This is a genomic window from Deltaproteobacteria bacterium (genome assembly GCA_016183175.1).
GTDB lineage: Bacteria > UBA10199 > UBA10199 > UBA10199 > SBBF01 > JACPFC01.
In genome coordinates this window covers 1-47,724 of the sequence record JACPFC010000092.1, presented here as the reverse complement: position 1 = coordinate 47,724, position 47,724 = coordinate 1, and the positions used below count along the sequence as shown (strand labels likewise).

Below are 47,724 nucleotides of genomic sequence, written 5' to 3'. Positions count from 1 at the left end.
GCGGCTGTCTCGCAGAGTCTTAAGTATTCCAGCGCCACGGCCTTCCAGTCGTACTGCCGGGCAAGGAGGCGGGACTGGCGGGACATTTCCTGCAGAAGATCGTCCCGGGAAATCAACTGGGAGAGGATGTCGGCAAGCGCCTCCGGATTTTTTGGGGGGACCAGATAGCCGTTTTTCCCCTCCCGCACCAGTTCGCGCGTCCCGGCGACATTGGTGGCCACAATCGGGAGCCCCATCGCCATCGCCTCCAGCACCACGTTGGGCATCCCTTCATCGAGCGAGGGGAGGATAAAAAGATCAGCAGAGGAGTAAAAAGTCTTCAACGTTTCACGATCACGCCAACCCAGAAAGAAGACATCGTTCCGGATTCCCAGATCGGCCGTCAGATCTTCCAGAGAAGACCGGAGGGGGCCGTCTCCCACAATCCAGAGCTGGACCGGTTTTTTCAAGGACGGCTTGAGGCGGCAAAAGGATTGAAGGAGGGTGTCGATCCCCTTTTGGGCGGTTAAGCGGCCGGCGGTGAGGATACGGAAAACATTGCGTGTCTCGAAATCCCCCCTCCCCCCCTTTGTCAAAGGGGGGACCGGCAGGGCCGGCTGAGCCGGTTCAACCGGTGCCAAAGGGGGGATTTTATCATTCGACAAAACACTATTCCGGAAAAAACCGGCGTCCACACCGTTGGGGATAATGGCTATATCCAACCCCCTCCCTGTCCCAAGGGCCAGCCTCTTTAACCCTTCGCTGTTGGCCACAATGCTTTCGGCCCCTTTCCACAAAAACCGGATCAGCCAGGCCGTTATCCGGTGATAAAAACGCAACTGCTCGGGCAGGAAACCGGGGACATCGCCGCCGCGGAGAGAGACGATATAGGGAACCCCAAAAATTTTCTTGATCACCCACGCCGCCGGGGCACTGGGAAGGGTAAAAAAGGCAATGCACCGGTCGGGGCGCCACCGGCGGGCCCATTTGGGGGCATAAAAAATCGACGAAAACATGAAGACCGCCATTTCAAAGACCCAGCATTTTTCCTGATAACGCCGAAGGGTGGGAATGCGGACGATCCGATAGCCGTCACGGGTTTCTTCCCTGGGGAGGCCCTTAAAACGGGAGGTCAGCACCACCACCTCATGCCCCAATGCCGCCAAGTGACGGGCAATCTGTTCATTGGCATTTCCCCCTCCTCCCCCTAACGGAGGGAACTCATAGTTGATAAAGAGAAGCTTCATTTTCATTTGGGGCCCTTTCGGCCCGGCTGTTGCTACTCGCATCATTGGATTTCGGGCCTCAAATGGCCCCAAACCCCGCTCGCACAACGGGCAAAGCCCGATTGTGCGCTTTGTTTTTTCCCTTAGGTAACGCACTCTACCGGAGATTTCAACTAAAAAATAGACAATAAGTAATTGAAATATATTATCTTTTAAGATTCCAGGCAACTTTTTTACACGTCTGCCGATAATCAGAGTGATATTTTGTTTGACTCGTCGCGTCAAGGGTGTTAGGGAGCAGACATTCCCAAAACACTTTAAGGTTAAGGCACTCAATCGCAACCTCGCGTAGCACGTCTCTTCACTCTCACGTTTAGGCTTAAATATCGTTTCGCTTTTTTTGCAGGGGGTCAAGAAAGGAATCAAATGAAGAGGCATTCATTCATCATGATAACGCTGGTCTTTGCCCTCCTGGGATCAGCCTGCTCGCGGTCGGGGACCCATTCGAGCCTTAAGCTTAACGAGATGTTCCAAAAGAAGGAGCGGCCGGATGCCGTCCTTCTCGGCAGGGCGTCGTGGTACGGCGTTCCTTTTCACGGGAGAACAACCGCCAACGGCGAAAAATACAACATGTATGATCTGACCGCCGCCCACAAATCGCTCCCCTTCGGTTCCACCCTTCGCGTGACCAACCTGAAAAACAACCGGGTCGTCACCGTTCGTCTCAACGATCGCGGGCCTTATATTCCGGGAAGAATCCTCGACCTTTCGTTTGCGGCCGCCGTTGAACTGGACATGGTGGGTCAGGGGGTTGGGTCCGTCAAGATTGAAGTTTACAAGCCCGAACGGAAGTTCGTGGCGCGGAAATAATCCTTTTCAGCTCTTCCACCGAATCGACATCAAAAAGGCCCAAGGCGAGCTCCAGCCCCCCCTAAATTGGGGCCTTTAAACCGCCCCAAAATCCATCACGCACTGCATCAAAAAATCTTTTGATAACAATGACTTCTCTTAATTATTCTGATAAACTACCTATAGAGTTAGCCATAACTTAGACAGGAGGGAATATGATCGGCAAATTCGTATCTGCCTATCGGGAGTATATGATCCTCCCCTTACGGCTCGCTTGCGGGGTCGTATTCATCATGCATGGATACGCAACCCTGTCCCATGGATATACCATGTCGATTGGTGCATCGACCGTGGCCCCATTCCTGTACCTCTTCGGCGGATTGTGTCTCTTCCTCGGGTTTTTTACCCGATACGCCGCACTGGTGATGGCAGTGGTGACCGCGTTCACTCTCTTCACGGTGCACTTCGGCCATGGTTTCTTCGTGGGAGACAACGGCTACGAATACCACCTGGTCCTCCTGGCGGCATCAATCACATTGATGCTGGCCGGAAGCGGACGCTGGTCGCTGGAAGGAAGGCTGGGGATCAAGTCGTAATGAGCCCACGGGGGCTTAAGGTTGATCCTTCATCGATAAAAACTCCTCCCAAAACCCTTTTTTAGGGAAATGGAGGAGTTTTATTGTCATCCATTTCTCTTTCCCATACACTAAACGCCCATCATGCTCTTGAATAAACCGTTCGCCCTCTCCGCCATGCCCGATGAGGCCGAGGCCGAGTGGGAGCGTTTTTGCGCCGCGGCCAAGGCGCAGAAAATCAAAATCCCAAAAGAGGGCTTGGGCTTTGAGGCCCTCTCAAAAATATTCGGCAACAGCCGGTTTCTGGCCCGTTTTGCCGTGAGACACCCGGCCTCCGCCATCGAAGCGGTTCAGTCCCCGTATCTAAAGAAAACAAAGGCCCTCTCCCATTTCAGCCATGAGCTCGGCCGGATTGATTCTCCTGAATTGGAGCCGTGGCTCAAAAAAATCCGCCGATACAAATACCGCGAACTGTTCCGGATCATGGCCAAAGACCTCGCAGGTGCCAGCCGGGCCTTCGGTGCGTCCGACGAGGTGGTGCTGACCGAATTAAGCGATCTGGCGGAGGCGATTGTGACGGCTGTCGACCGCCGGATTTTCGCCTTGTCGATTGCCGCGAAAAAAACGCCTCTCCCCCCGCCGAAAAAACGGCGCTACCACATTTTTGCCCTTGGAAAACTGGGGGGGCGCGAATTGAATTTGAGTTCGGATATCGATCTCGTTGCCGTCACCGAAGGTGACGAGGGGCATCAGTTTTTTGTGCGTCATGTTCAGGGGGTGACAAAGGCGCTTGCAGACGAGACCGAGAACGGATTCCTCTACCGGGTCGACTGGGACCTTCGGCCGGAAGGATCGGCGGGGACGCTGGTCAATTCGGTTTCGGCGATGGTTTCGTATTACGAAAACTTCGGCGCCGACTGGGAGAGGCAGGCCTGGACCAAGGGGCGGCCTCTGGCCGGCGATCCCGCGCTGGGAGAGGAGTTCCTGAAGAGGATGGAACCCTTTATCTATCGGAAGTCGCTCGATCTGACGGCCCTGCATCATATTCAGGCAATGAAGCAAAAGATCCGCGCCGAGCTTGATAAAAAACCGCCGAAGGGATTTCACGTGAAACTGGGAATCGGCGGCATTCGGGAGATTGAGTTTTTTGTGCAGGCGTTCCTTCTGATTTACGGAGGGAAAAAACCGGAGATCCGCCACACCGGAACCATCGAGACGCTGGCCCGGCTGGAGACAGCCGGCCTCGTGAGCCTTAAGGACGCGGCCTCCCTCAAAGAGAGTTATCTCTTCTTGAGGCGTCTGGAACATCGCCTCCAGTTGGAGGATGAGCGGCAGACGCACCTTCTCTCCCCCGATCCCGCGGAGCAACTCAAAACCGCCCGGCGGATGGGTTACTTCGAGAAGGACCCGGAGGAGGCGCTCAAGCGGTTTCAGGATCAACTGGAAACGGCCGTCGACAACGTTCACCGGATATTCGAGAGCCTTTTTGCCGAGACCACCCCGGGGTCCCCAGAGAATCGACAGATTCTCTGGGGTGGAACCCCGGGGTCCCCAGAGAATCGACAGATTCTCTGGGGTGGAACCCCTAGCGAAAATGCGACAATCCCTTCCGCGGAGCAAAAAGACGAGGCCCTGCTGACCGAGTATCGGCAGGCCCTTCAGGACCGCTTGGCCCAGTGGCCCAAATTGGAGGACTGGTTCGACGAAATCCGCTATTTTAAAAAAGACGAGATAAAAAAAATCGTCGAGCTTGAGCATAACCCCGGGGTCCCCAAAGAATCGACAGATTCTTTGGGGTGGAAACCCGCTTTTTCGCGCCGCGACATCCTCTGCCGTCTCTCTCTTTTGGCCGAGGCGATCTGTCAGGAAACGCTTTTGATCGTCCTGCGCGAGCTGGAGCCGAAATACGGAAGACCCATCGACGCCGATATCATGACCGTCGGGATGGGAAAACTTGGGGGGCGCGAGATTAATTATGGCTCCGATCTTGATCTCATTTTCATCTTTTCGCAGATGGGGGAGACAACGGGCGCGGGCAAAATAAGCAATTCAGAGTACTTTGCCCGGCTGGTCCAGAAATTCATCTCCATCCTCTCCCTAACCACGCGCGCCGGCCGGGCTTATGCCATCGACACCGAACTCCGCCCCTCCGGCCATCAGGGGCCTTTGGTCACAAGCCTCGAGGGATTCATCGACTACCAGAAAACCGCCTCGCAGATCTGGGAGAGGCAGTCGCTTCTGCGCGCCCGCCCCATTGCCGGCCCCCCGCACTTCGCCCGCCTGGTCAGGAACCATATCGACGCCCTTTTGTACTCACGCCCCTTTTCCTCGAACATTGTCAAAGAGATGCACCGCCTCCGGACCCGCGTGGAATGCGAGATTGCGCGCGAGTCTGAGTCATTTATCGACATGAAGGGGGGAAAGGGAGGGGTGATGGATATCGAATTTTTTCTCCAGTACCATCAACTGATCCACGGCCGTGATTTTCCAAAACTCCACACCGCCAACACCTTTGACGGCCTTGAAACTCTGGCTAAATTGAAGATTGTGCCGGAGGCAACGGTTGCCCCTCTCGTGGAGGCCTACACTTTTTACAGGGATGTCGAATCGAGGATCTATCTGCGCAAACAGAGAAGCCAGCGCCGGTGGAACGTAAAGGACCCCTTTTTGGATGAGATCGCCCGCGATTTGAAACTGAAAAATTCCGCCGAATTTTTGGAGAAATACCTGGCTTTACGCGAAAAAGTGAGGAAGATATACACGGAAACTTTTATCGAGAGTTACGATGGAAGAGATATACAAGCAACTAAAAAATAAACAGCCCGAGGTAGAGAAATGGTTTGAGGAAAAATGGAAAGGCCTCACTCCCCTTCTGTACCTCTCCTGCGATATTCGCCACTCGGGAAACAAAATCGCCGTGGTTGACACCAATCTCTTTCCCGCCGGCTTCAACAACCTGTGCAATTCTTTTTCACGATTTACGGCGGAAACGTTCAAGGGATATTTCGGGGACTATCAGCCGGGAGTGCGCAAGGTTTTGCTCTACGGCGAGGAGCACACCCGGAACAAGTTTTATTTAAAAAACCTTCATCACCTTCAGCGTCTAATGGAGTCGGCCGGCCTTGAAACGCGAATCGGAACGGCGGGAGAATCTTTGCACGAGGCGAAAACGCGGATTGACCTGGATGAGGAAGGAAAGACATCCCAATCGTTCGATCTGTACAAAATCCAGCGGAATGGGAACCGCGTTGTCGTGGATGGCTTCGGCCCCGATCTCATCGTTTCGAACAACGATTTTGCCTCGGGGGTCCCTTCGGCCCTTTTAAACATCGATCAGCCGATCATTCCCGGCCCCGCCATGGGCTGGCAGAGCCGGCAAAAGATTGTCCACTTCAGAATTCTCAAAGAACTTCTGGCCGATTTCTGCGGCCATTTCGGGCTTGATCTCTGGCAGATGTTTCCGGAAACCGATGTGGCCACCGAGGTGGCGTTGGACAATGTCGATTCTCTCCGCTGTATGGCCCGAAAAATCGATGCGATCCTCGAAAAAACGCGGAAGAAGCATGAGGAATACGGAATCCGGGAAACCCCTTATGTCTATGTCAAAAACAACCGGGGGACTTACGGCCTCGGAATTCTCCTCATCTACTCGGGGGAAGAAATTCTCTCTCTCAACCGCCGTCAAAAAAACAAGCTTCTTTCGTCCAAGGGAACCACGCCGACCGATTCGTTTCTGATTCAGGAGGGGATTCCGACGATCGACACCTACAGCGGCTATCCCATCGAGCCGGTTATTTATATGGTTGGAAAGACGGACGTGGGGGGCTTCTTTCGTTTTCACGAATCCAAAAACGAGTATGAAAGCCTGAACAGCCCCGGCATGGCCTTTTCCTGCCTCTGCCTGCACAAGCTGGATGAGCCGCACGAGGAATTTTTTCTGGACTGCCGGCAGAAGGAAAGCGTGGTCGGCCTCTCCCGCCTTCTGGCCCGCATAGCAGGCCTGGCGGCCGACAGGGAGGCCTCACTCTCTTCTTTATAAAAGACGTTTGCTGTGATAGTCTGGGGGTCCATATGCAAAAAGTCTGGGTGCATAAATCAACCTCCAACAAGGAAGCCCGTGACTTCGAGTTAAAATACTATCTCTCGCAAAGGCCTGCACAACGTCTGGCCACCATGCATTATCTTCGGGACCTCTACTGGAAAATAAGGAAAGGGAGGCCGCGTGCCCATCGAAAAGGACTTCGAAGAGTTATTACGGTTGTTCAATAAGCATAAAGTCAGTTACTGCATTGTCGGAGCCTTTGCGGTCGCTTTTCACGCCATTCCCCGTTACACCAAGGATTTGGATCTCCTGGTAAAACCCGATATTGAAAACGGCAAGAGAGTCATCGAGGCGCTGAAGGAATTCGGTTTTGGCTCGCTGAAACTGTCGCCGGAGGATTTTGCCAGGGAAGGGCATTTCATCCAGCTCGGATACGAACCGGTGAGGGTGGACGTGATCACCTCCATTGATGGCGTCAAATTTGATTGCATCTGGAAGAACAGAAAAAGGGGCGCTTTTGGAAATGAAACGGCCTATTTTATCGGTTTGCGCGAACTGATTAAAAACAAAAAAGCATCAGGGCGAAAACAGGATTTGACCGATCTGGAAATTTTGCAAAAAGCCCGCCGAAAATAGCCCCCCCTTTTTCCACAGCCCCGCCATGATGAGGACCGTCGCATATAATCACACGGCTAAAGGGGGTAGCCACTTTACGCCTTTAAGCTTTCGGGATTTTGTGAGGATCCAGAGGAGAATATGGGTGTCGATCAAGACCGAAGCGGTGGACATTATGATTTCTTCTTTTGGCCCACGCCCCTGAATACCAGCCCTTTCGCGGGATGCCAGTCCCATGACCATTTGCGGCAAGCCTTGACGGCCACCGGTGTTGCATCGAGTTTTCCCGGAGTCAAAGATGCCGGGCCAGCCATTTTTCCATATCCCCAAATACCTCTTCTTTTCCAAACTCATTAAAGAGTTCGTGATAAAAGCCGTCGTAGATTTTCACCTGCTTGTCCTTTGACCCCATTTTTTTGTAAAAGGCCTCGGAGCCCTCGCGGGCGCAGATATGGTCGTCGCCCGCATGCAAAAGAAGGCCGGGAATCCTGACTTTCGGGGCAAGGGCAGGGAGCTTTTCCTGGTTGGCCAGAAGTTCGGCGATGAGCTTGAGGGATATTTTTTTGGAGACCAGCGGATCGCGCTTGTAGGCGCGCACCACCTCGGGATCGCGAGAGATCCATTTGGGGTCGATCTCGCCGGCCAGATTAAGGCGCGGGACAAAACGGGAAAGACCGAGCGCCAGCTTTCTTTTAAGCCAGGGGATGTTGAGCGCCACCTGAATGTTGGCCGACGAGGTGACAAAGCCGGCAAGCGGCGTTCCACCGCGGGCGACATAATTGAGCACAATCTGACCCCCCATGCTGTGCCCCACCATGAAAATTTTTTTTCCTTTCTCGCGCCCGGCGACAAAACGGGTGAACTCGTCCAAGTCTTTCAGATAATGCCCGAAACTGTCCACATGGCTCCGAAGTCCGTCCGATCTTCCGTGCCCCCGCTGGTCGAAGAGATAGAGCGTGTAGCCCCGTTTGGAAAAATAGCGGACGGGATTGGAATAACGGCCGGAGTGTTCATTCAAGCCGTGGACAAAGATCAGCACCCCTTTGGCCTTGCCCATCTCTCCCTTCCATTCCTGATAGAAAAGACGGTGATGATCGTGGGACTTGAAATAGGATTCGAAAGGTTTCATCATTAAATCGGGGGCTTTGCCGCTGGCGCCCCCGTACCCCCCTGTTCGCTCGCGCGGAATAAATCCGACGCTCGCTCACCATTAAATTATCCCCAATTCCTCCGCCCTTACCCACCCCTTCTGCCCCTGCGGCAGGGCGACCTCGACCCACGCCTCTTTTTTGCCAAATTTTTGCTCGTCGATGACGCGGACCTTCGACCCTTCGTGCAGTTTAAAAAGCGCCTTTTCCGACTCGAGGTAGGTGGGGCGAACCTCTATTTCCGGCTTGAGTACCACCCCCCAATCACCAAAAAAACCGCCGTTCCCCATCGGAAAAAATCGCGGGGGAAAAGGAGGTTGAGTCCGGTCAAAAGCCACAAGCACCCCGAAAAAACGGCAAAAATGACGATCATTTCCCCAAGGGTGAACCATGAATGCCAGAAAAAGAAAATTTTAAGAAAGGACATGAAAAAAGTCTCGCCCAGATTGTCGATCCGCTTTTTCTCCGTGAATTTGAGGTTGGCCCGCGCGTCGGCGTCCCGTGGTTGAAGTCTCAACGCCTTTTCAAAATTCAAAATCGCGGAACCGTACTCCCCCTGACGGTATTTGATGTTGCCCAGATTATAGTAAAGGTCGCCGTTGACAATCCCCTCGCCAATCAATTTCCGGTAAATCTCCTCCGCCGTCTTGAGCTGATTTTTGTAATAGGCCTGATTGGCCTGGTCAAAAAGCCCCTGCGGCGTCTCGGCAAAAACGCCCGCCGGGATCAAACAAACGAGCATCATGAGAATCCACGGCTTTATTCCAGACATTAGTTTTATCCCCACCATCAACCATCCACCATCAACCATCTACTATCAACTATCTTTTCCCCACCTTCCGATCGATCGTGCGGACAAGGCCTTTCGCCTCCTGAACCCACTGCGCCAGGGGCCTCTCTTTGATCTCCCCCCCATACCGGGCCGATTCCAGCCTCTGCATGAGCCGGCCAAGTTCGGCGGTCAAATCGTGCGTTACACCGCGGGCTGTAAGGACGGCCGTGATGTCGGCCACGGTCAGGCCCCGCCCATAGATCCCGCAACGGTCCCCCACATAGTCGCGGAGAGAGTCGGTGAGGGCGGCCAGCGCCTCGTCTTCCGATTTTTTTCTCCCCGAAACTCTTCCGGCCCGGCCTAAAAAATTCCGAAGGGCCAGCCGGCTTTTGGTGGCAGTGGCATTCCGCTCCATTTTTTCCTCCCGCCACTTGAAAACAAGCGTTCCGAAGAAAAGCAGAGGGGGCAAAAACAGGCCGGCCGCCAGACACCTTTTTAAGCCGATCCCCCAGCGGTGTGTCTCGAGCGCCCCCGGATCGGTGTGAATGGTCGCAATATCCTCCGGAATGATTGCTGACTGCGTTCCCGTTTGTGAAGGCGTTTGGGCGGCCACCGGATTTAAGCGTTCGGCCTCTGCGGGCAAAACCCTCAAACTCAACGAGGGGCTCTCGAGCGTCTCGTAGGCCCCTTTTTGCGGGTCGAAGTAGGAAACCGAAAAAGAGGGGATGGAATATTCGCCCGACTGGGTCGGCACCAGCGCCTTTTTAAAGCTCTTTTTTCCCTGAATGCCCGCCTCGCTTTTAACGGTGTCAACGGCGGGACGGTCGTCGTAAACCTTAAAGGCCGGCAATTCGGCGTTGAAAGGAAGCAGGCCGTCCTTCACGTTGCCCCGTCCCGAAATTTCCACATCGAGCATGGCGGAATCCCCCATCTTGATCTCCGGCTGGGAAAGGTTCACCGAAAGGCCGAACTGGCCGACGAGATTGGTGAAATTTTCCGGTTTGTCGGGTGGCAGAGGCTTGACCTGAAGGGCGATCGGCTTTGCCCGAAGATACTTCGGCTTCATTCTCAAGGAGGGAAAACTGAAAAAGGAATCGTTAAAAAAACGGCTCCGCGCCTCTTCCGGCACCTCGACCCGCAGGCTCGTTTCCGGGATCGTCAGCTCCCCCGCCTTGAGCGGATAAAGGGCGACAACCTTTTCGGAGACAACATATTTTTGTCCGCCGATGGTCTGGTAGTATTTTTTTTCCGGCACCACCTCCTCCGACCAGAAATCCTGAAACTCGGGCACCGTGAGCGTGGCCGAGCCGACATTCACCCGCGTGTAAAAGCGGAAGGTGTAGAGAATCTGCTCGTTCACATAGGGTTGGCGGTTGGAGACCTCGGCGGTGATCCAGTATTCCCTTTGTTCGGTTGTCCGGGCCGTCTCTTCATCGCCGCCCGGTTCCCCTTCAAACGGTTGCGGGAACCCGCCGGGAAACGTCGGCTGGCCGCCAGTGGCGCCGCCACCGGCAGGGCCGGCGCCAGGCGATGGCACAGGCCGGACCGGGCTAGCCGTCGAAGCAGAGCCGATCCGGATGGAGAGAGGCTGACTCTTGTATTCATGCCCCCCGGAAAAGACGGTGATGGGGTCGATGGTAAAAGAGCCCTCGTCCCTTGGAATGAGAATGTAGGAAAATTCCTTTTTCGTCTGGACGTCGCCGTTGATGATCTGGATGCTGGAGGAGGTTCCCGACTGAATCGCCTTGAAGGCGGGCATGGGGGGCAAAACCGGTTCCGCCGAGGCCATGGTGCCGGAAACCGTAACGGTGAGATAGATTTCGTCCTCCAGCGTGGCCTGATTTTTGTCGAGGGAGGCGGAGACGCTTACCTCCGCCCACGCCTGCGGCGTGGGAATGCCAAATGTCAAAATCCAAAGGACAAACAAAAAAACAAAAAACAAACTCCTCTTTGAAATTTGAAATTTGAAATTTGACATTTTCCCTTCCTACCAGTCTTCCTCCACCGTCCTCTTCCCTTTTCCCGCCTCGCGGCGGATGATATCCCGTGCCGCCTTTTTGGGGTCGTCCTCCACCGCCCCCAGCCAGAATTCGGCCTCTTCCTTTGAAAGGGGTTGGACGGGCTTTTTCGCCTGATTCTGCCCCTCACCCCCGGTCTTGTCCAACGGATTCGATGGTGAATCGCCGGATTGGTCTGTCTGCGCCTCCTCGGATTCTTTCTGTTCACCCTGCTGTTGCTGTTGATCCTGTTGTTGCTGATTTTGTTCCTGTTGTTGTTCCTGCTGTTGCCCCTGCTGCTGTTGTTGATCTTTTTGTTGTTCCTCTCCTGGTTGTTTCTGATTTTGCGCCTCTTCCTTCTGCCCCTCCTGCTTTTGTTGTTGCTCCTGTTTTTGTTGTTGTTCTTTCTGTTCCATCAGCTTCTTCACGAACTCGCGGTTCAGCTCCGCCTTCTCGTTTTTGGGGTTCATCTCAAGCGCCTTGTCGTAATAGGCGACCGATTCCTCAAGCTTATTCTGCCGGTACTTGGCGTTGCCGAGATTGTAGAGCGAAAACTCCCGGATGGAAGGGTCTTTCGCGTTCAACGCCTTGAGATAATGCGCCTCGGCCTTTTGGTAGTCCCCCACCCGGTAATAGGCGTCCCCCAGATTGTAATGGGCCTTGCTGTTTTCCGGATTTTTTTTCAGGGATTCCTCGTAAAGACGCAAGGCCTCCCGGTAATTTTCCTTTTCATAATGTCCGTTGGCGCGGTCGAAGGCAAAGGGGGCCGCCCACGCTGTTGGCGTGGAAACTCCAAATTCCAAAATCCAAATTCCAAAAAAAAGACCAAAAGACAAACTCAAATTTCTAAAACCGATTTTTTTTGAACTTTGGAAATTCGATTTTTGAAATTTGTTTGGAATTTGGAATTTGGAATTTGACATTTGTCACCTGGAATTTCTTGTCCTTCCCAACAAGGGCAACAAAATTTTCCCCCATTTTATCGGCGCCTTTGTCTCCCCCACGAAGGGTTCCAAAAGCAGAAGCAGAAGGGCCAACAGAAGTGGAAGCTGAAACCGCTCCTCCCCCACAATTTTGCTTTCCGATTTCAACTCCCGCGCCTCCAGAACCTCCTTGATCCCCTTCAAATAAATCTGCTCCAGGTCGAGGTCTCCGGTGACCGAACGGACGTAGCTCCCGCCGGTTGCCAGAGCCAGTTGTTGCAGGGACGACTCATCCAGCCTTGATATGACGACGCCTCCATTTTTATCCTTCTTGAATCCGCTCCCCTCACGAAGAGGAATGGGGGCCCCCTTTTCACTCCCCATGCCGATCACAAAAATCCGCACTTCCCCCTCTTTTGCTTTTTGGGCCGCTTGCGCCATCCCTCCCCGGGTGTCCTCGCCGTCGGTGATGAGGATTATTGCCTTTGAGCGCTGTGCATCCGGCGGAAAGGAATTAAGCGCCGTCTCCACCGCCCCCGAAATGTCGGTTCCCTGGACGGGAATCAGGTCGGTGTCGAGCGTGTCCAAAAAAAGTCCGAAGGCCTCATAGTCGGTGGTAAGCGGGCAAGCGACAAAAGGCCTCCCGGCAAAAGCGATCAGCCCGATCCGGTCGCCATGCAGATACTTCATCAGATCGACAAGCTCCCGCTTGGCCCTTTCCATCCGGTTGGGCGAGATATCCTCGGCCATCATCGAATCGGAGGTGTCAACCAGAACATAAAGGTCGATCCCCTTCCGTTTCACCTCGCGCAGGGTATAGCCCCACTGCGGCCGGAGGAGCGCAGTACAGACAAAAAAAATCCCAAGGACAACGAGAACCGCCTTGAAGATGCGGCGCGCCGGGCGAAACCCCGGCATGATGGAGGCCCACAGGTCGCGGGAGATAAGGGCCTCCGTTCTTTTCCGCCGCCGGATTCCGGCCCAAAGATAAAAAAACACCGCGAGCGGCACGAACCAGAAGAGCCAGATGTATTGGAGAGCGATGAATTTCATGGAATCCTCACAAATACCGTCTGCGACAAGACCGCCTGCAAAGCCAAAAGAACAAGGCCCGCCAGCAAAAACCAGGGATAGAGTTCAAAGTATTCGCTGTACTCCTTGACCTTTACCTCCGTTTTTTCGAGTTTGTCGATCGTGGCATAGATCTCCTCAAGCTCCTCGGTGTTGACGGCGGAAAAATATTTCCCCCCCGTGATGAGGGCGATCTCTTTCAACGTCTCTTCGTCCTGGTCGAGCTCGGCATAGATCCGACGCACGCCGAAGGGGGTCTCCTCGGGGTAGGGGACCGGCCCCTTCCCCCCCACGCCGATGGTGTAAACCTTGATGCCGAATTCTTTGGCGATTGCCGCCGCCGTCAGCGGGGCGATTTCGCCGGCATTGCTCCGCCCATCGGTCAACAAAATAATGATTTTCGACTTGGCCGGCTGGTCCTTCAACCTCTTGACGCTCGTCGCCAGCGCATTGCCGATGGCGGTGCCGTCGCCCACAATGCCGATGCGCACCCATTTTAAAAAAGTCCTATGAAAATCGAGGGCCTTCATGCTCCCCGAGGTGTCGATGGTCAGAAGGATGTCGATCCCTTCGCTTAAACTTTCGGTCGTCCTGTTCCCCAGCTGGGGCCGGGCCAGCCCCGCAATAAAGAGGGCCAGCGCCGCCGTCCCAAGGAAGGGAACAACAAACTGAAACCGCTCCTTGAAAGAACGGCTGATACCGTTAAAAAGTTTGAGGGAGGAAAAGTTGATTTTGACGCTGTGTGAGGCCGTGCGGGAAAAGAGATAAATAAAAGGCAAAAGAAGGAGCAAGGCAAAAAACCAGGGGTCTTCAAACTGAAAAAAATGGGCGCTCATGCCGCTTCTTTTTTCTCCTCTTCGGCCATCATCGTTGATTTGACAAACTCGATGATTTTTTGTTTTGCCCCGCGCGCCCCGTCAAGGGGCGGTTGGTGCCGCGCGAATTTTACCAGGTCGGCCTCCCTCAAAAGGCCGCCCGCCAGATCGCTCAAGCTTTCGGTCAGCCCGATCGTGCGTTTCAGGTCGGGGGTCAGTTCATTGGTTGTTTTTTCGAGGGCGGGATAGCCGAAACGCTCTTCGAGATACCGCCGGAAAATTTCGGAGATGAAAAAGTAATATTTGCGGAAATCCCCTTTTTCCAAAAACCCCTGTTTGTCCAGACGGTTCAATTCCAGAAAAACCTTTTCGTGCGGCGGAAGGTTTTGGTCGGCGGATCTTCGCGCCGCACGCGCCCATCGCTTGAGCGCAAAAATCAACAGGGCGAGCAAAACCAGCGCTACTCCAAGAACGGCCAGAACAGCAAGCCACTTGGCCCACGGGAATTGGAAAATTCCCTCAATATCCAGGATGTCTTTCATTTGATCGACAGTCATAACTATGTTCCACAATTTCCGGATCGGGAATTCTGTGACGGCCGGCAGTTCATATCCTTTTCTCCCTCATGCGAAAGAATTTAAGCAGGGGTTCGATAAAATCGCGGTCGGTTTTAAGACGCAAATGGTCGATCTTCATCGACCGGAACCGCCGGACGATCCCTTCTTCCTCCTCACGGCGCAAAAGGCCGAAAGACCGACGTGTCCCGGCGCTCCCCATGTCGATCGAGATAACCTCGCCGGTCTCCAGATCCTGAAACGACATGATCCCCCCGGCGCAAAACTCCGCCTCCAGAGGGTCAAAAACAGAAAGAGCGATCGTGTCGTTCTTGAAGCGGGCTGTCCGGAGGGAAATGTCATACCCCTCCGTTAAAAAATCGGAGACGACAAAGAGGATCGACCTCCGGTGCACCACGCGACTCAAATAGTTCAGCGCCTCCGCCATGTCGGTTTTTAAACCGCGGGGCTTAAACGAGAGAATCTCTGAGATCACATGCCAGACATGCCCCCTCCCTTTTTTGGGGGGGATAAAACGCTCCACCTGGTCGGTAAAAATAATCAGTCCGACCTTGTCGTTGGACTTGATGGCGGCATAGGCCAAAACGGCGGCAAGTTCGGCAACCACCTCCCGCTTGAGGCGCCCTTTCGAGCCGAAGCCCTGACTTGCCGACCCGTCGATCAAAAGCATGACAGTCTGCTCGCGCTCTTCGCGGAAGACCTTCACATAGGGGCGGTCCATCCGGGCGGTGACGTTCCAGTCGATGGCGCGGATGTCATCGCCCGGCGCGTATTCGCGGACCTCCTCGAATTCCATCCCCCGCCCGCGAAAGGCGGTTTCATATTCGCCGGCGAAGACGTCGTTGGCCAGATAATTGCTCTTGATGTAGATGCGCTGGATTTTTTTGAGAAGGTCGGGGGAAAGCATGGCAAGTGCCCGAGTACTCGCGTGCCTGAGTGCCCGTGTTTACGCAGGCACCCGGGCACGCAGGCACCGCTGTTAAGGTACCTCCACATGATCGAGAATTTTCTTCAGCACATCATCCGTTGAAAGCCCCTCCGCCTCCGCCTCGAAGGCGAGAATGAGCCGGTGCCGGAGGACATCGGGGGCCATCGTCTTCACATCCTGCGGCACCACAAACCCCCGACCCTGCATGAAGGCGTGGGCCTTGGCGATCAGGTTCAGGTAAATGGAGGCGCGCGGAGAGGCGCCGTAGGCGATGTAACGTTCCACGCCGATATTCAAATTTTTCGCCTCGCGTGTGGCGAAAACGATGTTGACGATGTAGTCGTTGATTTTGGGGTCGATGTGGATTCTGCGAATAAGCCCGCGATATTGAAGGATCGCCTCGGGGGTCAAAACCGGCCGGGTGGAAACAGGCCCCTTGTTGGCCACGCGGTCCATGATGGCCAGTTCCTCCTGCCGGGAGGGGTAATTGACCTTGAGCTTCAGCATAAAACGGTCCACCTGCGCCTCCGGGAGGGGATAGGTTCCCTCCTGCTCGATGGGATTTTGCGTGGCCATGACGATAAAGGGCTCGGCAAGCGAAAAGGTCTCCTCGCCAATGGTAATCTGCTTTTCCTGCATCGCCTCCAGAAGGGCGCTTTGCACCTTGGCGGGGGCCCGGTTGATTTCGTCTGCCAGGATGACGTGGGCAAACAGCGGTCCCTTTTTGACAAAAAATTCCTGCGTCTTCGGGTTATAAATTTGCGTTCCGATGATGTCGGCCGGGAGGAGATCGGGGGTGAACTGAATCCGCTGAAAACGGGCCTCGATAATCCGCGCCAAGGTCTTGACCGCGGTGGTCTTGGCCAGCCCCGGAACCCCTTCCACGAGGATGTGGCCGTCGATGAGCAGTCCCATCAAAAGTCGCTCGGTCAAATATCGCTGGCCGACGATGATTTTTTCGACCTCCGTGAGGACTTCACGAATTTTGGGTTGAATGCTCTCGACCTCGTTGTTCAGCCCTTGAATTTGTGATTGCATTTAAACTCCCTCCATATCCCATCTACCCGAAAAATCCACGCCTCTTTTTCTTTTTTCCCGCCTCGACCGGCGCCTCCCCCTTTTCCGACTTTTCCGAAATGGCGGAAAAGCGCCTCAACAGCTCTTCCTGTTCCTTCGTCAGGTTCCTTGGTGTTTGAACGATAAAGGTGACAATTTGGTCTCCCCGATGTCTGGTTCGGAGATGGGCCGCCCCCTTGCCGCGCAAAACAACCCTGTCCCCCGACTGCGCCCCTTTGGGAATTTCCACCTCCTCCTCGCCGTCAATCGTTGGAACCTTGATGGAAGCCCCCAGCGCGGCCTGAGCCATGCTTACCGGAATTTCACAGAGGATGTTTTCGCCGTCGCGCGCAAACAAATCATGCGGCCTAACTCTCAAATAAACGTACAGATCGCCCGGCGGGCCTCCCCTCTCCCCCGCCTCCCCCTCGCCATTGAGCAGAAGGCGGATGCCCGAATCGACCCCCGGAGGGATTTTGACGCTCAATTTTTTGGACTGGCGCACCTGGCCCGTTCCGCGGCAATCGGAACAAGGATGGGCGATATGCCGCCCAGTTCCCTGGCAGTAGGGGCAGGTGGTGCTGATGGTGAAAAAACCCTGGCTGTGGGCAATCTGCCCCGCGCCGCGGCATTTGGGGCAGGTTTGCGGGCTCGTCCCTTTTTCGGCGCCGGAACCTGTACATGATTCGCAGACGGCGTGGCGGGCGACGTTGATCTGCTTTTCGGCGCCGAAGCAGGCCTCCATGAAGTCGATTTCCAGGTCATAGCGGAGGTCAGCGCCGCCCCGCGCCCGCGCCCGGCCTCTCCGGCCGCCGTTCGAAAATATCCTCCATCCCGGCAAATCCGGTAAAGCCGACCCCTTCCAGCCCCTGATGGCCGAACTGGTCGTAGATCTGCCTTTTGTCGGGATGCGAAAGGACCTCGTAGGCCTCGGAGGCCTCCTTGAACTTTTCCTCGGCGGACTTGTCTCCGGGATTTTTATCGGGATGGAACTTCACCGCCATCTGCCGGTAGGCCTTTTTGATCTCCGCGTCATCGGCGGAACGTTCGACACCGAGGACTTCGTAGTAGTCTTTTTTGATCATGAAGGAATAGGAACTTAGCGATCTTTATCCATTTGTCAATCGCCCATTAATTCATTGCAACTTTCCCCCGTTCCCGTATCTTTGCCGCTTTATGACACTTGTTTCCCTCCAAAACGTCAAAAAATACCGCCTCGCAAACGGCCTTGATGTCCTGCTCGAATGCCGGTGGTTTCGATCAATGTGGGGGTCAAGGTGGGGAGCGTGTGGGAAACCGAAAAAGAAGCGGGATTGAGCCATCTGTTGGAGCACATGGTCTTCAAAGGGACAAAAAGCTTCGGTCCCGGTGAAATTGCAACGCTGGTCGAGGGCTCGGGCGGCGAGATCAACGCCTACACCTCGCTCGATCAGACGGTTTATTTCATCAACTTGAGCTCCCGCTATTCCGACCTGGGCCTGAAACTCATCAAGGAGATGGTCTTTGACGGCGCAAACTCCGCCTCGGAACTGGCGCGCGAAAAAGAGGTGGTCCTCGAAGAAATCCGCCGGGGCAAGGACAACCCCCACAAGTTGGTCGGCGAGGCGCTCTTCGGGCTGGCCTATCGGACACACCCCTACGGCCGGCCGGTCATCGGTTTTGAGGCGACGGTGCGGAATTTTTCGCGGGAGACAGTCAATGAATTCTATCAACGATGGTATGTCCCTTCAAACATGGTGCTCGGCGTCTGCGGCGATTTTGACGAAGGGGTCATGAGGAGGGAGATCGATGCCCAATTCGGCACAGTACCAGACTGTCCCGTCACATTTCCGCTTCTCCCCGAAGAACCCCCCCCTTCCAAACCGCGCCTTCTGCGTCTTTCCAATCCGGTGGAGGGAACCTATCTCAATCTTGCCTTCCCCATCCCCTCGTTCACGCACCCGGATATTGCCGCACTCGACCTCCTCTCGCACCTTTTGGGCGACGGCGAAACCTCGCGGCTGGAGCAGATCGTCAAGGAAAAGAAGGGGCTGGTGAACAACGTCCATTCCTACGCCTTCACCCCCCGCTTTTCCGGATTGTTCGTCATCGACGTTCAGTTGCCGGCAGGCAAGGCGCACAAGATTCTTCCCGCCGTTTTCGAGGAGATCGATTTTTTCAAAAACAATCCGGCGCCCGCGGAAAATCTGGCGCGGGCCAAATTAAATCTCAAGAGCTCGGTCTTCTACGAAAAAGAAACCTGCGAGGGGACCGCCCGCAAATGGATGCTCTACGAGACCACCGCCGGAAACTATCGTTTCGAGGAAGAATACATGAATGCCATCGACCGGGCGACCGAATACGATATTCGCCGGGCGGCCAACCGGTATCTTGTCGGCTCCCGCGCCTCCACGGTTCTTTTGCATCCGGAAAGGCAAAAAGTCGCGCTCACTTTCCCGCAAATCGTCAAACAAAAAAAACGGCCGGTTGGGAAAAAACCATACAGCCTGGTCGAAACGATGGGGGACATTCATAAGTACCGCCTCGTTAACGGCGCTGTGGTTCTTCTCCGCAAAAACCGCCGCGTCCCGCTGATTTCGCTCAAAATGGCCGCTCCCGGCGGCCTAAACCGGCCCTCAAAATCGCCGAAATCACCGAGTCGATCGCGGGTCATGTGGAAGGTTATTCGGGACGCAATTCGTGGGGGGTTTCGTCCGGTTTTTTGTCGGACAAGGCCGAAGCCGGGGTGGATCTCTTTTGCGATGTGCTGACAAACCCCGCCTTCGACGCGAAGGAATTTGCCAAGGAACGGCGTCTGATGCTGGAGGCGATTAAAAACCAGGAAGACTCGCTCTCGCACGTGGCGTTTGAAAAATTCCAGGCGACTCTCTTTAAAAAACATCCGTACGGTCTCTCGTTGATCGGAACCAATCATTCCGTGAAATCAATTTCCCTTAACCGGGTGCGGCGTTTTTATACCGGACTGATGGACCCGCGCAACATGGTCTTCTGCGCCGTGGGGGACTTCGAGGGCGAATCTTTTTTGGAGATGTTGTCCCCCCGCCTGTTGAAAATAAAGCCAAAACGCCTTCTTCATCCCCGGCTCAAAGCCGAGGCCTCTCCCACATCCATCCGGAAAGTGGAGGTAAAAAAGGAAAAGATGCAGGCGCATCTCGTTTTGGGTTTTTTGGGGACAACCCTGGCGAGCCCCGACCGCTACGCCTTCGAGGTGGCAAACAACATCCTGTCGGGCCAGGGGGGGCGCCTTTTTCTGGAACTGCGCGACAAACAATCGCTGGCCTATGCGGTAAGCTCCGCCCTGGTGGAAGGGATCGAGCCGGGATTTTTTTCGGTCTATATGGGCACCGAGCCGCGAAAATTATCGACGGCGCTGGACGGAATTTTAAAGGAGCTTGAAAAAATAAGGAGCGAAAAAGTCCCCGAGACGGAGCTCAATCGGGCCAAAAATTACATCGTGGGAAACTACGACATCGACCTGCAGAGGAACTCCGCCGTCTCGTCCACGCTGGCCTTTAACGAACTCTACGGTTTGGGCCTTGCCGAGTTTGAAAATTATCCAAAAAACGAACTCTACGGTTTGGGCCTTGCCGAGTTTGAAAATTATCCAAAAAACATCATGAAGGTGACCTCCGACGAGGTTCTGGAAGTCGCGCGGAAATATTTGACGCTCGACCGGTATGTTTTGTCGGTGGTTCAGCCGTGATTTTTCTGATTTGCCGCGGGGCCTTCACTTCTTTTTTTCGCCGGCATGATCCTTCACCGTCACTTCCGAATCCTCGTCAAACAACTTGAACCTTTTCACCTCCGAAGGACTCAAATTCACCGCGTCACGCGCCAAGGTGACGGTGCCGGAAATTTTTTTGGCCTCGCTAAGCTTTTTTGCCTCGGCATCCTGATGAATGGCATCGATGATATCGTCCAGCTGGCCCGACTTGGCCACCAGCCCCGTCCCCTTGATGAAGCCGGCTACCGTCCGGTGATCGGCCGGCATGGCCACGCCAAGGTTTACCTTCACCAGCGCCGTTCCCACAATTTCTTTTTCATCACGGGTGAGCTTGTCGTAACGGGCTTTGAGAATCTCCTTAATGGCCATTGCATTCGATTAAACCATTGATTAAACGTTTGAGTCCAGCTAAAACATTCATGTGTCTGCGTGCCCGAGTGCCTGGGTGCCTGAGTAAGGACACGGGCACGCGGGTACTTGGGCACTAATGAGACAATGTCTTTTCCGGATCGCATCCGCCACATTCATCTGATCGCCGTCTGCGGCACGGGAATGGGGTCTCTTGCGGGGCTTCTCCAATCGAAAGGGTTTGTCGTCACCGGTTCGGATCAGAACATCTATCCCCCCATGAGCCTTGAACTGGAAAAACTGGGAATCCGGCTCATGTCCGGATATTCACCCGAAAATCTCAAAAAAAAAGCGGATCTCGTCGTCGTCGGCAATGTCGTCTCCAAAACCAACCCTGAAGTTTTGGAAATGATCCGGAAAAATATCCCCTACTGCTCCATGCCCGATGCCCTCGCCCATTTTTTCATGCAAAACAACCGCTCCATCGTCGTGGCCGGCACGCACGGCAAGACAACTACTTCAGCGGTTATCGCCCATCTTTTGCTCAAGATGGGGAACGACCCTTCCTTTTTGGTCGGCGGGGTTTTGCAGGACTCCCAAAAAAATTACCGGATCGGCCGCGGCCCTTATTTTGTCATCGAAGGGGACGAATACGATACCGCCTTTTTCGACAAAGGCCCGAAGTTTCTCCATTACAAACCCTGCTACACCATTGTCACCTCCCTTGAATTCGACCATGCCGATATCTACCGCGATCTCGATCATTTGACCGAATCGTTTGTCCGCCTGCTTGAAACCAACGATCCCAAAGGATTCGTTCTGGCCTGCACCCATTATCCCCGGTTGATGGAAATTCTGACAAAAAGCGCCTCGCCGGTTGAAACTTACGGATTCAGCGACGGTTCGACATGGAACGCCGGCAAATTTTCCTTTGAAGGGGGCAAAACATCATTTGATATTCTTTATCGCAGTCGAAGGGAAGTCCGGATGGAGTCCCCTCTCGCCGGGCGGCACAACATCTTAAACGTCCTCGCCGCGTATGCACTGCTCCAAAAACTGGGCTTTAAGGCAGACCCAATTCAGGAGGCTTTGAGAACATTCAAGGGAATCAAGCGAAGACAGGAGGTGCTGGGGGTTGTCAACGACATCGTGGTCATGGATGATTTTGCCCACCATCCCACTGCTATCCGGGAAACCGTTGATGCCGTAAAAAGAAAATATTCCGGCTACAAAATCTGGTCGGTCTTCGAGCCGCGCTCCAACACGAGCAAAAGAGACATTTTTCGGAAGGAATTTGCCCGCTCATTTGGCGGCTCCGATTTTGTTATTCTGGCCGACGTCTTCATGCCGGAAAAAGGAACCAACGGAAAGATTCTCGACGTTGATCGTTTGGCCTCCGACATCGAAAAATCCGGCATCTTGGCTCGACATATCTCCGGCGTCGAGACCATTGTGGACACATTAAAAAAAGAGGTGACGCCACCCGCCGTCATTCTGATCATGAGCAACGGGGGATTTGGAGGAATTCACAAAAAGGTGCTAGAATCGCTCAAATAATGCCTTCGAAAAAGAAAAAGTGGAGAACCGTCGTTTTTGTTTCCCTTGCGGGCCTGGTTTTTTTTCTTTTTTCCCTCCACATCGTTCTCAACAGGCAGAAAACCCAAAAGTTCCTCATCGCCGCCGCCAACCAGCACCTCGACGTCGCCCTTTCGGCGGATGAACTCCATTTTAACGGGGCAACCGGCCATTTTTCGGGCAAAAAACTTGACCTGAAGATCCCACGCGCTCATCTCTCCCTCTCGCTTGACCGCTTTCGCGTGGCCATCTCCCCCTTTTACCTGGTCTTCGGAAAGGTTCATCTGGCGGATCTGCAGGCGGAGGCGATAACCATCAACATTGAGGCCCTCCCGCAGAGTGATGCAAAAGGACCGGAACGGGCCGGCCGCGATCTTTCAAAATTGCTGAACAATTTTTCCGTCGACCGGGCGCAAATAAAAAATATCGCCGTCACCTTTCCGGAACTGCAGACGTTAAGAATCGGAAAAATCGGCGTGAAGGGGCGCATTCCCTGGCTTTTCTATTCGCGGGGGCTTGATATCACCGTCTCGGATATTGTCTATCGATCCACAAGACTCGATTTTTTTGCCGGGGAACTGGAGGCCTCCGGATCGTTCACCGTTGAATACGACCCTTCCGCCGGGAAAAACAGACCCGGGCTCGACGGCCGCCTCCGCCTCAATTCGTTTCTGCTGTCGGCGCCCAAAACCCCCATCCCCTGGAACCCGGCGCCCGCCTGGGATGAGTCGTTGAATCCGCTTCTGGCGGAAAAGTACGGAGAGCGGATTCCGGACAACCGCGCCTTTGTTTATATCGACTCTGCCGATCTCCCGTTTTATTTTGACCCTCGACGAGTCGGCGTTGATCATGGAACCGTCAAGGCCTTCGGCGGGAAACTGGAAATCGACGCCGAATGGGACAAAAAAGAAGAGAGGGCTGTCTACCATATCGAAAATTCCATCCCCTTTCGCCTCGTCCTTCTCCCCCTGGGCAAGGCCAAATTCCGCCAATCATTCGAGAAGGCGGGGGTGGAAATCTCCGGTGCCGGCCGACTCCAAAGCCTTGCGAGCGGAGATATTCCGGGCATGCTCAAGATCAGGCTGTTCAAGAACAGGATCGATCCTTCCAAAGAAAATTTGTCCCTCTCTGCCGAAACCGGTTTTCGGGACGGCATACTGAACGCAAAAAATATAAAAATCACCCTCGCCGATGGAACCATCACCGGTTCGGGTGCAATCGACCTGCTGAAAAAAACCGCCACGAGCCGCTTCACCGGAAAAAATTTCGACGCCCGCACGGTGGTCCGTTTCTTTTCCACCATCGATATTCCGGGGCGGGCCGATCTTTCGGGCGGCATCGCCGGAAGCCTCGCCAATCCGACCTTTGACCTGACACTCACTTCACCCGAGGCCGGCTACGAGAACCTTACCTTCGGCTCCTTTAACGGCCGGCTGGTCATCCGCGATAAAAATCTCAAACTGACGGGGACGACTCTGCTTGCGGGAAGCGGATCGGGGCGGATTGATCTCGATATCACCGAGGTGTTTCGCTCTTCGAAACAAAAGGTCGAGTTGAAAACCGATTTCAAAAATCTTCCCCTCGGCCCCCTTCTTGAATCGGCCGTCGTCAGCGGGACCTTAAGCGGTTTTTTCAACATGACGAAAGAAAAACAAACCTACGACGGCAGGGGAAATCTGGAGGTCTCCGACATCCTCTGGTACAAGGTTCCCATCCAGCGAATGACCGGTCAGCTCGGGCTTAAAGACAAGAGTCTCGCTGTCTCCGGCATCCGGATTATCTTCGACGCGTCGCAACCGGTTCTTGCCCCCTCAAAACCCCTTGTCTTCCGCTTTGACCCCGACGGATACCGGTTTGACGGATCGGTCCTGCCGACCGTCACGGTTGATGGCTACCGCAAAACGGACGATCCGGAACACCTTTTTTTCAAATTGAAGGCGGCGAAGACGCCGCTCGGTTTCCTCAAACCGCTGGTTCCCATTCGCATCGACCAGTTTTCGGCAAGCGGGGATTTTGACGTCGCCTACAACCTCCCCTCCCCCATCGATTCCACGGTCACCGCCGATCTTTCCGCCTTCGAGTTCACCGGCGAGGAAAAAAACATCCGCCTCACTGGAAAAGCACGCGTCGATTTCGAAAACCGGAAAATTGTTTTCCACAACAGCCCTTTTGCAATCGGGTCGGGGCGCGTCACCCTCGACGGCCCATTGGGGATTGCCGAGGGTTCCGCCCTGCGGGCAAAAGGTTCGCTCGATCTGGCCCAGTTGACCGGCATCCTCCCTTTTCTGGTGGAGGGGGAGGGAATGGCCGATATCGATCTTGTCTGGGAGAATTCGGTTTTCAAGCCCTCCTTCGACGGCCGAATCGGCTTTAAAAATTCCTCGCTTTTCCTGCGCGACCTGAAACGGGATCTGACCGAAATCGACGGCTCCCTCAAACTGAAAGGGAACCGCTACGAATTCGACCGGCTGGCCCTCCGCTACGATGACGCGCCGGTGGCGCTTGCCGGATGGATCGAATGGACCCCGCCGCGGATCGCCTCCGCTGATCTCCGCCTTAAGGGAGATGAAATCCCCCTCTCGCGTCCGGATGCCTGGAGGCTTTTTGCCGACGCCGATGTCTCGCTCCGAGGGACGGGGGGCGGTCTCACATTGTCGGGAACCTTGAACGTTGTGGAAGGCTCTTATTACAAGGATTACAGCCTCTCTCAGTTCGTCCTGAAGCCGGTGGGGGTGGTGGAGATGAAGGAGGAACTGATCCCGGAGGCATTCCGCGACGTGAATCTCGACCTGAAGGTCAAAAGCGCCGGTGAATTCGAAATCCGCAACAATCTGGCCGACCTCGCGCTGAAGAGCGACATCGACCTCGAAGGCATGGCCTCCAACCCGCAGGCGTCGGGACACATCGATATCGTCGAGGGGGAGATTCATGCCTTCGGGATCGATTTTGAAAACGCAACCGGATTCGCCGCCTTCGGGCGGGGAAGGGGTTTGAACCCGTTCATCGAATTTTCGGCCTCGCACGAAATTCAGGACTACGAAATTCGCGCCAAACTCGAAGGACCGATGGACAATCTGCAGTTGTCTCTGGAATCCACCCCGGCCCTGGGGCAGAACGAAATCATTTCGCTCATCGCCTACGGCAGAACACCCGATCAGCTCTCGGCGGGGGATCAGAATTTTTTTTCCCGCACCGCCATCGCCTCGCAGATCGTGGGACTTCTGCAAAGGCCTCTCTCGAAGGCGACGCATCTTGATATCGTCCGTCTCGAGGCGGAATACGGAAAGGCCGAGCCGATCCTTTCCCGCATCTCGGTGGGAAAAAGGCTTTCCCCCCGCTTTTCCGTCGCCTTCACCACCGACCTTACGCTGGACGAGGCGCTCAAGGGCATTCAGGTGGAATACGAAATTTTCGACAACATCCTTCTTAAAGGAATAAAAGACACTGGCTCTCGCTACCGCTTTGATTTAACATTACGGCTACAGGCCTATTGAACTCTAAGTGAGCCATCGGGCTTGCCCCGTGGCGAACGTGGGGTTTGGGGCCATTTGAGGCCCGAAATCCATGACGCGAATAGCAACAAACGGGCCGAAAGGGCCCCAAGTCTAAATGATCCAGCGCGGAATCCGGCTCACTGTTGTACTTTGCCTGTTATGCAGTTTTCCGGTTTGGCCGGCGCTCTCCCTCCAGCGGAAAAACAAACCGGACGAGGCGCCTCGTCCGATGCTTATCATCCGAAAACTCGGCGTTACCGGCAATTATCCCTATCTCGGAAAAAAAATTCTCCGATTGAGCTCCCTGCAGTCGGGGGAGCCTTTTCACCCCGAATCAATCGCCGAAAACGAAAAACGGATCGCCGATTTTTTTGAAAATGAGGGCTACACCGGCACCACCGTCGCGATCAGCGCAAAACCCGACGTTAAAAAGCCGTTTGTCAACATCCGCATCGCCATTCACAAAGGGAAGACTTATCGTCTGGGAAAAACGGAATTCATTGGAAACACCTTTTTTTCGAATGCCTGGCTCCATAACCAGCTCGAAGGGTTCGGGCACTTTCGGTTGAGCCGGATCAAAAGGAAACTCAAGAAAATCGAGCAGAAATATGGTAACAACGGTTTTGTCCGCGCCCGGGTCAAGTTGATTTCAGTGGAAACAGACGAAATAAAAAGACGGGTGAACGTTGTCGTCGAAATGATCGAACGAAAAAGGCTCAAAATTAATTTCGACGGCAACCGCTGGTTTTCGCCCCAGAGGTTGGACGATCATGTCACCTTTTTTACGGATCGCGGCTATGACCGGTTTGAAGTGGAGCGGAGCGAACAGGGGCTGATTGATTTTTACCGCCACAACGGATTTATCGACGCCGGCCTCGAAGCGGAGGTGACTGAACCATCGGAAAATGAAATTCATGTCACTTTCACCATCAGCGAGGGAAACCGGGCCCGGCTTAAAAAGGTTGTTTTCGACGGGGCCACAGCCTTTGGAGAAAAGGCGCTGGTCTCGGTGATGGGCAACCAACCGCACACCCTGGCCCGTCAGGGCTTTTTTCGCGAAGACATCGTGGAGGAGGATGTGGACCGCATCGCCAAATATTATCATGAACACGGCTGGTTCGACGCGAAGGTCACCGAGTGGGAGATCGTGGCCAACCGTTTCCGCGACCAGATGACAATGGTTGTCGGCATTGACGAAGGGACCCCCTATCTTCTCGACAATGTTCTTTTCAAGGGCAACCGGGAATTTGAGGCCTCCACTCTTTTTCGAAAGTCCGGATTAAAGCTCAAGAAACCTCTGGAGGCCGACAAGGTCTCGCGGGCGCAGGATAAGATCATCGCCCTCTATCAGGAAAAAGGCTACGCCTATGTCAAAATCAACGCGACAACGGAGCCTGATCGCGAGGCGGGCCTTCGCCACGCCGAAGTGGCTTCGGCCACGCAGGCGGGTGCGGTGTCGCTTACATTCGCGATTGATGAGGGCCTTAAGGCGCAGATCGGCCGAATCGTCATCAACGGACAATACGCGACCAAAGAGAAGGTCATCCGGGAAAATTTAAAAATCAAAAGCGGCGATCCGTACACCTACAAAAAAATACTCGACGCCCAGTTGAATCTGAAAAGGCTCGGTATCTTCGACCATGTGCGGATCCTGACCCCGGATGTCGATAAGGAGAACGCCGTGGTCGATCTGGAGGTGCAGGTCACCGAAAGGAAAAGCTGGACCTTCGACGCGGATGCCGGTTTTGACAGCGACAAGCTCGCCTCCGGCCAGTTTCTTCTCACCAAACAAAATATTTTCGGCCTGGCCAAGCAGGTTCAGTTTCGCCTGGTCGGCGGCTTCGAGTTCGACCGCGGCGAGGCGACTTTCTATTCCCCGCGGGTGTACGGGGCGAGCTGGAACCTCGTCAACCAGTACTTTGTCCAGTACGAAGACGACGAACAGTTCAACGCCGCCTCTTTCGGCGGATCGGTGGGGGTCTTGAAACATTTCGGCCCCGATTGGACCGTCCTGATGAAAATGCAGGCAAACCGGATGAATATTTTTGAAGGCGAGAGCAACACCGACGCGCTGGCGGAGAACCTCTTTGACAGCACCTTTCTGGAAAATATTTTTTCCGTCACCTACGACACGCGGGACAATTTTGCCGATCCCGGCAGAGGCTTTTACGCCCTTGTCTCAACCGAGTTCGACACCGATCTGGCCGACGCCTCCAATGTTTTCAACATAGCCAAGGTCAACCTCGCGCACTATCTTCATTTCTTGAACCGGTTCACGCTTGTCAACGCATTCAGGGCCGGCAAGTTGTTCCGCATCAATCCCTCCGCCCGCGTTCCGGTGACAAAACTTTTCTTCATGGGGGGAAACGACACCGTGAGAGGCTTTGACGAGGATGCCGTCGATTCCGGAGGCGGAACCACGTCGGTCATTTACAACGCGGAGCTTCACTACCGCCTCTTCAACAACTTCAAGCTGGCCGGATTTTTCGACGCCGGAAGCCTGACCGAGACGATCACCGGCATCTCGCGCGACTCCATCCGGGAGTCGGCCGGTGTCGGTCTCCGCTATTTCACCCCCGTGGGGCCGATTCGCCTTGACTACGGGTTTGTTTTGGACAAAAAAGAGGGGGAAAAAGGACAGAGGTTTCATTTTTCCTTCGGCTATTTTTTCTAGATGAAAACGACCGCCGAAATCACCGTCCGTTGGAACGACTGCGACCCGATGGGACACGCCAACAATGCCGTCTATTTCACCTATTTCGAGCAGGCCCGCGTGGCCCTTTTCAGAAAATTTTTCAGGATTGAAGAGGGAAAACCGATCCGGGCCTCCCATTTTCCCTTCATCATTGCCGAAATCTCCTGCAAATTCCTCAAGCCGGTTCATGTGGATGAGCGGCTTGTCGTGGAGGCCCGCGTGACGCAGGTGAAAAATTCAAGCTTCATCATTGAATATGACATGATGGACAAACTGAACGGTGAACAAGTGGCGACAGGAAGTTCGGCCCTCGTCTGGTACGATTACAAAACCGGAAAATCGACGCCGATTCCGGAGGAATACCGGAAAAAACTGACATCTTAATGACACGATGGCCTACAATCTTCCTTCTGGCTGTTTTGTTTTTCATCAGCATCAATTTTTCTGAACTGGAACTCCGCTTGAAGAACAGCCGTGTTAAGACCGTGCCGACGCCTCCGATGTTCGATGTCCAGACCGAGACTCTGACAAAACCACCCGGCGACGACGGCCGGATTCACGGCCGGATATTCCAAAAGTATTTCAACCAGGAGGGTTCTACCTCGGGACGAAGCCCCGATGAAATTTCGGTGAAATTTTCCGGTCCGGCCGAAATTCACGGTATCTTGATGAGCGTGGACTGCTGGAAGTCGACCCGGCTGGTGGAATTCGCCGCGGGGCTAAACCAGAAACCGGCCTATCAGACCAAGGGGGATCATGAGATGCTCATGCATGTCAGTTTTGCGACAAATAACGAGGCGGGCAAAATCGACGAGCAGGTCTGGTTTCCCAAACCCTTTCTGATGAGTCCCTCCGATTCATTAAACATCGGCGCCTGGATCCAGAATGTCAGTTCGAAAAAACAGGGTGTCTCGCCGGAGATGATTGTTTATTACACCTGGGCAAAACCTTAATTTCTTTTCTCATCCCTCAATTTGCGGTGATACTTAATCGCAAACCGGTGGGCCTCGTCGCGGAGGCGCTGGAGGAGCAGGAGTTCGGGGCTTCCTTTTTTTAAGACAAGCGGATTTTTGCGGTGCGGAAGGTAGATTTCTTCTTCCTTTTTTCCTTCCCAAATTCCTTTAGCCCGGGCGCCGGGCCCTTTCCCCTTGGCCACACCGATTGCGGCAATTTGACCAAAACCCGATTCTTCCAGGACCTGCAAGGCCGCGTTGAGCTGTCCCTTGCCGCCGTCGATGACGAGGAGGTCAGGAAGATTGTAGGGGCGCGATTCATCGCGCCCGGGCGCCATAAATGACGCCCCTACGGCAAACCTCCTCCCCAACACCTCCTTCATCATCGCATAATCATTCGGCTCCTCTTTCATCCGGATTTTATAATGCCGGTACTCATTCTTATCCGGCTCTCCATCAATAAAAACAACACGGGAACCGGTGGCCTTTTTTCCGGAGATGTTCGAGATATCGTAACACTCCATCCGGTGCGGAAATTTGGAAAGACTTAAGGCTTCCTGAAGGAGTTTGAGCGCCTCCTGTGTCTGATACTCCTTATTCACCAGACGGGAAAATTGGGCCTGCGCATTTTTGAAGGCCAGTTCGATTAAATCCTTTTTCTCCCCCTTTTGCGGCGCCCGGATGACAACCTTTTTTTCCTTTCTCTCCGTCAAAAGCCGTGTGAGGACCTCCGGGTTTTCCGGAAGATGGGAAACAAGAATCTCATCGGGAATAAAAACAGATCCGAGATAATACTGATTTAGAAAGTGATCGACCACCTGGGCGTCTTCCTCAAGACATCCGACCGGATAATAGCGGGAATCGACCAGTGTTCCCTTGCGGATGACAAAAAGCGCAATCACACCGCGGTCTCCCTCTCGATAGAGCGAAACCAGATCCTGGTGCAGACCGCCATGCTTGACTACCTTCTGTTTTTCTAGCGTCGCTTCCAAGTTCGCCAGTAAATCGCGCCACTTGGCCGCCTCCTCAAAACGTTCCTTGTCCGACGCACGAGTCATGCTTTCTTTCGCCTGTGCGATGAGTGTTTCGTTCTTCCCTTCCAGAAAAAGCCGAACCTGATCAACCTGCCTGACGTAATCCTCCCGGCTGACATAGCCGACACAGGGGGCGCTACAGCGATGAATTTGATATTCCAGACAGGGACGCGACCGGTTGTTGATTTCGTGATCCGAACAGGTCCGGAGGCGAAAATGGCGATAAATAAAATCGACCGTCTCGCGGCAAGCCTGAGCTGAGGAATAGGGGCCAAAGTAGAGGGCCTTATCCTTCTTGATCTTGCGGGTGACCATCAGACTGGGGAAAGGATGATTGGCGGTCAGCTTGAGGCTGACGTAGGTTTTGTCGTCTTTGAGAAAAATGTTGTAGCGCGGCTTGTGCTTTTTGATGAGGCTGTTCTCGAGAAGAAGCGCCTCTTTTTCGTTGTCGGTGACGAGGGTATCGATATCCCTCACCCGGTTCATCAGGAATTTAACCTGATACCGGCTGTCGGCCTCTTTGGAAAAATAACTTCGAACGCGGGAGCGGAGATTCACCGCCTTCCCCACGTAGATGATCTTTCCCCCTTCCCCTTTCATGAGATAGACGCCGGGAGAGGTCGGAAATTCGGCGATTTTTTCCTCGATGCTCACACCTTCACCCCGTAACTCAATTCCATCTCCTTTAATTTTTTGATCTGATCTCTTAAAGATGCCGCCTCCTCAAACTTCATATTTTCCGCATGTTTTTTCATTTGCCGGGTCAGATGGTTGATGATTGAGGGAATTTCTTCGGACGGCATATCCACCCCTTTTCCCTCGGCGACCACCGGGACCGTCATATAATCGGCCTCCGATTCGATATAGAGCGAATCGCGGATTTCTTTGGTCACCGATCTGGGCGTGATGCCGTGTTTTAAGTTATACGCCTCCTGAATCGCCCGGCGGCGGTTTGTTTCGGCAATTGCCGATTGAAGCGATCCGGTCATCGTATCGGCATAGCAGACGACATGTCCTGCGATGTTGCGTGCGGCCCGGCCGAAGGTTTGAACGAGCGACCTCTCCGATCTTAAGAATCCCTCTTTGTCGGCATCCAAAATGGCCACCAGCGCCACCTCGGGAATATCGAGCCCCTCGCGGAGAAGATTGATGCCGATCAACACGTCAAATTTCCCCAGCCGAAGATCGCGGATGATTTCAATCCGCTCCAGCGTCTCGATATCCGAGTGAAGATATTTAACGCGCATTCCCCTCTCTGAATAATACTGCGTCAGATTTTCGGCCATCCGTTTGGTGAGCGTCGTCACCAAAACACGATTCCCTTTTTCAACCACCCCGTTAATCTCCTGCATGAGATCATCCACCTGTGATCCAACCGGCCGGACGGTAATTTCCGGATCGATGAGCCCCGTGGGCCGGACCACCTGCTCCACAACTTTCCCGCGGCTTAACCGCATTTCATAAGGCCCCGGCGTGGCGGACACATAGATGGTCTGATCGACCATCCCCTCAAACTCGTCAAATCGGAGCGGCCGGTTGTCGAGGGCCGAGGGAAGACCGATCCCCTTCGTACATCCCCCCCAGTTGAGGCACCCCCACATGCGACTCGTCGATAAAAAGAAGGAAACCTTTTGGAAAATACTCGAGAAGCGTCGGCGGCGGGGCCCCAGGGGGCCTGCCGGTTAAATGACGGGAATAATTCTCAATCCCCTTGCAAAAACCAATCTCATCAATCATCTCCAAATCGAACAATGTCCGTTGCTCGATGCGTTGGGCCTCAATCAGCTTGTTGTTGTTCTTGAAATATTTGACCCGTTCAACAAGCTCCTCTCTAATGGCCGCCATGGCCCGTTTGAGCTGATCTTCCGGAGTGACATAATGAGAACCGGGGTATATGGCGATCTGATCAATCTTTTCTACAACCCCCACTTTTAGGGGGTCCATCACCGAAATCTGATCAATCTCGTCTCCAAAAAACTCCATCCGGACGGCGCGGTCTTCCTCGTAGGCGGGAAAAATTTCGACGACATCGCCCCGGACGCGAAAAGTCCCGCGGTGAAAATCGATGTCGTTTCGCTCGTACTGGATTTCAACCAGTTTGTCAGTTTGTTCAAAATTTCCGTCCGCGAAACGCTCATCCCCTTTTTGATGTCCACCAGCATCCCATGATAGGCCTCCGGCGAGCCGAGGCCATAGATGCAGGAGACAGAGGCAACGATGACGACATCGGGGCGTTCGAGAAGCGATCGGGTGGCCGAGTGGCGCATCTTGTCGATGTCCTCGTTGATGGCCGAGTCTTTTTCGATGTAGGTGTCTGTCCGCGGGACGTAGGCCTCCGGCTGGTAGTAATCGTAGTAGCTGACGAAATATTCCACGGCGTTTTCGGGAAAGAGAACTTTGAACTCGGAATAGAGCTGGGCGGCGAGTGTTTTGTTTGGGGCAATGATCAGCGCCGGCTTTTGGACTTGTGCGATCACATTGGCCATCGTGAAGGTTTTCCCCGAACCGGTCACACCGAGCAGGGTCTGATGTTTTAAAGCCTTGTCGACACCATCGACCAGCTTTTCAATCGCCTCCGGCTGATCCCCGCAAGGCTTGTATTCGGAGACGATTTTAAAGGAGGGCATGAAGCACAATTTAGCGACTAGCGGGAGCGATTGCAAGAGTCGTCCTCTTCGGATAGGTTATAGTTAAGCGAGCAATCTGGCTTTGTCAGTTGCGAGCGCGGGGTTTGGGGCCACCTGCCCGCCGGATTGGCAGGCGGGTTTGAGGCCCGAAAATAAATAGACGCGAGTAGCATCAGCCGAGCCGAAAGGGCCCCAAGTAAAATGTCCAACGATCTCTTTTCCCAAAATGTGCAATCACTCGCCCCTTTGGCCGACCGGATGAGGCCACAGACGTTTGAGGAATTTGCGGGACAAAGCCACATCGTCGGTCCCGGAAAATTTTTGACGCAGGTCTTTGAATCCCCCATCCTCCCCTCCCTGATTTTCTGGGGTCCGCCCGGCTCGGGAAAAACCACTCTCGCCTTCCTGTTGGCGAAAAAAAAGGATTGCCGATTCGTCCCGCTGTCTGCCGTGACCTCCGGCATTAAAGAGGTCAAAGAGATGATTGCGGAGGCGGACAGTCAACTGAAGCTCTACGGAAAACGAACCATCCTTTTTGTGGACGAAATCCACCGCTTCAACAAGGCCCAGCAGGACGCCTTTTTGCCGTACATCGAAAAAGGGACGATTATTTTCATCGGCGCCACGACGGAGAATCCTTCATTTGAGGTCGTCTCCCCCCTTTTGTCCCGATGCAAGGTGCTGGTTCTTAAAACACTGACGACGGACGATTTGAAAAAAATTCTTCGTTTCGCGCTGATGGATGAAAAAAGGGGATTGGGAAAATTAAAAATCAAAACGGCCGCCGAGGCGGAAGAATATCTCTGCGAATCAAGCGATGGAGATGCGCGAAGGATGTTGAATACGCTGGAGACAGCGGTATCATTGTTGAAAAATCCCCCCTCCCCCCCCCTTTGAAAAAGGGGGGCCGGGGGGGATTTCATCGATCGACGATCCACCATCCACCCTCACCCTCCCCCACATCGAATCGGCCCTGCAAAAGAAAGCGCTCCTCTACGACAAATCGGGCGAGGAGCATTACAATCTGATCTCCGCCTTTATCAAGAGCATGCGTGGTTCGGACCCGGACGCGGCCGTATATTATCTGGCGCGGATGCTGGAGGCGGGGGAGGAACCGTTGTTTCTGGCCAGAAGAATGGTTATTTTTGCCAGCGAGGATGTCGGCAATGCCGACCCGCAGGCGGTCCAGGTGGCGATTAGTTGCATGCAGAGCTTTGACTTTGTCGGCATGCCGGAAGGTTGGATTCCACTCGCACAGTGCGCCACTTATCTGGCAGGCGCCCCGAAGAGCAATGCGTCCTATATGTCTTATCTGTCCGCCAAGTCCGATGTCGAACAATTCGGCCCACTACCGACCCCCATGCATCTGCGCAATGCCCCGACCAAACTGATGAAAAATCTGGGCTACGGCAAAGGGTACAAATACGCCCACGACGAAAAAGACCATATTGTGGACCAGGAGCATCTGCCGGAAAAACTGAAGGGGAAAAAATATTATCACCCGACAGACATCGGATATGAAAGAAACATCAGGGAATGGCTGGAGAAGGTGGAAAAGAAGAAAACACCTTGATCCGCTCCGCGCATTTATTGCATCGCCCGCAGGACTTAATCCCTCTCGGATTGAGGCATGAAAAAGTCAGATGAAAGGGCAACCCCCGGCCATAGTGGAGGACATCCTTCTTTTTCCACCCAACAAAGGGGCTTTTGATTTTAACGGCAAATCCCAGCGACTGGTGAAAGATCTTTTCCAATCCCCTGAAATACAACGGACGCGCATCAGAGAAGGGATTTCCTTTCAGTGAACCGACGGCAAAAGAACCGATCCCTTTTTCTGCGCAAAAGGCCGCCGCCTTGGAAAAAAGAAACAGATTCCGGCCGGGCAAGTAGACGGCCTTGTCGGACGAACGGACACCGGGCACTTTTCGGCTGTTCAGGCTCCAATGATTCTTAAGGACATCCCCCATCGGCGCCTCAAGAATCTTTAATTTACCAAGACCACCCTCCCCCCTTCCCCCCCGACTAATCTGTCTTAAAAATTTCTTCAGCCAATAAATCTCCGCCTTCTCCCAGCAATACCCCTGTTTCACGTAGACCGGGTGAACCCGCCGATATTTTTTGATCGCCCAATCCAGAAGAACCGCGCTGTCGGCCCCGCCGCTTGCCAGAATGGTAATTGAATTGTTTGATGGAACTCCGGCTTTCATTGGGTTATCCTCTATCCGTTATGAATCTTCAAAACAAGGTTGTTTTGATCACCGGCGGGGCTCGTCGGGTGGGGCGTTGTCTGGTGGAAAATTTCGCCCGGCGGGGGGCGCGAATCGCCTTTACCTACAAAACATCAAAAAAAGACGCCGATCTCATGGTCAAGCACTTATACAAAAACGAGGTCCCGGCAGTTGCCTATCCGGCGGAAATGGGAAAATTAAACGACGTGGCGAAAATTCTCAAGGATCTGAAAAAGCGATGGGGGGGCATCGATGTGCTCATCAACAACGCCGCTGACTTTTACCGGACACCCCTCGAAAAAATCACCGAAAAAGATTGGGATCACTTCATGACCGTCAACCTGAAGGGAAGTTTTCTTTTCGCCTGGCAGGCGGGATTGGAGATGAAAAAGAAAGGTTTTGGCAAGATCGTCAATATCGCCGATTGGGCCGGGGAAAGACCGTATAGAAATTATCTCCCCTACTGCGTGTCAAAATCAGGAATCATCGGCCTCACCAAGGCGCTGGCCAAGGAACTGGCCCCCGAGGTTTGTGTCAATGCCGTCTCCCCCGGCCCGGTCCTGCCGCTTACGGGGACCACCAACGCGGATCAAAAGAAACTGATCAGGAATCTCCCCTTAAAAAAAATCGGGTCGCCCCGGGATATTGCCGAGGCGACCCTTTTTTTGGTCGAGAAAACCGACTTTGCCACCGGAACCGTACTTGCCGTCGATGGGGGACGGTTGATTCAGTGACGCCTATAATTCGCCCCCTTCTTCCCCTATGTCTTCTCCCTTTTCCTGAAAACAGGAGTCGTGGTCTTCATTCCCGCCGGCGACCTCTTCCTCCATGGCCATGCAGGTGGTTGGAGGCGACGTGAAGGTGACCGGGGTGAAAGTGCCGGAGCAATCCCAGTTGTCGGCAAAGGCAATGGAAATGTCCTCCACACCGGGGAGGGTCAAGGCCGTCACCGGATCGACAAAGGCGTTGGTTTCGACAAGGGTGAAGGTTTTTTCTTCCGTTCCCGTATCATAGGCGATGCTGAAGGCCTCCGTCCCGCTTTCACTGAAGGTGCATCCTTCGGATTCAGCGACCACTTCGAAGCAAAAACAGCTGATATCGGGGCTGAACTGGCAACCCGGATCGTTTTCGAAATTCTCTCCGGGATCACAGTCCTCAAAGTCGGGGCAGGCAACCTGGCCCGCTCCAACGGAACCGGAAACCTCCGGCGGCAAGAATTCGGCAGGAATGCCGGGAAAGCTCCCCGTCGCCGAATATTTGGCGGCGCCGGCGGTTGCATCCCACTCGCCCCCAATCTGCCCGGTGAAGGAATCTCCCGCTCCGAAATTCCCCTGATGGACGCCGCTGACGGTGTTTGTCGCCGTGGTTCCATCGTAGGTAAAATCCATCCTCCCCAAGCCGAAATTTCCGTCGAATTCGGCGGTAATATCCGCGGAGCTTACGGTATCAACCGTCATCTCTGTGGCCCCCTCCTCCAATTCCACATTGAAATCGACGCTCATCTTTTCGTCAAATTCCCCCTGGGCAAAATGATTGACGACCGAGGCGTCCAGGGTGGTATCGGTAAGCGTTGTCCGGAGTTCCATACTCAATGCGCCGCCTTCACAGGCATCCATTCTAAACTCCTCGCCGAACTTCCCCACGCGCACTTTGATGGAAAAATCCTCCCCTTCAAACCCTTCGGGAACGGCAACGCTGAAATAGGCGAATTCGTCCGTCGGAATTTCCTCGCCGGCCGCGTCAAGCATATGGCTGACGTAACAGTTGATGAGGTCCACCTGCTTGGCGATACGCACCGCCTCGCCCCCCATCTGGTCGACCTGACATCCGGCGATTGAGTCATCTCCGACTTCACCGCCGATGGCCCGCTTCATGAGGGCGGAAATATTGCCTTCGCTTCCACTCTGCGCCGAGACATCGAGCTGTGAAATATCGTAAGAAAGGGCCGCGGGATCGGTGATATCGATCTCGGTCGATCCGCCGCCACTGCCTCCCCCGCTGTCGCTCCCGCCGCCGCCGCCCCCGCCCCCACCGCCACAGGCAGTGACAGCCAGACATAGCGAAAAAAAGACACTCACCAAAAATGGAACTCGAAAGTTCATAAGATTCCCCCTTTTTTAGACAGGACCCCGATTGGATTGGATCAAAGCCAAAGTAATGATATTTTGCCCCTAATAATTATCAAAGTCAACTTAAAATTTAATATATAAAATCAAATAGTTAATTAAAAAATAAGTTTTTTTAGGGTTATTTTTTACATGGAAATATTGAACGGGGAGATTTCAACGGTTCGCCGAATTTTTTGCTCCTTTGCACTTTTCTCTTGACTCCGCCCCGCCCGGAAGGGTACTAAACCTGTCAATTATGAAATTGAAAGTGATTTGCAATTTCATAAAATTTGCCCATCAACCACAACCAGCCAAAAAGGAGAACCGCATGAAACATGCTCTAAGTTTGATTGTCATGATTGGGACCATGGCGGCGGCATTATCCGCCTGGGCCGATGCCCGCCATTTTACCTACAGCTATGAAGCCGATTCCGTGCTTCCAAAGGGGAAATGGGAATTCGAACAGTGGCTGACCCTCCGAACGGTGAAAAATACCCAAAATTTTTACCGTTTCGACTTCCGCGAGGAAATCGAAACCGGCCTGACTGACCGGCTGACCACCGCTCTCTATCTCAACTTCCGGGATGTCCACGATGACGGCGCCGACGCCTTTGAATTCAAGGGAGTTTCGTCCGAGTGGAAGTACATGGTCTTGAGCCCCCATACAAAATGGCTTGGGCTCCTCCTTTACGGAGAGGCGAAGTATGAAGGTGAAGAAGTGGAGTGGGAGGAAAAAATCATTCTGGAGCACATCTTTGGGGAAAAATGGATCCTGGCCATGAATCTGATAGCGGAACATGTCTGGGAATTCGAGGACGATGAAGTGCTCACCGAGCTTGAATTGGAACAAACCCTCGGTCTGGCCTACAAACTAAGCCCCCACTGGTCTTTGGGCCTCGAGGCCCGCGTCCATAGCGAATGGGCGCATTATAATGAATACGAACATTCTGTCCTGTTTGTCGGTCCGAATATCCATTACGAGGGGACAAAGGCGTGGGTGACATTCACCCTCTTGCCGCAAATTCTCGATTTGAAAAACGGCGGCCGAAACCTGGATGAACACGAGGCCATCGAGGCGAGAGTGATTGCCGGCGTTCTTTTTTAATTTACAAGGGCATCGCACTTGGAGATATTGAAACGGCATGATGCGCATGTTCTTTCTTCTGCTCCTCATCCTTCTGCCGCAAGGCGCTTGGGGGCAGACCACGGTTTACCTGACAAAAGAAGAGGCGCTCAAATTCATCTTCCCCTCCTCCACCTTTGTCAACGAACGGAAAACTCTGATGGAGGAACAAAAAACCGCTGTCGAAAAAGAGCTCAAATCGAAATTGCGAAAAACCGAGTGGGAGTTTGCCGTGGCCAAAACCGGGGGCCGGATTGACGGTTATGCCTTGGTGGACAACGAAATCGGGAAAACCGAGCCGATCACCTTCTTGACGGCGATCACGCCAAAGGGGGAGGTGAAAGCGGTGGAAGTACTCGTCTACCGCGAATCGCACGGGAGCGCAGTACACGAAAGGCGGTTTGTCGATCAATTCAAAGGGAAAAACGCCGATCAGCCGTTTAAGGCGGGGCAGGATATTACAAACATCACCGGCGCAACCCTTTCGGTAAAAGGGGTGGCGCGGGGGGTCAAACGGGCATTGTTTCTCTGGAAGGTATTTTATGGAAAAAATTAAGGCGGCAGGGCCACCGGCCAATCCTTTTCCCCTCTGCCGTTGGCCGGGGCCGTTTAGGTGGCTTGCCACCTGTCTGATACTTACCCTGCTGACCGGATACGGCGTATCTCTCCTTCAGGTCTTCGACCGGAGCCATTTCGACATGATGAAGACCGTTGCCTATTACCGCGGAGACGAATCGGCCGGAGACGAAGCGATCATGCTCCCGCAGGACTACCGGACGATGCTTTCCGTCGCGCATGTGCATACCTTCAGCCAGCCTTTTCTGTTTGCCTTTCTGGGGCTGATTTTTGCCTTTTCGTCCGCCGGACGGCGGACCAAGATTTTTTTTATCGTTCTGTCATTTGCCGCCAGCCTCGTCAGCAACGCCACGCCATGGTGCCTGCGCTACGTTTCGGCAAAAATGGTCTGGCTTTTCCCCTTGTCCCAGTTCGCCATCCTGATTTCAATTGCCGTTATGGCCGCCGTCTCGCTTCGGGAATTGTGGTTTAAAAAAATATGAAGAGAATTCTCTTTGCCGCAGTCCTCTTTGCCCGCACGCAGGTGCTTATGGGGGATGTCCCGGTCAGCCTGACGATTAAAGCGCCGGAATCGAAAAAAATAGCCGCTTTTACCGCGATGGAAGAGGCATTTGACCGGGCCCGCGAGATTGAGGGGGAGGTGAGCGAATTCAGGCCCAACAGCCAAACCTCCCGCCTGAATCGAAATGCGGGAGGAGAATGGATGCCCATCGGGGAACACCTGACACGAATTCTTGAACTATCCTTCAGGATTTCAGATTTGACCAATGGAGCGTTCGACGTCACTTTTGCGTCACCGGATAAAGCAGTAACTTTTCGTGACATCGAGCTTCGCGGTGACAAATCCCCCCACCCCCCCTTTTTCAAAGGGGGGAACAAGAGCGTCACCCCCCTTTCTCAAAGGGGGGGTGGGGGGGATTTCTACGCCCGACTTTCGAAAAGAGGGACAAATATCTCGGTTTCCGGAATTGCGAAAGGCTACATCGTCGATCAAATGGCCGACTCGCTGAAAAAGGCGGGATTCAAAAAATTTTTGATTAATGCAGGCGGTGAAATTCTGGCTCGGGGGCGCTGGAAGGTTTCTATTCGGGATCCGGAAAATCCCGATGGAGAACCGGTCCTAAATCTGAAGATCAAAAACCGGGCCGTCTCCACCTCCGGCCTGTATGAGCGGGGACATCACATATTCGACGCCAACACAAAAAAGCCGGTTGAGCGGAGCGGCAGTGTTACCGTCATTGCCAAAAATTCCTCTCTGGCCGATGCGTGGGACACGGCCGCCTTTATCATGGGAAAGGAAAAAATCGAGGCGATCCGGAACAAAATTCCGGACATTGAATTTATTTTTATCGAAAATGGGCAAATCAATTAAATTTTTTCTTCTGCTGTTTCTTGTTCCTCTTGCCGCCGGCGCCGCCGCAGACAAGATCGCGCCCCAACGGGCCGTGGCCATTCTTGACTATATTGCCGGTGACTATCAAATGGCGGTGGCCCCCGAAGGGGAAAAAATCTTAAGCGACATGGAGTACCGGGAGATGGTCGATTTCATTGACCTTGTTGGTCACTATCTTGACAGCGCCGGTGTTGTTCCTGACAGCGCACTTCGTGCCGGCGAGAAAAACCTTAAGGAGGCCATCGCGGAAAAAAAACCGCCGGCAGACGTTCGGGAACTGGCGCTCGGTCTCAAAACAAAATTAATCGCTGAATTTTCCATCGTCACCGCTCCAAAGTCGCCTCCTGATCCGGCGCGGGGAAAGGAGATTTACCGAGAGCGTTGCGCCCAATGCCACGGGCTGACAGGAAAAGCTGATACCGAAACGGCAAAAATAATGGATCCCCCTCCCCCGGCGTTTGCCGACCCTGATGTGATCGGCGCGCTGACGCCGTTTAAGGTCTTCAACACAATCACCTTCGGCATTGATGGCACCGCCATGCCCTCCTTTGCCAACCTGTCGGAGGAGGACCGCTGGGCGGTGACAAGCTTCTTGTTCCAGCCTGGCGGAGAGGTGGACGAAGGCGGCAACAATAAAAAAGCGGCAGGTTCAATCGACAGGGCCATTTCACTCGTCCGCGAAAGCATGGAGTCAAGATCGCTCGATATCGCTGTTTCCGCATACCTCGACGGCTTTGAGCAGTCAGAAGCTGTCTTATCCGCCATGGGGGAAGGAAAACTGGTGACGGAAGTGGAAAATAATTTCATGGCCTTTCGAAACGCCCTCCGGGGCAAGGGAGATGTCGAATCGACGGGAAAAAATCTCCTGGATTCGCTGGAGAAGAGCCGGGAAGCGCTGTCGGCGGGCGGTTCTTTTTCGCCCGGTGTTGCCTTTGCGGCCTCATTTACCATCATCTTCCGCGAAGGGCTGGAGGCAATTCTTCTCATTGCCATCATCTTGTCTGTCGTCAGCGCCATGAAGGACCGACGCCTCAACCGGTGGGTTCATGGGAGCTGGACAGCCGCATTGATTGTCGGCTTTCTCACCTGGCTTATCGCCCGTGGCGTTATCTCCGGCGCGGCCCGTGAGGGAATGGAGGGGTGGGTGAGCCTCGTTGCCGCCATGGTGCTGATTTATGTGAGCTTCTGGATTTTCGCCAAACGGGATGTGCGGGTCTGGAAAAATTTCCTCATCGGCAAAATACGGCGGGCAAAAAACCTTGGTTTTTTGAGCGTCGGCATTGCCGCCTTTCTGGCGGTCTATCGTGAGGCGTTCGAGACGATTCTCTTCTTTGAGGCCCTTCGCCTTCAGGCGGCGGGGCAATCCTTCTCTCTGGGGTTTGGCGTCATCATCGGTTTTGCCGCTCTGGCAATTTCTTCCTGGCTGATTTTCAAAATCGGCAAAAAAATCCCGCTGAATCTTTTCTTTGGTGCAAGCGGCATTATGCTTTTGTTTCTCGCCGTGGTCTTTGCGGGGGAGGGAATTCACTCCTTGCAGGAGGGAAATTTCATCCCAAGCACCCCCATTCCATTTTTCACCCTTCCCGCTCTGGGAATTTTTCCCTCGCTGGAATCGGCGGGGGTTCAGGGGATTTTGGCCGGCATCTTTGTTGCAGGGCTCTTGTGGCAGGAATGGGTGAAGGCGCCGCGGGAGGAATCGAGGCTGGAAGACCGGATGCGGAAAACCTCGCTGGAACTTTTTTCTCTTCACGAACTTGAAGAGCACCTGAAGGGTCATCTGGACCATTTAAAGTCGGCAATGACAAAAGGGCGTATTTCGGACGACGAGGTCAAAGAAATGGTCGGCCATATGGAGGACCTGGATAAAGGGATCCACCACATTATTTTACAACTGAACCGTCTTCATGCCGATATCCCACGCAGGTTCGACGAATTCTACCAGGAGGTCCTTGGATTACAAGGGACGGAACCCCACCAAAAACTCCTCACCCGCGCCGAGGAATTCAAACGGCACCTCGAATCGCTGAAATCCGATTCCCCTGCCATCCCCCGCCCAGACCGCCTGAAATAACAGCAAGGTTGACACGGCCATTCGTTATCTGTTAGCCATTTGTCAACTGTATAAGGAACCGGGGGTGTCCGCTATGTAGTCGTGGCGGACTGAGAACAGACCCCAAGAACCTGATCCGGGTAATGCCGGCGTCCGCCACTAAAACTCGGCGGACTCGCCAAAAAAGGCGGGAGGGAAAATTCCTGTGATTCGCATCCAGCTCAACGGCCAGCCAAAAGCGCTCGACGATGCGCTCACCATCGAGCGTCTTGTCCAGCTTCTCCAGCTCAAAAGCCCGCACATCGCCGTTGCCCTCAACTACGATGTCGTCCCCCGACAGGAATTTCAAAAAGTCACCGTGAAAGACGGCGACAAGATCGAAATCATTCGCCCGGTTGTAGGAGGATAATGAATCCCATAGCCATTATCGGCGGCGGAGTCATCGGCTTGTCCATCGGGTGGCAATTGACCCGCCTGGGAGCCGTGGTTGCCCTTTTTGAAAAAGGGACAGCCGGTAGTGAGGCCAGTTCGGCCGCCGCCGGGATGATTACCCCCGCCTCTGAAGTCCGGTTTGGCGAGGAAGATCTGCTCAAATTATTTCTTGAAAGCCTAAACAGCTATCCGGTTTTTATTGAAGAACTGGAAAAACAGAGCGGCCTGTCAACCGACTTTAGAACGGATGGCTCGCTCATGGTGGCCCTCGACCACGACGATGAGGCCGAACTGAACCGCCTCCACGAGTATCAAAAGGAACTCGGCCTTTCGGTGGAAATGATTTCCCCCGCAGAGGTGACCGCTCTGGAGCCTCTCCTTTCCGGCCAATGCACGGCGGCCATTCGCGCCGATAGCGAATACTTTCTCGACAACCTTCGGCTGATTGAGTCGCTAAAAAAGGCTTTCTTGGCCTCCGGGGGGCAACTGCACGAAGGCACCAGGATCGAGAGACTGGAAATTGAACAGGGAAAAGTCCGGGCCATCAAGGCAAAGGGGGAACGCTTCCCCGTTTCCACTGTCTGCCTCGCAACCGGAATTCACCAGGACATCGAGGGCCTTGGCGATTATCTTTCGCTCCCCGTCCGGCCGGTGAAGGGGCAGGCGCTGGAACTGGTGAATAACCAGACGATTCCTTTGACGCGCGCGATTCGCACCATCCACCGCTACCCTGTTTATCTGGTCCCCCGCTCGGATGGACGGATTGTCGTCGGGGCAACCAATGAAGAGATGGGGCTGGATCATCGGGTAACCGGCGGCGCCCTGCTTGACCTGCTCTATGGCGCCTGGAAAATTCTGCCGGCAACCGCCGAAATGGAGGTACGTAAAACCTGGGTCGGTTTTCGCCCCACCGCCGAGGACCACTGTCCCATTCTGGGGCGAACCGGTATCGAAGGTCTCTTTGTGGCCATGGGGATGTACCGACATGGAATTCTTTTGACGCCGATTGTGGGGAAATTGATGGCTGAACTGATGGTACAGGAAAAAGAGTCGAAATTTTTCGATGTCTTCGGCACCCGGAGGTTTCAAAATTAATGCTGACCATTGCGGACAAAACATTCCATTCGCGCCTTTTCCTCGGCACCGCGGGATATCCGAATCTCACGGTTCTCAAACAGGCCATCGAGTCTTCGGGAACGGAAATGGTCACGGTCGCTGTCCGACGGATCAACCTGGCCCAAGACCCGGAACATGGTTTTTTTTCGGTGATAAAGGAAACAGGCTGTGGGTGGCTCCCGAACACGGCGGGATGCTACACCGCCAAAGAGGCGGTGCTGACGGCAAGGCTCGCCCACGAATCGATGGAGACAAACTGGATCAAACTGGAGGTCATCGGCGACAGCTATTCCCTTTTTCCCGACAACGAGGAACTGCTGAAGGCGGCGCGGGAACTGCTCGCCGACAAGTTTGTCGTCCTCCCCTACTGCAGTGACGATCCGATTATTTGTAAAAAACTGGCCGACTTGGGTTGCCCGGCGGTCATGCCGCTGGGGGCGCCGATTGGATCGGGGCAGGGAATCAGAAACCCGAATAATCTGGAGCTGATCCGCAAAAGCGTTACGGTGCCGGTCATTGTGGATGCCGGCGTTGGAACGGCCTCGCATGTCGCTATTGCCATGGAGATCGGCTGTGACGGCGTTCTCTTAAACACGGCGGTTGCCAAAGCGAAAGATCCGGTTAAAATGGCCTCCGCAATGAAACAGGCCCTTTCGGCGGGACGGCTGGCGTTTGAAGCGGGAAGAATCCCTGAAAAGAAATTCGCAACCCCATCGACTCCGGAGAGGGGAAAGATTGAATATGGAGGAATGAAATAATATGTCCACCCAAATGCAACAGGCCCGAAAAGGGATCATCACCAAAGAAATGAAATTCGTCGCCGACAAGGAAAACCTGTCGCCGGAACTGGTGCGGCGGGAAATCGCCCGCGGCCGGATGATCATCCCCGCCAATATCAATCATAAAAATCTTGAACCGATGGCGATTGGGTTGGGGGCGACATGCAAAATCAACGCCAATATCGGTAATTCCGCAGTCACCTCCAAGATCGACGAAGAACGGGCCAAACTCCACATGGCGGTTCATTTGGGGTCCGATACGGTGATGGACTTGTCCACCGGCGGCAATATTCCCGAAATCCGCAAAGCCATCATCGCTGAAAGCCCCGTCCCCATCGGCACCGTCCCCATTTACGAGGCGATCCAGCGGGTCCGGAAATTGGAAGATTTGACGGAGGACCTTCTGCTGAAAGTCATTGAAGAGCAGGCGGAACAGGGGGTCGACTACATGACCATCCATGCCGGCGTGTTGAGAGATTTTATTCCGCTGACAAAAAAACGGACCACCGGCATTGTCAGCAGGGGCGGCTCGCTGATGGCGCAATGGATGACCATCCACAACCAGGAGAATCCCCTTTACACTCACTATGACGAGATTTGTGAAATTTTCAAAAAATATGACGTGAGTTTCAGCCTTGGCGACGGGCTTCGCCCCGGTTGTCTGGCGGACGCCTCGGACAAAGCCCAGTTTGCGGAACTGGAAGTTCTCGGTGAGTTGACTCTGAAAGCCTGGAAGCACGACGTGCAGGTCATGGTGGAAGGCCCCGGCCATATTCCGTTTGATCAAGTCGCGATGAATGTCGAAAAACAGCAAAAGGTCTGCCATGGCGCGCCGTTTTACGTTCTGGGCCCGCTTGTCACCGACATCGCTCCCGGTTATGACCATATCACCTCCTGCATTGGGGCTACAGTAGCCGGACATGCCGGCGCCTCCCTCCTCTGCTATGTAACTCCCAAGGAACATCTCGGCCTTCCAAATGCCGAGGATGTCCGTCAGGGGGTGATCGCCTACAAAATTGCGGCGCACGCCTCGGATGTGGCCCGCCATCGCCCTTTTGCCCGTGAACGGGATGATGCCCTCTCCCGCGCCCGGTTTGCCTTCAACTGGAAAGACCAGTTTGCCCTCTCACTCGATCCCGAAACGGCGCAAAAAATGCACGATGAGGCGCTTCCCGCCGAAGGCTTCAAAGAGGCCCATTTCTGTTCGATGTGCGGCCCGACTTTTTGCAGTATGGAAATCACGCAGAAGATTCGCGAAGTGGAACACAAAAGGATCGAGGCAATGATATGATCTTCATCACCGGGTTTCCCGGCTTCATCGCCGGCCGCCTTGTCCGACGACTCATCGAAAAAGACTCAAACAGCCGCTTTGTCTGTCTTGTCGAACCGCGGATGCACTCTCTCGCCCGGAAAGTGGCGGGAGATATTGACTCCAAAAAAATTGAGATAATTGACGGCGACATTACCCAACCCGATCTTGGCCTCTCGGGGTCTCAACTCGATCGAATGGCCTCGATCATTGACAGTGCCTTCCATCTCGCCGCCATCTACGACCTAACCGTCCCTTCACCTCTCGCCTGGAAGGTCAATGTTGAAGGGACGCGTTACGTTCTCGATTTTCTCGAAAAGCTGAAAAACCTGAAACGTCACGGCTATTTTTCAACCTGTTACGTCGCCGGCCTGCGTGACGGGCAGGTGTATGAGGAGGAACTGGAGAAGGGGCAGAAGTTCAAGAATTTTTACGAATCGACCAAATATGAGGCGGAAGTTTTGGTGAGAAAACGGCTGGGAGAAATTCCCACCACCGTTTTTCGCCCCTCGGTGGTCGTGGGGGACTCGAGGACGGGAGAAATTCCGAAGTTTGACGGCCCCTATTTCGCCATCGGGCTGATCCGCCGTTTTCGGCGGTTAAAAATCCCGCTCGTTCACATCGGCCCCAGCGTAACGCCGATCAACATCGTCCCGGTCGATTTTGTGGTGAATTCTGCGGTGGAAATTTTCACCAACGAACAGGCGATCGGGGCCACCTGTGCGCTTGCCGACCCGAATCCCCCGACCTCCGGAGAGCTTTTCGAAACCTTTTGCCGTCTGTGGGACGAAAGCCGTCCCATCGGCCACCTGCCGACCGGCCTTGCGGCATTTTTGTGGAAATACTGCTTTTTTGACAAGGTGACCGGAGTACCGGGAGAATCGCTGGTTTATTTCAACCACGGCGTGACCTTTGACACGGCAAACACACAGAGGTTCATCGCGTCATCGGACGTGCACTGTCCCTCATTCAAGGAATACGCCCAAGTGATGATCAATTATTACCGCGAACACCATCCGTGACCTACCTCTTCTACAAAGTCCGCCGGGAGGATATTTGTCTGATCAAGGCGCTTCTCGAGACTTATGAGAACATGATGCTCGTCTCCACCGTCAACGAGGCGGAAGGGAAGATACAGGTCGCCATCGCCCCCGATTTTTTGGACGATTGCCGGGAAATTCTGGAGGATTTGGGGAAGGAATTTCTGATGATCCCTGTTGCTGATCCGCCAGATCTGTCGCAGGGGAAGTATTGAAGGTAATATTGACTTAGTTTATGATCTATTATATAGTCTAGTTATGGATCAACTTAATATAAACGAAATTAAGAAGCATTTTTCGGCAGTTATGAAGCGGGTTCAAAAAGGGGAAACAATCATTGTTTCCAATTATAACAAGCCGATCGCCGAGATTCGTCCCATTCAAAAATCGTCGAAGGAACCCCGCCCCATTGGGCTGTGCAAGGGGGAATTTGTGGTTTCGGATAATTTTAATGATCCTCTTCCCGAGGAAATTCTTGAGGAGTTCGAAGGCAAATATTCGACATGAATTTTCTCCTCGATACCTGCACCTTTCTCTGGCTCCTGCTCG

42 protein-coding genes and 2 pseudogenes are annotated in these 47,724 nt (G+C 53.9%); 26 read left to right on the top strand and 18 right to left on the bottom strand.

Translation table 11 applies throughout. The features are described 5' to 3' along the window. On the bottom strand, positions 1 to 1,226 hold a 1,226-nt coding region (locus tag HYU99_09290), incomplete at its 3' end, for a glycosyltransferase family 4 protein (protein MBI2340538.1). Between the two features lie 426 nt (positions 1,227 to 1,652). Here HYU99_09290 and HYU99_09285 point away from each other — a divergent pair. From HYU99_09285 to HYU99_09265, 5 genes are all read left to right on the top strand, one after another. Further along, positions 1,653 to 2,075: a septal ring lytic transglycosylase RlpA family protein gene (locus tag HYU99_09285; protein MBI2340537.1), complete on the top strand. Its 423-nt coding sequence runs from the start codon at positions 1,653 to 1,655 to the stop codon at positions 2,073 to 2,075. Positions 2,076 to 2,269: 194 nt separating this feature from the next. Next, on the top strand, positions 2,270 to 2,650 hold the full coding sequence (locus tag HYU99_09280; GenBank protein MBI2340536.1) for a DoxX family protein: 381 nt from the start codon (positions 2,270 to 2,272) through the stop codon (positions 2,648 to 2,650). 123 nt (positions 2,651 to 2,773) lie between these two features. Beyond that, positions 2,774 to 5,446, top strand: a complete 2,673-nt coding sequence (locus HYU99_09275; GenBank protein ID MBI2340535.1) for a hypothetical protein — start codon at positions 2,774 to 2,776, stop codon at positions 5,444 to 5,446. After that, positions 5,415 to 6,668 carry a glutamate--cysteine ligase gene (gene gshA / locus HYU99_09270; protein ID MBI2340534.1) on the top strand — a complete coding sequence of 418 codons (1,254 nt, stop codon included), beginning with the start codon at positions 5,415 to 5,417 and terminating at the stop codon, positions 6,666 to 6,668. The genes HYU99_09275 and gshA overlap by 32 nt, the downstream gene beginning before the upstream one ends. A gap of 183 nt (positions 6,669 to 6,851) precedes the next feature. Further along, positions 6,852 to 7,307, top strand: a complete 456-nt coding sequence (locus HYU99_09265; protein MBI2340533.1) for a hypothetical protein — start codon at positions 6,852 to 6,854, stop codon at positions 7,305 to 7,307. Positions 7,308 to 7,578: 271 nt separating this feature from the next. On the opposite strand, the gene HYU99_09260 is transcribed toward HYU99_09265, so the two are convergent. The 12 genes from HYU99_09260 to HYU99_09205 all read right to left on the bottom strand — a co-directional run bounded on the left by HYU99_09260 (position 7,579) and on the right by HYU99_09205 (position 17,656). Then, positions 7,579 to 8,418 (bottom strand): lysophospholipase, encoded by an 840-nt coding sequence (locus HYU99_09260; GenBank protein ID MBI2340532.1) that lies wholly within the window; start codon positions 8,416 to 8,418, stop codon positions 7,579 to 7,581. Positions 8,419 to 8,496: 78 nt separating this feature from the next. Next, on the bottom strand, positions 8,497 to 8,691 hold the full coding sequence (locus tag HYU99_09255) for an SH3 domain-containing protein (protein ID MBI2340531.1): 195 nt from the start codon (positions 8,689 to 8,691) through the stop codon (positions 8,497 to 8,499). Next, positions 8,670 to 9,206 carry a tetratricopeptide repeat protein gene (locus HYU99_09250; protein MBI2340530.1) on the bottom strand — a complete coding sequence of 179 codons (537 nt, stop codon included), beginning with the start codon at positions 9,204 to 9,206 and terminating at the stop codon, positions 8,670 to 8,672. Before HYU99_09250 ends, HYU99_09255 begins: the two co-directional genes overlap by 22 nt. A gap of 49 nt (positions 9,207 to 9,255) precedes the next feature. After that, positions 9,256 to 11,115, bottom strand: coding sequence for a protein BatD (locus HYU99_09245; GenBank protein ID MBI2340529.1), 1,860 nt, complete (start codon positions 11,113 to 11,115; stop codon positions 9,256 to 9,258). Positions 11,116 to 11,193: 78 nt separating this feature from the next. Then, positions 11,194 to 12,006, bottom strand: a complete 813-nt coding sequence (locus HYU99_09240) for a tetratricopeptide repeat protein (GenBank protein MBI2340528.1) — start codon at positions 12,004 to 12,006, stop codon at positions 11,194 to 11,196. A gap of 123 nt (positions 12,007 to 12,129) precedes the next feature. Further along, a complete protein-coding gene (locus HYU99_09235; GenBank protein ID MBI2340527.1) occupies positions 12,130 to 13,044 on the bottom strand; it encodes a VWA domain-containing protein in 915 nt (304 codons plus the stop codon). Between the two features lie 131 nt (positions 13,045 to 13,175). Then, the gene (locus tag HYU99_09230) at positions 13,176 to 14,033 is read right to left on the bottom strand and encodes a VWA domain-containing protein (protein ID MBI2340526.1); all 858 of its coding nucleotides are present in this window, start codon (positions 14,031 to 14,033) and stop codon (positions 13,176 to 13,178) included. Then, entirely contained in the window at positions 14,030 to 14,569 is a 540-nt protein-coding gene (locus tag HYU99_09225) for a hypothetical protein (protein MBI2340525.1), read from the bottom strand. The genes HYU99_09230 and HYU99_09225 overlap by 4 nt, the downstream gene beginning before the upstream one ends. Positions 14,570 to 14,618: 49 nt before the next feature. Continuing rightward, on the bottom strand, positions 14,619 to 15,494 hold the full coding sequence (locus HYU99_09220) for a DUF58 domain-containing protein (GenBank protein MBI2340524.1): 876 nt from the start codon (positions 15,492 to 15,494) through the stop codon (positions 14,619 to 14,621). 72 nt (positions 15,495 to 15,566) lie between these two features. After that, positions 15,567 to 16,553, bottom strand: a complete 987-nt coding sequence (locus tag HYU99_09215; GenBank protein MBI2340523.1) for a MoxR family ATPase — start codon at positions 16,551 to 16,553, stop codon at positions 15,567 to 15,569. Between the two features lie 22 nt (positions 16,554 to 16,575). Next, the gene (dnaJ, locus tag HYU99_09210; GenBank protein MBI2340522.1) at positions 16,576 to 17,412 is read right to left on the bottom strand and encodes a molecular chaperone DnaJ; all 837 of its coding nucleotides are present in this window, start codon (positions 17,410 to 17,412) and stop codon (positions 16,576 to 16,578) included. Further along, positions 17,345 to 17,656: a DnaJ domain-containing protein gene (locus HYU99_09205; GenBank protein ID MBI2340521.1), complete on the bottom strand. Its 312-nt coding sequence runs from the start codon at positions 17,654 to 17,656 to the stop codon at positions 17,345 to 17,347. The genes dnaJ and HYU99_09205 overlap by 68 nt, the downstream gene beginning before the upstream one ends. Before the next feature lie 159 nt (positions 17,657 to 17,815). Here HYU99_09205 and HYU99_09200 point away from each other — a divergent pair, with 159 nt between their 5' ends. Together HYU99_09200 and HYU99_09195 are read left to right on the top strand one after the other, a co-directional pair. Further along, positions 17,816 to 19,321 (top strand): insulinase family protein, encoded by a 1,506-nt coding sequence (locus tag HYU99_09200; protein MBI2340520.1) that lies wholly within the window; start codon positions 17,816 to 17,818, stop codon positions 19,319 to 19,321. Continuing rightward, entirely contained in the window at positions 19,273 to 20,274 is a 1,002-nt protein-coding gene (locus HYU99_09195; GenBank protein ID MBI2340519.1) for an insulinase family protein, read from the top strand. The genes HYU99_09200 and HYU99_09195 overlap by 49 nt, the downstream gene beginning before the upstream one ends. A gap of 24 nt (positions 20,275 to 20,298) precedes the next feature. Here HYU99_09195 and HYU99_09190 read toward each other — a convergent pair whose 3' ends face one another. Continuing rightward, positions 20,299 to 20,664: a hypothetical protein gene (locus tag HYU99_09190; protein MBI2340518.1), complete on the bottom strand. Its 366-nt coding sequence runs from the start codon at positions 20,662 to 20,664 to the stop codon at positions 20,299 to 20,301. A 126-nt stretch (positions 20,665 to 20,790) separates the two neighbouring features. On the opposite strand from HYU99_09190, the gene HYU99_09185 reads away from it, so the two are divergent. The 5 genes from HYU99_09185 (at position 20,791) to HYU99_09165 (ending at position 29,360) form a co-directional block, all read left to right on the top strand. Continuing rightward, positions 20,791 to 22,200: a UDP-N-acetylmuramate--L-alanine ligase gene (locus HYU99_09185; GenBank protein ID MBI2340517.1), complete on the top strand. Its 1,410-nt coding sequence runs from the start codon at positions 20,791 to 20,793 to the stop codon at positions 22,198 to 22,200. Next, entirely contained in the window at positions 22,200 to 25,712 is a 3,513-nt protein-coding gene (locus HYU99_09180) for a translocation/assembly module TamB domain-containing protein (protein ID MBI2340516.1), read from the top strand. The genes HYU99_09185 and HYU99_09180 overlap by 1 nt, the downstream gene beginning before the upstream one ends. Positions 25,713 to 25,827: 115 nt before the next feature. Next, positions 25,828 to 28,386 (top strand): outer membrane protein assembly factor BamA, encoded by a 2,559-nt coding sequence (bamA, locus tag HYU99_09175; protein ID MBI2340515.1) that lies wholly within the window; start codon positions 25,828 to 25,830, stop codon positions 28,384 to 28,386. Next, positions 28,387 to 28,791: an acyl-CoA thioesterase gene (locus HYU99_09170; protein MBI2340514.1), complete on the top strand. Its 405-nt coding sequence runs from the start codon at positions 28,387 to 28,389 to the stop codon at positions 28,789 to 28,791. After that, positions 28,791 to 29,360 carry a hypothetical protein gene (locus HYU99_09165; GenBank protein MBI2340513.1) on the top strand — a complete coding sequence of 190 codons (570 nt, stop codon included), beginning with the start codon at positions 28,791 to 28,793 and terminating at the stop codon, positions 29,358 to 29,360. The genes HYU99_09170 and HYU99_09165 overlap by 1 nt, the downstream gene beginning before the upstream one ends. On the opposite strand, the gene uvrC is transcribed toward HYU99_09165, so the two are convergent. Both uvrC and uvrB read right to left on the bottom strand, forming a co-directional pair. Next, on the bottom strand, positions 29,357 to 31,048 hold the full coding sequence (gene uvrC, locus HYU99_09160) for an excinuclease ABC subunit UvrC (GenBank protein MBI2340512.1): 1,692 nt from the start codon (positions 31,046 to 31,048) through the stop codon (positions 29,357 to 29,359). The genes HYU99_09165 and uvrC overlap by 4 nt on opposite strands. Continuing rightward, positions 31,045 to 33,021 (bottom strand): annotated as a pseudogene (gene uvrB, locus HYU99_09155) (excinuclease ABC subunit UvrB). Before uvrB ends, uvrC begins: the two are co-directional and overlap by 4 nt. A gap of 201 nt (positions 33,022 to 33,222) precedes the next feature. On the opposite strand from uvrB, the pseudogene HYU99_09150 reads away from it, so the two are divergent. Next, positions 33,223 to 34,594 (top strand): annotated as a pseudogene (locus HYU99_09150) (replication-associated recombination protein A). Here the strand turns inward: HYU99_09150 and HYU99_09145 are convergent. Further along, positions 34,551 to 35,228, bottom strand: coding sequence for a 7-cyano-7-deazaguanine synthase (locus tag HYU99_09145; GenBank protein MBI2340511.1), 678 nt, complete (start codon positions 35,226 to 35,228; stop codon positions 34,551 to 34,553). The pseudogene HYU99_09150 and the gene HYU99_09145 overlap by 44 nt on opposite strands. Before the next feature lie 20 nt (positions 35,229 to 35,248). Here HYU99_09145 and HYU99_09140 point away from each other — a divergent pair, with 20 nt between their 5' ends. Further along, positions 35,249 to 35,983 (top strand): SDR family oxidoreductase, encoded by a 735-nt coding sequence (locus HYU99_09140; protein MBI2340510.1) that lies wholly within the window; start codon positions 35,249 to 35,251, stop codon positions 35,981 to 35,983. 3 nt (positions 35,984 to 35,986) lie between these two features. Here the strand turns inward: HYU99_09140 and HYU99_09135 are convergent, their stop codons facing one another. Continuing rightward, on the bottom strand, positions 35,987 to 37,351 hold the full coding sequence (locus HYU99_09135) for a hypothetical protein (protein MBI2340509.1): 1,365 nt from the start codon (positions 37,349 to 37,351) through the stop codon (positions 35,987 to 35,989). A 334-nt stretch (positions 37,352 to 37,685) separates the two neighbouring features. Here HYU99_09135 and HYU99_09130 point away from each other — a divergent pair, with 334 nt between their 5' ends. The 12 genes from HYU99_09130 to HYU99_09075 all read left to right on the top strand — a co-directional run bounded on the left by HYU99_09130 (position 37,686) and on the right by HYU99_09075 (position 47,682). Then, entirely contained in the window at positions 37,686 to 38,462 is a 777-nt protein-coding gene (locus tag HYU99_09130) for a hypothetical protein (GenBank protein MBI2340508.1), read from the top strand. Positions 38,463 to 38,499: 37 nt separating this feature from the next. Next, entirely contained in the window at positions 38,500 to 39,036 is a 537-nt protein-coding gene (locus HYU99_09125; GenBank protein MBI2340507.1) for an FMN-binding protein, read from the top strand. Beyond that, positions 39,023 to 39,538, top strand: coding sequence for a hypothetical protein (locus HYU99_09120; GenBank protein ID MBI2340506.1), 516 nt, complete (start codon positions 39,023 to 39,025; stop codon positions 39,536 to 39,538). Before HYU99_09125 ends, HYU99_09120 begins: the two co-directional genes overlap by 14 nt. Next, positions 39,535 to 40,428, top strand: a complete 894-nt coding sequence (locus tag HYU99_09115; GenBank protein ID MBI2340505.1) for an FAD:protein FMN transferase — start codon at positions 39,535 to 39,537, stop codon at positions 40,426 to 40,428. Before HYU99_09120 ends, HYU99_09115 begins: the two co-directional genes overlap by 4 nt. After that, the gene (locus tag HYU99_09110) at positions 40,412 to 42,520 is read left to right on the top strand and encodes a cytochrome c/FTR1 family iron permease (protein MBI2340504.1); all 2,109 of its coding nucleotides are present in this window, start codon (positions 40,412 to 40,414) and stop codon (positions 42,518 to 42,520) included. Before HYU99_09115 ends, HYU99_09110 begins: the two co-directional genes overlap by 17 nt. 184 nt (positions 42,521 to 42,704) lie before the next feature. After that, positions 42,705 to 42,908 (top strand): sulfur carrier protein ThiS, encoded by a 204-nt coding sequence (gene thiS, locus HYU99_09105; GenBank protein MBI2340503.1) that lies wholly within the window; start codon positions 42,705 to 42,707, stop codon positions 42,906 to 42,908. Next, positions 42,908 to 44,026, top strand: a complete 1,119-nt coding sequence (thiO, locus tag HYU99_09100) for a glycine oxidase ThiO (protein ID MBI2340502.1) — start codon at positions 42,908 to 42,910, stop codon at positions 44,024 to 44,026. The genes thiS and thiO overlap by 1 nt, the downstream gene beginning before the upstream one ends. Continuing rightward, positions 44,026 to 44,805 carry a thiazole synthase gene (locus HYU99_09095; GenBank protein MBI2340501.1) on the top strand — a complete coding sequence of 260 codons (780 nt, stop codon included), beginning with the start codon at positions 44,026 to 44,028 and terminating at the stop codon, positions 44,803 to 44,805. The genes thiO and HYU99_09095 overlap by 1 nt, the downstream gene beginning before the upstream one ends. Before the next feature lies 1 nt (position 44,806). Further along, positions 44,807 to 46,117 carry a phosphomethylpyrimidine synthase ThiC gene (gene thiC, locus HYU99_09090; protein ID MBI2340500.1) on the top strand — a complete coding sequence of 437 codons (1,311 nt, stop codon included), beginning with the start codon at positions 44,807 to 44,809 and terminating at the stop codon, positions 46,115 to 46,117. Next, complete coding sequence (locus HYU99_09085; GenBank protein ID MBI2340499.1) at positions 46,114 to 47,157, top strand: SDR family oxidoreductase; 1,044 nt, start codon at positions 46,114 to 46,116, stop codon at positions 47,155 to 47,157. Before thiC ends, HYU99_09085 begins: the two co-directional genes overlap by 4 nt. Further along, positions 47,154 to 47,390 (top strand): DUF4911 domain-containing protein, encoded by a 237-nt coding sequence (locus tag HYU99_09080; GenBank protein MBI2340498.1) that lies wholly within the window; start codon positions 47,154 to 47,156, stop codon positions 47,388 to 47,390. Before HYU99_09085 ends, HYU99_09080 begins: the two co-directional genes overlap by 4 nt. A 43-nt stretch (positions 47,391 to 47,433) precedes the next feature. Next, a complete protein-coding gene (locus HYU99_09075; protein MBI2340497.1) occupies positions 47,434 to 47,682 on the top strand; it encodes a type II toxin-antitoxin system Phd/YefM family antitoxin in 249 nt (82 codons plus the stop codon). Positions 47,683 to 47,724: the final 42 nt, after the last annotated feature.

Coding starts and splice junctions, on each gene's coding strand:
- HYU99_09285 (MBI2340537.1), top strand. CDS start 1,653: ATGATAACGCTGGTCTTTGCCCTCCTGGGATCAGCCTGCTCGCGGTCG.
- HYU99_09280 (MBI2340536.1), top strand. CDS start 2,270: ATGATCGGCAAATTCGTATCTGCCTATCGGGAGTATATGATCCTCCCC.
- HYU99_09275 (MBI2340535.1), top strand. CDS start 2,774: ATGCTCTTGAATAAACCGTTCGCCCTCTCCGCCATGCCCGATGAGGCC.
- gshA (MBI2340534.1), top strand. CDS start 5,415: ATGGAAGAGATATACAAGCAACTAAAAAATAAACAGCCCGAGGTAGAG.
- HYU99_09260 (MBI2340532.1), bottom strand. CDS start 8,418: ATGATGAAACCTTTCGAATCCTATTTCAAGTCCCACGATCATCACCGT.
- HYU99_09250 (MBI2340530.1), bottom strand. CDS start 9,206: ATGTCTGGAATAAAGCCGTGGATTCTCATGATGCTCGTTTGTTTGATC.
- HYU99_09235 (MBI2340527.1), bottom strand. CDS start 13,044: ATGCCGGGGTTTCGCCCGGCGCGCCGCATCTTCAAGGCGGTTCTCGTT.
- HYU99_09230 (MBI2340526.1), bottom strand. CDS start 14,033: ATGAGCGCCCATTTTTTTCAGTTTGAAGACCCCTGGTTTTTTGCCTTG.
- HYU99_09225 (MBI2340525.1), bottom strand. CDS start 14,569: ATGACTGTCGATCAAATGAAAGACATCCTGGATATTGAGGGAATTTTC.
- HYU99_09220 (MBI2340524.1), bottom strand. CDS start 15,494: ATGCTTTCCCCCGACCTTCTCAAAAAAATCCAGCGCATCTACATCAAG.
- HYU99_09215 (MBI2340523.1), bottom strand. CDS start 16,553: ATGCAATCACAAATTCAAGGGCTGAACAACGAGGTCGAGAGCATTCAA.
- HYU99_09205 (MBI2340521.1), bottom strand. CDS start 17,656: ATGATCAAAAAAGACTACTACGAAGTCCTCGGTGTCGAACGTTCCGCC.
- HYU99_09200 (MBI2340520.1), top strand. CDS start 17,816: ATGCCGGTGGTTTCGATCAATGTGGGGGTCAAGGTGGGGAGCGTGTGG.
- HYU99_09190 (MBI2340518.1), bottom strand. CDS start 20,664: ATGGCCATTAAGGAGATTCTCAAAGCCCGTTACGACAAGCTCACCCGT.
- HYU99_09185 (MBI2340517.1), top strand. CDS start 20,791: ATGTCTTTTCCGGATCGCATCCGCCACATTCATCTGATCGCCGTCTGC.
- HYU99_09180 (MBI2340516.1), top strand. CDS start 22,200: ATGCCTTCGAAAAAGAAAAAGTGGAGAACCGTCGTTTTTGTTTCCCTT.
- bamA (MBI2340515.1), top strand. CDS start 25,828: ATGATCCAGCGCGGAATCCGGCTCACTGTTGTACTTTGCCTGTTATGC.
- HYU99_09170 (MBI2340514.1), top strand. CDS start 28,387: ATGAAAACGACCGCCGAAATCACCGTCCGTTGGAACGACTGCGACCCG.
- HYU99_09165 (MBI2340513.1), top strand. CDS start 28,791: ATGACACGATGGCCTACAATCTTCCTTCTGGCTGTTTTGTTTTTCATC.
- HYU99_09145 (MBI2340511.1), bottom strand. CDS start 35,228: ATGAAAGCCGGAGTTCCATCAAACAATTCAATTACCATTCTGGCAAGC.
- HYU99_09140 (MBI2340510.1), top strand. CDS start 35,249: ATGAATCTTCAAAACAAGGTTGTTTTGATCACCGGCGGGGCTCGTCGG.
- HYU99_09135 (MBI2340509.1), bottom strand. CDS start 37,351: ATGAACTTTCGAGTTCCATTTTTGGTGAGTGTCTTTTTTTCGCTATGT.
- HYU99_09130 (MBI2340508.1), top strand. CDS start 37,686: ATGAAACATGCTCTAAGTTTGATTGTCATGATTGGGACCATGGCGGCG.
- HYU99_09125 (MBI2340507.1), top strand. CDS start 38,500: ATGATGCGCATGTTCTTTCTTCTGCTCCTCATCCTTCTGCCGCAAGGC.
- HYU99_09120 (MBI2340506.1), top strand. CDS start 39,023: ATGGAAAAAATTAAGGCGGCAGGGCCACCGGCCAATCCTTTTCCCCTC.
- HYU99_09115 (MBI2340505.1), top strand. CDS start 39,535: ATGAAGAGAATTCTCTTTGCCGCAGTCCTCTTTGCCCGCACGCAGGTG.
- HYU99_09110 (MBI2340504.1), top strand. CDS start 40,412: ATGGGCAAATCAATTAAATTTTTTCTTCTGCTGTTTCTTGTTCCTCTT.
- thiO (MBI2340502.1), top strand. CDS start 42,908: ATGAATCCCATAGCCATTATCGGCGGCGGAGTCATCGGCTTGTCCATC.
- HYU99_09095 (MBI2340501.1), top strand. CDS start 44,026: ATGCTGACCATTGCGGACAAAACATTCCATTCGCGCCTTTTCCTCGGC.
- thiC (MBI2340500.1), top strand. CDS start 44,807: ATGTCCACCCAAATGCAACAGGCCCGAAAAGGGATCATCACCAAAGAA.
- HYU99_09085 (MBI2340499.1), top strand. CDS start 46,114: ATGATCTTCATCACCGGGTTTCCCGGCTTCATCGCCGGCCGCCTTGTC.
- HYU99_09075 (MBI2340497.1), top strand. CDS start 47,434: ATGGATCAACTTAATATAAACGAAATTAAGAAGCATTTTTCGGCAGTT.